This window comes from Blastococcus sp. TBT05-19 (assembly GCF_003319095.1).
Classification (GTDB): domain Bacteria; phylum Actinomycetota; class Actinomycetes; order Mycobacteriales; family Geodermatophilaceae; genus Blastococcus.
Map to the genome: position 1 here is coordinate 737,168 of NZ_QOHI01000001.1, position 55,705 is coordinate 792,872.

Below are 55,705 nucleotides of genomic sequence, written 5' to 3' on the forward strand. Positions count from 1 at the left end.
GGACCATCGACGCCTACTACGACGCGCACATGGACCTGGTGTCGGTCACGCCGGTCTTCAACCTCTACAACGACCGCTGGCCCATCCTCACCCTCCCGCCGCAGCAGCCGCCCGCGAAGTTCGTGCTCGGCGGCCGCGCCGAGGAGTCGATGGTGAGCGCCGGCGCGATCATCGGCGGCGGCTCGGTGCACAACTCGGTCATCTCGCCCGGGGTCCGCGTGGAGCGCGGGGCCCGCGTCGAGGGCAGCGTCGTCATGGACGGCGCCTACATCGGCGAGGGCGCGCACGTGCACCGGGCGATCCTGGACAAGAACGTCGTCGTCCCGGCGGGTGCGCGGATCGGGCTGGACCCCGAGATCGACCGCCAGCGGTACCACGTCAGCGCCGGTGGGGTCACCGTGGTCGGCAAGGGCTTCCGCGCCTTCGCCTGATGCGGCCCCGTCCAGAGGCTCGCCCCGAGCGTGCGAGGGGTGAGGAGGACGGGGTCCTTTCACTCCCCGCCCCTCGCTCCGCTCGGACCGGGGCCCTGCACGAGGGCCGTTCCAGCACGTCGCCCTTGATCGTGACGCTGCTGCTGGAGGCCGACGCTCAGGCGCGGTTCGACCGGCTGCGGGCCGAGCACTTCCCGCCGGAGCGGAACCACCTGGCCGCGCACGTGACGCTGTTCCACGCGCTGCCGGGGGAGCAGGTCGACGCCGTGCGTGCCGACCTCGCCGCCGCCGCGGACCGGGACGCCTTCGACGTCGCCGTCACCGGGCTGCGGTTCCTCGGTCGCGGGGTGGCCTACGCGCTCGAGTCGGCGGAGCTGGCGGCCGTGCGCCGGGGGCTCGCCGCGGGGTGGGAGCCCTGGCTGACGCCGCAGGACCGGCAGCGGCACGCCCCGCACGTGACCGTGCAGAACAAGGTCGACCCCGCGGTGGCCCGGGCCCTGCACGAGCGGCTGCTCGCCGGCTTCACGCCCTGGACGGCGCGCGCCCGCGGGCTGGGGCTGTGGCGCTACCTCGGCGGACCCTGGGCGCCGGTGGGCGACCACCCGTTCCGAGGAGCGGCGACCCCGGACGAGGAGACCCCGTGACGCGTCTGCTCGACGTGCTGACCGAGACGGTGATCCGCCGGCCGCACGAGGTCGTCGCGGCCTTCGCGGGCGACCCGTCCCACGCGCCGGAGTGGTACGTCGACATCGCCTCGGTCGAGTGGCGGACCGCCCCACCGGTCACCGTGGGGTCCCGCATGGACTTCGTGGCCACCTTCCTGGGCCGTCAGCTGGCGTACACCTACGAGGTCGTGGAGCACGTCCCGGGCGAGCGGCTGGTCATGCGGACGGCGCAGGGCCCGTTCCCCATGGAGACCACCTACACCTGGCAGCCGCTCGACGCGGACAGCACCCGCATGACGCTGCGCAACCGTGGCCGGCCCCAGGGCTTCTCCGCCCTGGTGGCGCCCTTCATGGCGGTCGCGGTCCGGCGGGCCAACCGGGCCGACCTCGACCGGCTGCGCCGGCTGCTCGAGGGGGAGTGAGCGGTCAGGCGCGCTTCGTCGCGACGAGCAGACCGCTGCCGATCGGCAGGACGGCGGACAGCAGCGTCTCGTCGTCGCGGACGGTGCGGGCGATCTCGCGGTAGGCCACCGACTGCGGGTCGCGCGCGGTGCGGTCGGCGACCCGGCCACCGGCCAGCAGCCCGTGGCTGGTGAGCGAGCCGCCCACGCGCACCAGCGAGAGCAGCGCGGGCAGGTGCTCGCTGTAGTCACGCGGCGGCCCGGCGCAGCAGACCAGGTCGTAGGCGCCGGGGGAGAGCCGCGGGATCACCTCCGCGGGGGTGCCGAAGATCAGCCGCGCGCGGCTGGCCGGGATCTTCGCCTCGGCCAGCGCCTTGCGGGCGGCACCCAGCTGCTCGGGGTCGCCGTCGAGCGCGGTCAGGACGCCGTCGGGGCGCATGCCGCGCAGCAGCCAGAGGGCGGCGAGGCCGCCTCCGCTGCCGATGGAGACCACCGACCGGGCCCCGGCGGTGGTGGCGAGGACGGCGAGGGTCGCACCGACGGCGGGCTCGACCGGCGGGGTCCCGGAGAGGAAGTGCGCCCGGTGCCGGGCGGCGGCCATCTCCGGGCTCTCCACGGCGAAGCGGTCGGCGTAGGCGGCGCCCGGATCGGTGCCGCTCGGGGGCGGCGGTTCCTGGGCGCTCATCACCGGCCGAGGGTAGTGGCCGGGCGCCCCTGCCCCCGCGCGGCGGCGCTGCCTGTGAGTCTCCTGGGAGTGGCGGTGCCCGGGAACACCGCTGTGCCGGCCGCCCGTTGTCCCGTACGTGCGCGGACAGCGAGAGGTGCCTGCCGGAATCCCCCGAGCCGGGGAGGTCGCGGCGGCTCCTGTCTGCGATCCTGATGACGTGTCCGAGGCCACGCCAGCGCAGCCGGCAGCTCCCGGCGCCGACCCCGAGGGCTGGGTGGCGCCGTCCTGGGAGCAGGTCGTGCGCGACCACTCCGCCCGCGTCTACCGGCTGGCCTACCGGCTGTCGGGCAACGCCCAGGACGCCGAGGACCTCACCCAGGAGACGTTCGTCCGGGTGTTCCGCTCGCTGGCCAGCTACTCGCCGGGCACCTTCGAGGGCTGGTTGCACCGCATCACCACGAACCTCTTCCTCGACATGGTGCGCCGCCGCCAGCGCATCCGGTTCGACGCGCTGCCCGAGGACACCGAGCGGCTCCCCGGCCGCGCGCCCAGCCCGGAGCAGGTCTACGCCGACACCCACCTCGACCCGCAGGTGCAGGCCGCCCTCGACGCGCTGGCGCCGGAGTTCCGCGTCGCCGTCGTCCTGTGCGACATCGAAGGCCTCACCTACGAGGAGATCGCCGCGACCCTCGGGATCAAGCTCGGCACGGTCCGCAGCCGGATCCACCGCGGGCGCGTGCAGCTGCGCCAGGCGCTGGCGCACCTCGCGCCGCGCCGGCCCGCCGTCGCCGGGGAGGTCGGAGCGTGAACATCCCGGAGAGCCACCTCGCCCAGGAGGCCATCACCGCGCTGGTCGACGGCGAGCTGACCGCCGGCCCCGCCGGCCGGGCGGCCCGCCACCTCGCGGGGTGCCTGCAGTGCCGGATGGCCGTCGAGGCCCAGCGCGAGGCGAAGGAGGCCCTGCACGGGTCCGCCGACGTCGCGGTGCCCGGTGATCTGATGTCCCGCCTGTGCGCCATCCCGTTCACCGCCGACGTCCCGGGCGCGGGCTCCGGCCCGGGTGCGATGAGCGCCGGACCGGGTGAGCTGACCCTGACCAGCAGCACCGGGTCCTGGTCGGTGGACCTGGGCGAGCCCGCTCCGCGTCGCGGGCACCTGCGCGCGCGGTGGCTGCGCCGGGGGGTCGCCGGGACGATGGTCGGCCTCGGCGCCGGGGTGACCGCGCTCGTGCTGAACCTGCCGGGCGACGGTCCCCGGGAGCCCATCGGCCGCGCCGCCGACAGCGTGCGGCCGGTGCAGCACTCCGAGGTGGCTCCGCCGGCACTGCGCACGGTCACCGTCGGCACCGCTCCCACCGCTCCGCAGGGCGGCACCCCCTGAGCACGCCGGAGAAGCCGGCGTCGGACGGCGACGACTTCTTCCGGCCCTCGGGCCGGCCGGGCCCGTTCGACCGGACGGTGCAGCGGCTCGAGCCCCGCCCCGTTCGCGCACCGCAGGCCAGCCCCGCGCAGGCCTCGGCCTTCGGCCGGCCCGACCAGGTCGACGGCAGCTTCTCCGGCGACCGCCCGCCGCTGCCGGAGCGCCCCGTGCCGCCGCCCCCGCCCGAGGCACTGCTGCGCGCCTTCGGCCCGCCCACCCCCGGGAGCGGTGGTCTGCAGGAGCCGCCGTCCGGCCGTCCCGGCCGCCGTCGCACGTCCAGCGGTCCCTGGTGGAAGGCCGACGCCCGCACCGACCCGTGGCGCGACCCCGCGGCACCGGCGGGTCTGGGTGCGCCCGCCGTCTACGCCGAGGACGAGCAGCCCGGCCCCGTCGTCGTCGACGCCAAGGGGCGGCGCAAGGTCCGGCTGCGCGACCTCTCCGTCCGGCTGACGACGCTCGCCGTCCTCGCGCTGCTCCTCGTCGGGATCGTGGCCGGCGGCGTCGGCTGGTACCTGACCCGGACCGCCGACGAGAGCCCGCTCTACGCGCCCGGGACCACGCTGTCGCAGGTCGACCCCGGCATCACCCGGGAGCCGGGATCGGTGTCCGACATCGCCGACGCCGTCATCCCCGCGGTCGTCTCCATCGAGGTGCGGGTCGGGCAGGCCGGCGCCACCGGCTCCGGCGTGGTCATCGACGGCGGGAACGGCTACATCGTCACGAACAACCACGTCATCTCCGGCGCCGACGACGTCGAGGGCGCCGAGATCCGCGCCGTCTTCTCCGACGGCAGCGGGTCGGCCGCCCGGATCGTCGGCCGCGACCCGGCCAGCGACATCGCCGTCATCAAGGTGGAGAAGCCGGGCCTGGTCACCGCCTCGCTCGGCCGGTCCGACGACGTCGTCGTCGGCGACCCGGTCGTCGCCATCGGCTCGCCGCTCGGGCTGGCGGGCACGGTGACCAGCGGCATCGTGAGCGCGCTGGACCGGCCGGTCCGCCTCTCCGGCGAGGGCACCGACACCAACGCGGTGATCAGCGCCGTCCAGACCGATGCGCCGATCAACCCGGGCAACTCCGGTGGTGCGCTCGTCGACGCCTCCGGAGCGCTGGTCGGCATCAACACCGCGATCGCCTCGACCGGGGCCGGTGGCTCCATCGGCCTGGGCTTCGCCATCCCGATCGACACGGTCAAGCGGATCACCGAGCAGCTGATCTCGACCGGCTCGGCGGTGCACGCGGCACTGGGCGTCAACGCCCGCTCGGTCACCGACGGCGCCCGGGACGGGGCCCTGGTGCTCAACGTGGAGCCCGGCAGCGCCGCGGCCCGCGCCGGCATCCGCGAGGAGGACATCATCATCGCCGTCGGCGACACCCCGGTCGGGAGCTCCGAGGAGCTGGTGGTGGCGGTCGACGCCTACGCGCCGGGCGAGGAGGTCACCGTCGAGTTCGTCCGCGGCGGTGGGGACTCGCAGACGGTGCAGGCCACGCTCGACCCCGCCTGACCCACCTGGCGTTCACCGGGGCGACCTAGGCTGAGGCTTCGCGGAAGAGGGAGGGCGGGATGTTCGACTCGATCGGCTGGGGCGAGATCATCGTCCTCGCGCTCGCCGCGCTCTTCATCTTCGGTCCCGACCGGCTGCCGCACTTGGCCAAGGACGCCGCGGCAGGTCTGAAGAAGGTCCGCTCGGCGATCACCGGCGTGCGCGAGCAGATGCACGACTCGATGGGCGACGACTTCTCCGAGCTGCGCGACCTCGACCTGCGCAAGTACCACCCGCGCACGTTCATCCGCGACCAGCTGCTCTCGGACGACGGCCCGATCGTCCACCGGGGCAGCGCCACCGGTTCCGCCGGGCTCGCCGCGGCCGCCGGGACGGTCGCCGCGGCCGAGGCGGCACGTCCGCGCGACCGCAGCACCCCGCCGCCGTTCGACGTCGACGCGACCTGATCCGGCGCCGCTCCGAGGCGATGTCCGTGCTCTGGCGGTCCTGCAGGTCCCGCTGAGCGCGAGTTCGACCCGCAGAGCGACGAAAGAGGCCGGCCCCCGCGCGGGGACCGGCCTCTTCGTGCGTTGCGGAGCTACTTCCGGACGGGGGTGAGCCCGAGCGACATGCCCTGCAGGCCGCGCTGGCGGACGGCGAGCCCGTCGGCGATCTTCTCCAGCGCCTTGGCGGCCGGGGTCTCCGGGTCGGCGAGCACGATCGGGGCACCGGCGTCGCCGGCCTCCCGCAGCCGCGTGTCGAGCGGGATCTGGCCCAGCAGCGGCACCCGGGCACCGAGGGTGCGGGTGAGCGCGTCGGACACGGCCTCGCCACCGCCGGAGCCGAAGACCTCCATGCGGGAGCCGTCGGGCAGCTCGAGCCAGCTCATGTTCTCGATGACGCCGACCACCTGCTGGTGGGTCTGGGTCGCGATCGCGCCGGCCCGCTCCGCCACCTCGGCGGCGGCCAGCTGCGGCGTGGTGACGACGAGGATCTCGGCGTTGGGCAGCAGCTGCGCGATGGAGATGGCGACGTCGCCGGTGCCCGGGGGCAGGTCGAGCAGCAGGACGTCGAGGTCGCCCCACCACACGTCGGCGAGGAACTGCTGCAGCGCGCGGTGCAGCATCGGCCCGCGCCACACGACAGGGGTGTTGCCCGGGGTGAACATGCCGATCGAGATGACCTTCACGCCCATCGACTGCGGCGGCATGATCATGTTGTCGACCTGGGTGGGCTTGTCGTCGACCCCCAGCATCCGCGGCACCGAGTGGCCGTAGATGTCGGCGTCCACGACGCCGACCGACAGCCCGCGCTTGGCCAGCGCCGCGGCCAGGTTCACCGTGACGCTGGACTTGCCGACGCCGCCCTTGCCCGAGGCGACCGCGTACACGCGGGTCAGCGAACCGGGCTGGGCGAACGGGATGACCGGGTCGGCGGCGTCGGTGCCGCGGACGGTCTTGCGGAGCTCCGCGCGCTGCTCGTCGTTCATGACGTCGAGGCCGACCTGGACGGCGGTGACGCCGGGGACGGCGCCCACGGCCGCGGTGACGCGGTTGGTGATCGTCTCGCGCATCGGGCAGCCGGCGACGGTCAGGTAGACCTCGACCCGGACGGCACCGTCGGCGCCGATCTGGACGTCCTTGACCATGCCCAGCTCGGTGAGCGGGCGGTTGATCTCCGGGTCCTGGACGGTGGCCAGAGCTGCGGTGATGGCGTCGAGCGCCGGAGAACCGGTCAGCGTGTCGGACATGCGGTGTCTGTCTCCTTCGGCGGGGGGACCCGGGCCGGAGCCGCGCACGGCGACCAGCGCACTCAGGTCGACTGCCACTGTACGGCGGGTCGCACGCAGGGCCGTCCGCCGGAGGGTGATCTACCGCGCACGGACGGGGTCCTAGGGTCGACGCCGTGCCCGCCGACCGTTCCCGCACCGTGCGCGACTCGGTCGGGCTGGGGCTCGCCGTCGGTCTGTACGGCGTGGCGTTCGGCGCCTCGGCCGACGCCGCGGGCCTGGACGCCTGGCAGGCGATGGTGCTCTCGGCGCTGATGTTCACCGGCGCCTCGCAGTTCGCGCTGGTCGGGGTGCTGGGCGCGGGCGGCAGCCCGGCCGCGGCCGTGGGCAGCGCGCTGCTGCTCGGCACCCGCAACACCGTCTACGGGGTCCGGATGGCGCCGCTGCTCGCGCCGCGCGGCCTGCTCCGGCGGGCCGGTGCGGCGCACTGGGTGATCGACGAGACGACGGCGATGGCCGTGGCCGCACCCGACCGGGAGACGGGCCGGCTGGCGTTCTGGGCCACCGGCGCGAGCATCTACCTCGGCTGGAACCTGATGACCCTGGTCGGCGTGCTGGGGGCCTCGGGGCTGGGCGGGACCGCCGAGGCGGCGCTGGACTCCGTCGTCCCGGCGGCCTTCCTGGCCCTCCTGTGGCCCCGCCTGCGGGCGGGGTTCGCCGAGCACGCGGTGCAGCGGCGGGTGGCGGTCGGGGGCGCGGTGGTGGCCGTGGTGCTGACGCCGTTCGTGCCGCCGGGGGTGCAGGTGATCGCGGCCGCGGTGGCGGTCGCGCTGGCCGGGCGGCCGCGGCGGGAGGTGCCGGCGTGAGCGGCGTCTGGATCGCCGTCGTCGTCGCGTCGCTGGGGTGCTACGCGCTCAAGCTGGCGGGGCTCTCGGTCCCCGCGGGGTGGGTCGAGCAGCCCTGGGTGGCGCGGGTCGTCGACTTCGTGCCGGCCGCGCTGCTCGCCGCGCTGGTCGCCGTCCAGGCGGTCACCAGCGGCAACGAGCTGGTCGTGGACGGCCGGTTGGCCGGGCTCGCCGTCGCGGCGCTGGCGCTGGCGCTGCGGGCCCCGTTCATCGTCGTCCTGGTGCTGGCCGGGGCGGCGGGCGCGCTGGTCCATGTCCTCATGGGCTGAGCAGCGCCGGCTGCTGCCGGGGGCGGCCGCCGGTGCGCTGGCCGGGGTCGCGGCGAAGGCGGCCGACGAGTCCGGCTGGCGGTGGGCCGCGGATCTGGGCAGCTACCCGGCCGCCTGGGTGCTGGTCGTCGCGCTGATCGGGCACCTCGCGCCGTCGCTGCCGGCGGCCGCGATGCGGGCAGGGACCTTCTTCGCCGCCATGACGCTGGCCTACTACGCCTGGGCCGCGGTGGTCCTCGGCTTCGGCTGGAACCGGCTCCTCCCGATCTGGCTCGCGCTGTCCGCGACGGCGGTCGCCGCCGTGGCTGCCGCCGTCCGCTGGGCCGCCGGCCGGAGCACCGCGGGCGCAGCGGTGTGGGCGCTGGCCGCCGGCATCGTGCTGGCCGGAGGAGCGGTGAGCGACGCCGGGGAGCACCCGGTCCAGGCGGCGGTCGACGTCGTGGTCGCCGCCGTCCTGGTGCTGGTCCTGCCCGACGGCACCGCGGCACGGGGCCGGGCCTGCCTGCTCCTGGCGCCGGTGACGGTGCTCGCCGGTGGGGGGCTGGCGCTGCTCCAGCAGCTGCTGTGAGCGCCGCCGGGGGTCACTCCGGCGGTTCGCCGGTGGCCAGGACCCGGTCGTAGAGGAGTGCCGCGAGGACGCCGCCCAGCGTGGGGGCGACCAGGTACAGCCACAGCGGCGCGAGCTCGCCGGCCAGCAGGTCCGGGCCGAACGCGCGGGCCGGGTTCACCGCTCCGCCGGTGAGCGGGCCGGCCACGAAGATGCCGGCCGCCAGCGCGAAGCCGACGGCGACCGGCGCGATCGAGCCCTCCGCCCGGTCGTCGGTCGCCACCGCGATGACCACGAGCACCAGCAGGAAGGTCACCAGCAGCTCGACCAGGAACGCCCGACCCCAGGAGACGCCGTCGGCGGGCACGGTGGCCCCGAGCTTCCCCTCGGCCCGGGCCGCGGCGCCGTAGCAGGCCCAGGTGGCGAGAGCACCGACGACGCCGCCGGCGAGCTGCGCGGCCACGTAGCTGCCCGCCGCGCGCCACGGGAAGCGTCCGCTGGCGGCGAGCCCCAGGGTCACCGCCGGGTTCACGTGGCAGCCCGAGACGTGGCCGAACGCCGCGGCGAGCGCCACCAGCGTCACCCCGAACGCGAGGACGACGGCGAGCGGCTCGTACCCCCGGCCCGTGGCGCTCGCGACCGCCGCGCTCGTGCCGACGAACACGAGCAGCGCCGTGCCGACGAACTCCGTGACCGACGCGCGGACCAGGCGCGTCCCGATCTCGCTGCCGTACAACCCTCTGCTGCTGCCGCGGACGCCCCGCGGCGTGCCGGTACCCGTCGCACCCATGTGATCGTGCCCCCCGTGAGCGCCCGCCACCGCCGGCGGACGCGTCTCGGGATGCCCAGCCTCGGCCGGGCGACACATGCGGAGGTCAGCCGACCGGGTCGCGCTTCTTCTTCGCCTTCTTCTCGCGGCGGTCGGCGTCCTCGCCGTCGTCGCTGCTCATCCGGTTGAGCTCGCCGCGGATGAAGTCGCGGGTCGCCAGCTCGCCGATCGCCACGCGCAGGGCGGCGAGCTCCCGGGCCACGTACTCGGTGTCGGCCCGGGTCTGGGCGGCACGCGCCCGGTCCTCCTCGGCCTGCACCCGGTCGCGGTCGGCCTGCCGGTTCTGCGCGAGCAGGATCAGCGGGGCGGCGTACGCGGCCTGGGTGGAGAACGCCAGGTTCAGCAGGATGAAGGGGTAGGGGTCCCAGCGGAGCTTCACCGCGAAGACGTTCAGCCCGATCCAGACCAGCACGACGAGCGTCTGGACGGCGAGGAAGCGGCCGGTGCCCAGGAAGCGGGCGATGCTCTCGGCGAACTGGCCCACGGCGTCGGGGTTGAAGCGCAGGAAGCTGCCGAACCGGGAGGAGCTGCCGCGCGGGACGTCGAGGCGCTGGGGGGAGTCAGCCACGTCGTGACCGCTCCCGCCAGTCGTCGGGGAGCAGGTGGTCCAGGACGTCGTCCACGCTGACCGCGCCCACGAGCCGGCCCTTGTCGTCGACCACGGGTGCGGCCACCAGGTTGTACGTCGCGAAGTAGTGGGTCACCTCGGCCAGCGGCGCCTCCGGCCGCAGCGGCTCCAGGTCGTCGAGCACCCCGCTGACCAGCGTCGACGGGGGCTCGCGCAGCAGCCGCTGGATGTGCGCCAGGCCCAGGTAGCGGCCGGTCGGCGTGGCCGAGGGCGGGCGGCAGACGTACACCTGGCTGGCCAGCGAGGGCGTCAGCTCCTCCTGGCGCACCCGGGCCAGCGCCTCGGCGATGGTCGCGTCGGGCGCGAGGATCACCGGCTCGCTGGTCATGAGCCCACCGGCGGTGTCCTCGGAGTACTTGAGCAGCTGGCGCACCGACTCGGCCTCGTCGGGCTCCATGAGCTCCAGCAGCCGGTTGCGGTCGACGTTGGAGAGCTCGGACAGCAGGTCGGCGGCGTCGTCGGGGTCCATCTCCTCGAGGACGTCGGCGGCGCGGCTGTCCTCCAGGGTGCCCAGGATGGTGATCTGCTCGGCCTCGGGCAGCTCACCCAGCACGGCGGCCAGCCGCTCGTCGTCCATGGCCTCGGCGACCTCGTGCCGGCGCTTGATCGGCAGCTCCTGCAGCGCGTGCGCCACGTCCGCGGCGTTGAGCTCGCGGTAGGTGGCGATCAGCGTCTCGGCGCCCTGCCCCGTCTGCGGCAGGGCCAGCCCGGTCACCTCGTCCCAGGCGACCTGGTGCAGCTGCCCGCGGCGGCCGATCCGGCCGGGCTCCTGGACGGCGAGGCGGGAGAGCACCCAGTCGCCGGTGCGGGTCTGCTCCATGCCGGCGTCGACGACGTGCGCCGGCCGGCCGGACTCGTTGATCGTCACCTGCCGGTCGAGCAGCTCGCCGAGCACGAGGGTCTCCCCGGCCCGCTGCTCGAACCGCTTGAGGTTCAGCGTGCCCGAGGCGAGCATCACCGCACCCGGGTCGATCGCGGTGACCCGGCCCATGGGCACGAAGATCCGCCGGCGGGCCACGACCTCCACCACGACGCCGAGGACGCGGGGCGGGGCGGTGCCGACGCGCAGCGCGATGACGATGTCGCGCACCTTGCCCACGCGGTCGCCGTTCGGGTCGAAGACGGTCAGGCTCGCCAGCCGGGACACGTAGGCCCTGGTCACGGTGCTCACGGGACCCTCCTCGGCGGCGCTCGTCGGCCCCTCGATCGGGGTGCGGTGTCCTCCGGTGACCTCGCACGTGGAGGCACCGAGCGCTGAGGTTACCGTCGCAGCCGTGGCCGCCCGGGAAACGCTGGACTACGAGATCGTGGACGTGTTCGCCCCGCGGGCGTTCGCCGGCAATCCGCTGGCCGTCGTGTTCGACGCCGACGACCTGAGCACCGAGCAGTGCCAGGCGCTGGCGAACGAGTTCCACCTGTCGGAGACCTCGTTCCTCTGCGCCCCGACCGAGCCCGGCGCTGACTACCGGGTGCGGATCTTCACCACCGCGACCGAGCTGCCCTTCGCCGGGCACCCGAGCGTCGGCGCTGCCCACACGCTGGTGCGCACCGGCCGGCTGGCCGCCGGCGCGCTGCGCCAGGAGTGCGGCGCCGGCGTCCTCGACGTCGTGGTGGACGGCGACGGCGCGACGCTGACCGGCGGCCGGCCGACGCTGGCCGACGGCCCGGCCGCCGAGGAGCTGGCCCGCGCGATGGGGCTGGCCCCGGGCGACGCCACCGGCGTGCCGGTCGCGCTCGCCGGCTGCGGCCTGCCGTTCTCCTACCTGTCCGTCACCCGCGAGGCGGTCGACCGCGCGGTGCCGGACAAGGCGGCGCTGCGCGGGCTGGGCGTGGGGGAGGGGGTCTCGGTGCTCTCCTGGGACGCCGCGACCTCCACCGCCTACGCGCGGGTCTTCGCCCAGGACGACGCCTGGGAGGACCCGGCCACCGGCTCGGCCGCCCTGGGCACCGGCGTGTGGCTGGTCGAGAGCGGGCTGCTGGCCGGCGAGGGGACGTCGGCCTACACGATCCGGCAGGGCGAGGCGATGGGCCGGCCGTCGGTGCTGGAGTGCACCGTCACGGCCGACGGCGCCGTCGCGGTCGGGGCGACCGTGCGCGGCGCGGTCGTGCCGGTGGCCGGCGGGCGCATCCGGGTCCCCTCCTGAACGCCACCGCGGCGGCCTGGGACCTGCACCGGCCGGGCACCCGCGACGTCGGGCTGCTGTCCCTGGCGGTGGTCGGGGTGTCGCTGTCCGCGCCGCTGACCGCCATGGTGACCGCGCCGATGCTCGCGCTGGCCTTCTGGCGCAACGCCGCCGGTGCCGCGGCGCTCCTGCCGGTGCTCCTGACCCGCGAGCGGACGACGCTCACCGGCCTGCGCCCCCGCGACCTGACCAGCTCCGTCGTCGCCGGGTTGTTCCTCGCCGCCCACTTCGCCTCGTGGCTGCCGAGCCTGTCGATGACGACGGTGGCGGCGTCGGTCGCGCTGGTGACCACCACGCCGATCTGGACGGCGCTGGCCGCCCGCGTCTCCGGCGTGCACCTCCCGGCCGCGGTCTGGTGGGGGCTGCTGCTCGCCTTCGCCGGCGTCGTCCTCATCGTCGGGGTGGACGTCACGGTGAGCACCGAGGCCCTGCTCGGCGACGGGCTGGCGCTGCTCGGGGCCATCTGCGCCGGGGGCTACGTGCTGGCCGGGGCCCGCGCCCGCCAGCGGCTGGCGACCTCGGCCTACGCGGTGGTCTGCTACTCGGTCTGCGCGGTGGTCATCGCCGTCTCCGCGCTGGTGGTCGACGTGCCGCTGGCCGGCTTCGAGGCCCGCGACTGGTGGCTGATCGCCGGGATCACCGTCTCGGCCCAGCTCTTCGGCCACACGCTGCTCAACCTGGTGCTGTCCTCGGTCGGGCCGACGGTCGTGAGCCTGGCCGTCCTGCTCGAGGTCCCCGGCGCGCTGCTGTTCGCCCTGGTCCTGCTGGGTCAGGTGCCGCCGCTGCTGGCCCTGCCCGGCGTGCTGCTGGCCGTCGCCGGGGTGGCGATCGTCATCCGGGCGAGCCGCCCCGCCACCCTGGTCGAGCCCGCCACCTGACGAAGGACCCCGTCGCCCCCCACCGCTCGCGAGCTCGCGGTGGGCCCCTGCGACGGGGCCGTGGGGCGCGGTGTCACATCCCGGGCGGTTGCGTCGTCCGATGGGCATGACACCGACCGCACGCCGCACCCTGCTGTGGCTCCTCGTCGTCCTGGGCCTGTACGTCGGCCTCTGGGCGGCGGTGTTCCCCGCATCGTTCTACGAGTCGTTCCCCGGACCCTTCAGCTCCTGGGTCGCCGCCGACGGCCCCTACAACGAGCACCTCGTCCGGGACGTCGGGACGTTCAACCTGGGGCTGGCCGCGGCATCGGCGGCGGCCGCCCGCTACCGCGACCGTCGGCCCGGCCTCGTCGTCGCGCTCGCCTGGATCGTCTCCTCGGTGCCCCACCTCGGCTACCACCTGCACCACCTGACGGGTCTGGGCCTCGTCGACGCCGTCGCGCAGGTGGTCGCGCTGAGCCTCGCGCTCGTGCTCTCCGTCCCGCTGCTGCTCCCCGACCGGACGGTCGCGATGACCGACGGGACCGTCGCCGGAGGGGTGGTCGCCCGATGAGGATCGCCGTCGCCGGCGGGACCGGCACCGTGGGCCGCCACGTCGTGGACGTCGCCGGCGAGCGAGGGCACGACGTCCGCGTCCTGTCGCGCTCCCGCGGGGTGGACCTGGTCGACGGCACCGGGCTCGACGCGGTTCTGGAAGGGGTCGACGCCGTCGTGGACGTGGCCTCGGTCATGACGCAGTCGGCGGAGGCGTCGATCCGGTTCTTCCGGACCGTCTCCACCAACCTGCTGGCTGCCGGGGCCCGGGCCGCCGTCGCGCACCACGTCGCGCTGTCGATCGTCGGCGTCGACCGCGCGCCGCTCGGCTACTACGCCGGCAAGGTGGCGCAGGAGGACCTGGTGTCGACCGGTCCTGTGCCCTGGACCCTGCTGCGGGCGACCCAGTTCCACGAGTTCGCGGAGCAGCTCTTCCGTCAGCTGGCGATCGGTCCGCTCCACCCGGTCCCGGTGATGAGGTCGCAGCCGGTGGCGGCCCGGGAGGTGGCCGAGCGGCTGGTCGCCCTGTCCGAGGCCGGGCCGGCCGGGCGGGTGCCCGACCTGGCGGGCCCCGAGGTCCTGCGCATGAGCGCGATGGTCCGGGCCTACGCGCGGGCCACCGGGCGGGGAGCGGTCGTGCTGCCCGTCCCGCTGCCCGGGGCGCTCGGGAGGGCGTTCCGCGACGGCACCCTCACCGCCGGGCCGGACGCCGATCGGGGCGTGCGGACCTTCGCCGGGTGGGTCGCCGGGCTGTCCGGGTGATCAACGCCCTGGCGCGCGCGACGAGGGCCATCGCTACTCTCCGGTAGCTGACCGACCCATCGACATAGCGGAGGCACCGTGGCCGAGCTGCGATCCCGTCGTTCCAACCTCGCCGTCCCGGGCAGCAACCCCCGGTTCCTCGAGAAGGCCAAGGGCCTGCCCGCGGACCAGGTGTTCCTCGACCTCGAGGACGCGTGCGCGCCGCTGGCGAAGCCCGGCGCCCGCAAGAACATCGTCGCGGCGCTGAACGAGGGTGGCTGGGGCGAGAAGATCCGCACCGTCCGCGTCAACGACTGGACGACGGAGTGGACGTTCCAGGACGTGCTCGAGGTCGTCGGCGGGGCCGGCGCGAACCTCGACTGCATCATGCTGCCGAAGGTCCAGGACGCCGCCCAGGTCAAGGCGCTGGACATGCTGCTGACCCAGATCGAGAAGGCGAACGGCTACGAGGTCGGCCGGATCGGCATCGAGGCGCAGATCGAGACGGCGCAGGGCCTGATCAACGTCAACGACATCGCGTTCGCCAGCGACCGCATCGAGACGATCATCTTCGGCCCGGCCGACTTCATGGCCAGCATCAACATGAAGTCGCTGGTCGTGGGCGCGCTGCACCCGGACTACCCGGGCGACCCGTTCCACTACATCCTCATGCAGATCCTCATGGCCGCCCGCGCCCGCGGCGTGCAGGCGATCGACGGCCCCTTCCTGCAGGTGCGCGACGTGCCGGCGTTCGAGGAGGTCGCCAAGCGCTCGGCGATGCTCGGCTTCGACGGCAAGTGGGTGCTGCACCCGGGCCAGATCGACGCCGCCAACGAGATCTACGCGCCGTCGCAGGAGGACTACGACCACGCCGAGCTGATCCTCGACGCCTACGACTGGGCGACGTCGGAGGCCGGTGGCAAGAAGGGCTCGGCGATGCTGGGCGACGAGATGATCGACGAGGCCAGCCGCAAGATGGCCCTGGTCATCGCCGGCAAGGGCCGCGCCGCGGGCATGGAGCGGACCTCTTCCTTCACCCCGCCCGAGAGCTGACCCCACCCCAGGCATAGGAGGCTCTACCTATGGATCCGCGGCTGGATCCATAGGTAGAGCTTCCTTTGCCTGAGGGGTGCGCCGGCTACCGGCGCCAGAACAGGTGGTGGGTCACCCCGCTCGGGCTCGGGACGACGTCGTGGTGGAACCGGTCGTCCAGCTCCTCGGGGGCCTCCCACAGCCGCACCCCCGAGCCGAGCTCCACCGGCGCGACCGCCACGTGCAGGGTGTCGACGAGGTCGGCGTCGAGGAACTCCCGGATCGTCGTCGCGCCACCGCCGAGGCGGACGTCCTTCCCCTGCGCCGCTTCCTTCGCCTGCTCGAACACGGCAGCCGGCTCGCCGTCCACGAAGTGGAACGTCGTGTCCGAGAGCGTGAGCGACGGGCGCGGGTGGTGGGTCAGCACGAACACCGGCGTGTGGAACGGGGGCTCCTCGCCCCACCAGCCCTGCCAGGCGGGGTCGTGCGGGCCGCGGTGCGGGCTGAACTTGTTGCGGCCCATGATCTCGGCGCCGATGCCGTGCGCGAAGTCCCGGGTGAAGTAGTCGTCCAGGCCGCGGCTGCCACCCGGGTCGGTGCGGTTGGGCCAGCTCGCCGTGGCGCCGGCCCACGACATCAGCGCACCGGGGTCGGCGTGCCCGAACGGGCGCTCCAGGCTCTGGCCCTCGCCGGCGCCGAAGCCGTCGCTGGAGACGGTGAAGTTCTGAACTCTGAGCAGCTGGCTCACGGGGTGCTCCTTCGTCGGGTCGGCAGCAGGGACCGCGCGCAGGCGCAGGACTCATCGGTCAGGGGAGACCGCCGCGCTCCACCAGCTGGGCGGCGATGACGGCGCGCTGGATCTCGTTGGTGCCCTCGCCGACGATCATCAGCGGCGCGTCGCGGAAGTAGCGCTCGACGTCGAACTCCGTCGAGTAGCCGTAGCCGCCGTGGATGCGCACGGCGTTCAACGCCACCTGCATGGCGGTCTCGGAGGCGAACAGCTTCGCCATGCCCGCCTCCAGGTCGCAGCGCTGCCCGGTCTCGGCGCGCTCGGCGGCGTGCAGCACCAGCAGGCGGGCGGCGGTCAGCGAGGTGGCCATGTCGGCGAGGTAGTTGCCGATCGACTGGTGCTGCCAGATCTTCTTGCCGAAGCTCTCCCGCTCCTGGGCGTAGCGCAGCGCGTCGTCGAACGCGGCCTGCCCGACACCGAGCGCCCGGGCGGCCACCTGGATCCGGCCCGTCTCCAGTCCCCGCATCATCTGCGCGAACCCCCGGCCCTCGACGCCGCCGAGCAGCGCCGACGCCGGTGCGCGGTAGCCGTCGAAGGTGAGCTCGCAGCTCTCCACGCCCTTGTAGCCGAGCTTGGGCAGGTCGCGAGAGACGGTGAGCCCCGGCCCGTGCTCGACGAGCAGGATCGACATGCCGGCATGGCGGGGCTGCGCCGCCGGATCTGTCTTGCAGAGCAGCGCGATCAGCGACGACCTGCGCGAGTTGGTGATCCAGGTCTTGGGGCCGTCGACCTGGTACCCGTCGTCGTCGCGCCGCGCGGTGGTGGTCATGGCCTGCAGGTCCGACCCGCCGCTGGGCTCGGTGAGCGCCATGGTCGCCCGCACCTCACCGGTGGCCATGCGGGGCAGCCAGCGGTCCTGCTGCTCCCTGGTCCCGAAGGCGACCAGCAGCTTCGCCACCACCGTGTGCCCGCCCATCGCGCCGGCCAGCGACATCCAGCCGCGGGCGAGCTCGGCGGTGACCAGCGCGTAGCAGGGCATCGACACCGGCGCCTCGCCCCACGGCTCGGGCACGGCCAGGCCGAAGACGCCGAGCTCCTTCATCCGCTCGATCAGCGCCTCGGGGTACGTGTCGGCGTGCTCGAGCTCGCGGACGACCGGTCGCACGTCGCGGTCGACGAACTGGCGGACGGCGGCGACGATCGCCTGCTCCTCGGTGCTGAGCATGGTCACTGCGGTCCTCTCTCCTCACCCGGCACGGGGGCGTGATCAGGCACACGCCGGACGGCGGGTCGTCGTCCCTCATACTCGCCGGTAACCCGGACACCGGAGTCCCGAAGGAGCGACGTTGACCCGCTTGGCGCAGACCGCTGATCTGACCGACATCCAGCAGGAGATCCTGTCGACGGTCAGGAGCTTCGTCGACCGCGAGATCATCCCGCACGCGCAGGAGCTCGAGCACGGCGACATCTACCCGCAGGAGATCGTCGACGGGCTCAAGGAGCTCGGCATCTTCGGGCTGATGATCCCCGAGGAGTACGGCGGCCTCGGTGAGTCGCTGCTGACCTACGCGCTGGTGGTCGAGGAGATCGCCCGCGGCTGGATGAGCGTCTCCGGCGTCATCAACACGCACTTCATCGTGGCCTACCTGCTGCGCCAGCACGGCACGCAGGAGCAGAAGGAGTACTACCTGCCGCGCATGGCCACCGGCGAGGTGCGCGGCGCCTTCTCGATGTCCGAGCCCGGTCTGGGTTCCGACGTCGCCGCGATCCGCACCAAGGCGACGAAGAACGCCGACGGCGGCTACACGATCAACGGCCAGAAGATGTGGCTGACCAACGGCGGCAGCTCCACGCTGGTCGCCGCGCTGGTGCGCACCGACGAGGGCGCGGACAAGGCCCACGAGAACCTGACGACCTTCCTCGTGGAGAAGCCGGCCGGCTTCGGCGAGGTCAAGCCCGGCATCACCATCCCCGGGAAGATCGCGAAGATGGGCTACAAGGGCGTCGACACCACCGAGCTGGTGTTCGACGGCTACGAGGCCAAGGCCACCGACATCCTCGGCGGGGTGCCCGGCAAGGGCTTCGCGCACATGATGGACGGCGTCGAGGTCGGCCGGGTCAACGTCGCCGCCCGCGCCTGCGGCATCTCGATCCGCGCCTTCGAGCTCGCGATCGCCTACGCCCAGCAGCGGGAGACCTTCGGCAAGCCGATCGCCCAGCACCAGGCGATCGCCTTCCAGCTGGCCGAGATGGCGATCAAGGTCGAGGCCGCGCACCTGATGATGGTCAACGCCGCCCGGCTCAAGGACGCCGGCAAGCGCAGCGACGTCGAGTCGGGCATGGCCAAGACGCTGGCCAGCGAGTACTGCGCCGAGGTGACCACGCAGTCGTTCCGCATCCACGGCGGCTACGGCTACTCCAAGGAGTACGAGATCGAGCGCCTCATGCGCGAGGCGCCGTTCCTGCTCATCGGCGAGGGCACCAGCGAGATCCAGAAGACGATCATCAGCCGCGGCCTGCTGAAGGAGTACAAGCTCAAGGGCTGAGGGCAGTGAGCGCGAGAGGCCCAGAACCGCACCGGTTCTGGGCCTCTCGCGTTCAGCGGTTCGCTAGCCCGCGCTGTCGGCCGACTCCTGGAAGCGGACCTCGACGTCGTCCACCCCGAGCGACCCCGCGAGGCCGGTGAGCATCTCGCGGGTGTTGGTCTCCGCGCGCTCGCGCAGGTCGCTCTCGGCGGCCGCGGCGGCCAGGCGGTCCTCGGCGAGGGCGTACAGCTCGCTGTCGTCGACGGGGTCGTCGCCCACCGCGTCGCCGATCCGCTCGACCAGCCCGCGGTCCCGGTCGAGCACACGGCTCTCCTCGGGGTCGATCCGCACCTCGTCCAGCCGGGGTGCGGGCAGCTCGATGGTCGCGGTGGTGCCGTCCGCGGAGAGGGTGACCGCACCGGCGTCGATCGCGGCGAAGTCGACGTAGGCGTCGGCCGTGCCGGTGGCGAGGAACTCGACGCGCTCACCGCTGATCACCGACGGCACGTACCGGGTGTCCACCTCGCGGTCGACGACGACCTGGAAGGTGCCGCTGGCCGCGTGGTACTCGTGCAGGTCCTGCAGGGAGAGCAGCAGGGGAGTGGTGCTGCGGTCGACGACGTCCTGGCCGAACGGGTTCTCCGGCAGCCAGCCGGCGACCTGGATCCCGAGCGGTACGAGGACCGCCGCGCCCACGCCGGCGACCACCAGCCGGAACGGGACCTTGCGGCGGGGCCGGGCGGGGCGGGACTGCGGCAGGGTGGGCATGCGCGGCCTCTCGGGCTGGGGGAGGAGTGGCGGTGCTCACGTCCTCCAGCGACGGCTGCGCCCGCACCATTCCCGACACGACGCGAGTTCGGGACCCGAGGCGCCCGGGCGACGCTGCCACGGCCGGTGTAGGCAGAGGGGCATGCGTGCCGCAGGAGTGACCGAGTTCGGTGGGCCGGAGGCCCTGCACATCGTCGACGTGGAACCCGAGCCGCTCGGCCCGGGACAGGTCCGCCTTCGGGTGGAGGCGGCCGCGGTCAGCCCGACCGACACCCACGCCCGCTCCGGCGCCTACGCCGAGCGCGACCCGGTGAAGACGCCGCCGTGGGTGCCCGGCATGGACGTCGCCGGCGTCGTCACCGAGCTGGGCGACGGGGTCGACCACCTCGCCGTGGGCGATCTCGCGATGGGCGTCGTCGTCCCGTTCGGCCCGTACGGCGGCTACCGCGAGGACAAGGTCCTGTCCGGGAACTCGGTCGTGCGGGCTCCCGCGGGTACCTCCGCCGTCGAGGCCTCGACCCTGCCGATGAACGGCCTGACCGCCCGGTTCTCCCTGGACCTGATGGGCCTGCGGCCGGGGCAGGTCCTCGCCGTGACCGGTGCGGCGGGCGCGTACGGCGGCTACGTGGTCCAGCTGGCCAAGGCCGACGGGCTCACGGTGATCGCCGATTCCTCCGAGGCCGACGAGGAGCTGGTGCGCGGGCTCGGCGCCGACGTCGTCGTCCGGCGCGGGGACGACGTCGCCGACCGGATCCGGCAGCACCACCCGGACGGCGTCGACGGGCTGGCCGACGGCTCCGTCCAGGACGCGCTCGTGCTCCCGGCGGTGCGCGACGGGGGAGCGGTGGCGACCGTCCGTGGCTACCGCGGCAACGGCGAGCGGGACCTCCGCTTCTTCCCGACGATGGTGCGCAAGGTGGCGGAGGACCGGGCGGCGCTGGACCGGCTGCGCCAGCAGGTGGAGGAGGGCGTGCTGACCCTCCGGGTGGCGCGCACGTTCCCCGTCGAGCAGGCCGCCGAGGCGCACAGGCTGCTCGAGGCCGGCGGTGTGCGCGGGCGGCTGGTGCTGACCTTCTGACCCACCGCGCGCCCACGGGCGACCCGTGCGAGAGTCGTCCGCAGGCGTGCAGCGCGGGAGGGCTGACCCGCGCGCAGCCCCGGGCCCGGATCGCCCGCGGACCCGGGATGGACCGATACGGACTGGTCCGTCTAGTGTCTCGGCGAACACCCGCCCTCGTTGCCCCCGGTAACGACCCGGACCGTCGTCCGGAGGCGCCGGTGCCCTGTCGGGGCCCGGTTCGAGCGCGCGGTTGACGGACTGAGCGCGGGGAGAACGTTCGTGGGCAGCACACGCCTGGTCGGTTCCGGTCGAGGACGCCGATGGGGGGTGACGGCCGGGGCGACGGTGGTGCTCCTCGGGAGTGGCGCCGCTCTGGCACCGATCGTCTTCGCCGAGGAGGCGCCGCGGCGCGCGCTGCAGGCGGTCACCGTGGACCTGGCCTCCGACGGTGCGATCACGGGGCTGGCCTCCGCGCTGGTCAGCCGCGGAGAGGACGGGGAGGACCCGACCACCCGCACGACCGCGCTGAACCCGGCCGAGCACGCGGGCGACCTGCCGGTGCGGGTCACCACGTCCTGGCGGCACGACGGCCGGGTCGGCACGGACCTCGCCGACGTCGAGGGCGTCGACGGTCGGGTCGAGATCAGCGTGACGGTGCAGAACCTGACCGGTCGCCCGGAGCGGTTCCAGTACGACGCCAACGGCGTGGCCCGCGAGAGCTACGAGATCGTGACGACGCCGATGACCGTCGTCGCCAGCGCGGTCCTCCCCGGGGACAGCGCGGCCGCGCTGGTCCGCCCGCAGGGGGCGGCCACAGAGCCCGGGACGACCAACGGCGTCATCAGCACCGAGGACGACGCCACGACGGTCCAGTGGGCCTCGATCCTCGCTCCGCCGCGGCTGCAGCCCAGCACCACCTTCACCCTCGTCCAGGACGCCGAGGACTTCGAGCTCCCCGCCATCAACCTGGCGGTCCAGCCGGGCGTGGCCACGGACGACTCGGTGGCCCGCCTGGTCGGGGACGTCTTCGGCGGCTCCGCGCGCATGGTCGGCTCGGAGAACCACACGATCGGTCTCATCGCCAACGTGAACGCCACGCTGGCGCAGGTCACCGACAGCCTGCAGACGGTGCGCGAGACCCTCGCCGTGAACGCCGGCGAGGTCGGCTCCGCGGCCACGAACGCCCTGCGGTCGACGGCGAACTCGGTCGACGCCTCCATGGCCTCCCTCCTCGCCGACCTGCAGGCCCTCGACAACTCGGTGGGCGCCACGGTCGAGGGGACGAACAGCCGGGCGAACAGCGCGCTCGACGAGAGCGTGCGCGGCGTCCTCGAGTTCTTCGGTTCGCCGACCCCGGCCAGTGGTCCCACCCAGCCGGTGGCCTGCGGCTCCGAGGTGGCTGCCGAGGCGCCGTCCGGGACGTTGCTCGGGCAGCTGTCCGCGGTGAGCCGCCAGCTCAACGGGCTGGCCGACGCCTCCACCGACTGCGTCGAGGGGCTGCGGGAGACGCTGCTGGAGGACATCGGCTTCGACGTCGACACCGAGGGCGGCCCCCAGGAGTGCGCGGGGGCCCGGAGCGACTCGCTGGTCTGCCAGCTCATGGGCGCCGGCCAGCAGCTCGGCAGCCTCGCCGACGGCGTCCGGGCGCAGAAGGCGGACATCGCCGCCACCCTCGACCCGGACGACACGGTCAGCGCCGTGCTGACCGGGATCACCGGGCTGCAGGGACAGGTGACGGCGCTGCAGGCCAAGGCTGCCGCCCTGAAGAACCAGGGCGGCACGGTCCCGCAGGATCTCGACCAGACGCTGACGTCGCTGCTCGGCAGCATCGACGGACTGCTGGGCGTGCTGGCACCGCAGCCGCAGAGCACCGATCCGCAGCTGGCCGGCCGGCTGACTGCCCTGGCTGCCCAGGCGCGCGCCCAGAGCGAGGAGATGCTGGACGACAGCACCGGGATCCTGGCCCAGAGCAAGGACCTGGCGGAGGAGATGTGCGCTCCCGCCGCGACGCTGCTCCCGGGTGACCCGGAGCTGACGCGCCTGGACGGGCTGAGCCAGACGCTGGTCGGGCTCTCCTGCGCGCAGCTGTCGGCCACCACCGGTCAGGACGCCGGCTCGATCGCCGAGCGGGTGCGGACGCAGGGCGAGGCCGCCGACGCGCTGGCGACCGCTCTGGACACCGCGGCGGACGACGCCCAGGCCGTTGCGGACGACCTCAGCGAGGTGCGCGCCGAGGTGGACGGCCTCAGCGCCCTCATCGACGGCACCGTCGACAGCCAGCTGACGGGTGCGCTCGACGACCTGCTCGTCGACATGACCGGGCTCTACGACTCGAACGTCCCGTCCGACCTGGACTGCGACGTCGACCCGGTGCTCACCTCCAAGCGCCTGAACGCGCTGTTCGAGAGCTTCAAGCAGCTGCGCTGCCAGCGGGCGACGGTCGCGGGCGACCTCGAGGAGCTCATCGAGGGTGCGGCCGACGGGGTCGACGAAGCCGCCGCCGGTCCGGTCGACGAGGCGCGGGACCGGGCCAAGGACGCGGGCACCGGTGCGGACGAGTCCCTCGGGCAGCTCGGCGACGACATCGGCACGCAGCTGACGACGTCCGCCGCGCAGCAGCTGGAGCAGGGCCGGGTCGTCGTCGAGGTCCAGACCCAGCGGCTGCGGGCCGTGCAGGCGGCCGCGGAGCAGGAGCTCGACGCGGCCGCGCAGGGGGCCATCGGGCAGCTGGCGGAGCAGATCTCGCTGGCCACGGTGTCGCAGTCGGACGCCGCCCTCGCGCTCCAGGAGCAGCTGCAGAAGGTGCTGCTCGACCTAGGGTCGGCTGCCGAGGGCCGCGGCCTGCTCGGCGTCATCCAGAACAGCGCCGGTCAGACCGGGGTGCGCACCGAGCAGGTCACCCAGACCAGCGAGAGCGCCGCCAGCTTCCGCGGTGTCCGGCAGGCCGAGGTCGCCGACGCGCAGCTGGAGCAGCAGCAGTTCGCCCGGTCGCTGCAGGCCGCGCAGCGGATGGAGCCCTTCGCCGAGGAGCTGCCCGCCGGCTCGGTCTCGGCCACGGTCTTCTGCTTCCGCCTCGGTGGGGAGAACTGACGTGCGGCGAGGGTTGATCTGCCTCGCTGCGGCCGCGGTCGTCACCAGCGACTGCACGTCGGACGAGGCGGCTCCGGACGAGGAGAACTTCGAGCCGGCGCCGGCCCCGACCGTCGAGCTGCCGCTCCTGGAGAGCCTGGAGTCCCCGCTGAAGGTCGGCCTCGTCGTCACCGGCTCCGGCCCGCGCGGTGAGGGCGCCGAGTTCGCCGCTCCGGCGGCGGGCGCCCGCGTGGCGGAGTTCCGGCTCGACGGCGACGCGGACCGGCTGCAGCTGGAGGTCGTCGACGACCGGGGCACCCCGGACGGCGCCGTCGCTGCCACCCAGCAGCTGCTCGACGCCGGTGTCGCCGGCATCGTCTACGCCTCCGCGGGAGCCCACCTCGACCCGGCGCTGGACCTCGCCTCGGGCGCGGGCACCGCGGTGCTCCTGCCCTACGACACCCGGGACGGCCTGGCCGGCGACACCGCCTGGCGGACCGGCCCCAGCGACTCCCAGGTCGCCGACGTCGTCGGCGCGATGCTGGCCGGACGCGGTCAGCGCTCCCCGGTCGCGTTCACCGGCGAGGGCACCGGCTCCGGGCTCGCCGCGCTCGCCGCGGGCGACCGCCGGGTGACCGTCGCCGCCGGCGATGCGCTGGCCGGGCAGGTCGCGACGGCGGCCCAGCCGCTCACCGACGGCGGCGCCGACAGCGCCCTCGTGTCGGCCTCGGCGGAGACCTCGGCCGAGACGGTCGCCGCCCTGCAGGGGCGGGCGCCCTCCGCGCCGGTCGTCCTCGGGCCCTCGGCCCTGGCTCCGGCCTTCGCCGCGCGGCTCAGCGACCTCGGCTCGGCCGGCGGCGCGACCACCGCCGGGCAGTTCTTCACCGTCGGACCCGCCGCCACCGACTCCTCGACCGACGAGGGCGTCGTCCGCTTCCTGGACGCCGTCCGGCTCGCCGCCCAGGACGCCGACCTGCAGTCGCTGTCCGGGACCGACGCCTTCGGACGGCTCGGGGCCGCGACCGCCGACGTCCGGAGCCACGACGCCGTCGTCGCCCTGGCCGCCGCGGCCGCCGGCGCCGGCTCCACCGAGCCGGCCGCGGTGCTCGAGGCGCTCGGCGGCCTCGAGCTGGGCGTCGACGACGGCCTGGCCGGTCCGAGGCTCGCCTTCGCCGACCGGCAGGCCCTCCCGGACGACGGCGTGGCCGTGCTCCAGGCGACCACCCGAGGCGCCGAGCGCGGTGTCGAGCAGGACGCGCCCGCGCTGTCGTGGTTCGTGCTGCCCGACGGCGAGGGCTGATAGGACCACCCCATGCAGACCACCCGCGCGCTCGGGAGCCGCTACGTCCTCGAGCGGCAGCTCGGGTCCGGTGCGATGGGCACGGTGTGGGCCGCCGTCGACCAGCGGACGGGCGGGACGGTGGCGGCGAAGCTGCTGCGCCCGGAGTTCGCGCGCGACCCGGAGATCCTGACCAGGTTCGTCCAGGAGCGCTCGATCCTGCTCGACCTGGTGCACCCCAACGTCGTGCGGGTCCGCGATCTCGTGGTCGAGGGCGAGGACCTCGCCATCGTCATGGACCTGGTCGAGGGCGCCGACCTGCGCGCCCGGCTCCGGGCGGCGGGCACGCTCCCGCCGGCGGAGGCGGCCCGGATCACCGCCGACGTCCTCGAGGCCCTCGCCGCTGCGCACGCCGGCGGGGTGCTGCACCGCGACGTGAAGCCGGACAACGTCCTGCTGACCGACGAGGACCCGCCCGGCGTCCGGCTCGGTGACTTCAGCATCGCCCGGCTGGCGCAGGAGACGACGGTCCGCATGACCGGGGTGCTCGGCACGCCCGACTACATGGCGCCGGAGATCTTCACCGCCGAGACCGTGAGCGCGGCCTCCGACGTCTACGCCGCCGGCATCCTGCTGCACGAGCTGCTGGCCGGGCGCGCGCCGTTGGCCGGTGGGGGCACGGGCTACGCGGTCGCCAACCGGCACGTGACCGCCGCCCCTCCGCCGATCGCCGGGATCCCGCGGGAGCTCGACGCGGTCCTGCAGGCGATGCTGGCCAAGGAGCCCGACCGCCGCCCGCCCGCCGAGGCGGCCGCGGCCTCGCTGCGGGAGCTGCTGCCCGCGCTGGGGGAGCTCCCCGCGCTGCCGGTCGCCCCCGAGCCGACGACGTGGAAGGCCGCCGGAACCGGTCCGGCGCCGGCCTTCGGCGTCCTCGGGCACCGTCCGGTCGAGGACCTCGACCCGGGCCGCACCAACGTCAAGGCGTCGGCCGACGCCGCTCCCCAGCTCCCGGCGCCGGCCACCGGCGAGGCGAAGCCGTGGCTGGCCGCGCCGGTCGACGACGACACGGCGTCGGCGCAGACCCAGCTCCGGCCGAAGCGCGGTCCCGCGCACGCCGCCCCCGTGGTCGAGGAGGAGCCGGCCGCACGCCGGGGCCTGCTGCGCGACCGGCGCACGTGGCTGGTCGCGGGTGGATCGCTGGTGGCGGTGGGTGCGGTGGTCGGCGTCGTCGCGCTGGTCGGCTCCGGCGGCTCCGCGGATCCCCGTCGCCCCGACGGCGGGGGAGGCGCGGTCCCGGCCGAGGCGCTGGTCGTCACCGGGCCCTCCGAGGAGCTGCCCTCGGGCCTGACCGTCGTCCGCGAGGGGGCCTACGACGCCGAGGCAGGCACGCTGACCACGACCGTCACCTGGTCGGCGGAGAACTCGCTGGCCGGCCCGCTGTTCGAGTCGGTGCCCGCCGCGGCGGACGGGCGGTCGTGCCCCGACGTCACCTGGTCGGTGCCCGCCGTCCGCGACGTGACGCCCGGCGTCCCCGTCACCGCCTGCGGGTGGGAGGTCCCCGTCGACGTCCCCGGCGGGTCGGAGGTGACCGCCAGCTACACGGTGCCCTTCGAGCTGGAGGACGACGGCGACGTGCAGGGCCTGCGCGAGCGGCTCGTCGGGACCGGCACCGCGACCGGCGCCGCGCTCGACGGCCTGGTCGCCACGCCGGTCTACGCGGCCCAGCGGCTGGAGGACCTGGAGGTGCAGATCGACGGCACCGTGCGGGTCGGGGCGCCCGTCGGCCTGGTCGTCGTCCCGGTCTGGCGGGGCACCGACGCCGCCGACAACATCGCGGTCCTCTTCAGCAGCCGCAACCCCCAGCCCAGCCTCCTGCTCCAGCAGCTCGGCGGCGAGCTCGAGGTGCGCACCGACGACTGCACCGGCTCCCTCGCGTTCACCGACCGGGTGCCCTACGCCAACACTGTGGGCAGCGGCTGCACGGTGTCGGTCCGTCTTGGTGAGATAGAGGCCCGCAGCCGCAGCTTCGACGTCCTGCAGAACAGCGCGGGCTGAGACAGAGGAGTGCCGTGCGCGTCCAGGTGAGCGTCGGGCAGGTCGACGGCACGCTGCTCGACGTCGCCGTCGACGTCGACGTCGACGACGACCTGCCGGTCAGCCGCGTCGGCGCCGAGCTGGCCCGCGTCGCCGGCCTGGCCGGCGAGGGCGTGTGGATCGCCGGCGAGCGGCTCGACGACGACCAGCCGGTGGGGGAGAGCCCGCTCGTCGACGGCGCCGTCGTCCACCTGTCGGAGTCCGCGGCGCTGGCCGCCCCGGCCGGCCCGCCCACCCGGGGCTGGCAGCTGCGGGTGCTCAGCGGACCGAGCAGCGGGCTGGTGGCCGAGCTGCCGATGGGCGACCACGAGCTCGGCCGCAGCAGCGCCTTCGGTTTCGCCGACCGGTCGATGTCCCGCCGGCACGCCCTGCTCCGGGTGGGGGCCGACGGCGCGACGCTGCGCGACCTCGGCTCGGCGAACGGCACGACGCTCGAGGGCGAGCCGGTGCCGGAGGACGACGAGGGCGTGGAGGTCGCGCCCGGGCAGGTCGTCCAGCTCGGCGACACCCAGCTGGTCATCGGGCCGGCGGTGGTCTCCGACGCCGCGATCGAGCCGGCCGGCCCCGGCACGCGCGCCTTCGTGCGCGCCCCGCGCCTGCTGCCCTCCGCCCGGGAGGTGCGCATCCAGCTGCCGAAGGAGCCGCAGGCGCGCGAGCCCCGCCGGTTCTCGCTGGTCATGATCATCGCGCCGCTGCTCATCGGGGTCACGCTCGCGCTCGTCATGCGGTCGCCGATGTACCTCATGTTCGCCGTCGCCAGCCCGGTGATGATGATCAGCAACACCGTCGCCGACCGCCGGCACACCGCGCGCCAGGACCGCCGCGCCCGCGAGGAGTACGAGCAGGACCTCGCCCGCACCCACGAGCGGATCGAGACCGCGGTCGCGCAGGAGACGCTCCGTCGTCGCGACACCCACGCCGACCCGGCCACCACGCTGCTCACCGCCGTGCTGCCCGGCCGGCGGTTGTGGGAGCGCCGCCGCACCGACCCCGACGCCCTCGACCTGCGGCTGGGCTCGGCCGACCTGCCCGCCGAGCTCGTGGTCGCCGACCGCTCCGGCCGCGACGAGCCGCCGGAGCAGCGCGTCGTGCGCGCGGTGCCCGTCGTCGTGCCGCTGCGGCAGGCCGGCGTCGTCGGGCTCGCCGGGCCGGCCGAACCGCTGGCCGGGCTGCTGCGCTGGGTGGTGCTGCAGCTGGCGGTCCACCACCCGACGCGCGACCTCGCCCTGACCGTGCTCGCCCCCCGAGGCCGCACCGACTGGAACTGGGTCCGCTGGCTGCCGCACGCGCGATCGGCCGACGGCGAGGGCCCGGTCGCGTTCGTCGGCAACGACCCGGAGACGGTGACGGCCCGCGTCGCGGAGCTGACCGCGCAGATCAAGGCCCGCCGCGAGGCGACGGCGAAGGGCGGCCGCATCCAGGCCGAGTCGTTCCCGGCGCACGTCCTGGTCATCCACGGGTTCCGGCCGCTGCGCGCGACCCCCGGCCTGGCCCAGGTGCTGCAGGACGGCCCGGCGGTCGGCGTCTACGCCGTCTGCGCCGACGAGGAGGAGCGGTTCCTGCCCGAGGCCGCCACCGCCACGGCCGTGTTCGACCCGGCCGAGGAGGCCCAGCTGGTCGTCCGGCGCAGCGGCCACGACCCGGTGACGGCGGTGCTCGCCGAGCCGGTGTCGGCCGAGCTGGCCGAGCGCGCGGCCCGGGCGCTGGCCCCGCTGCGCGACGTCAGCCTCGAGGACGACGACGCCGTCCTGCCCGACAGCGTGCGGCTGCTCGACGTGCTCGGGATGGAGCCGCCGACGGTCGACGGCATCCGAGCGCGCTGGCAGATGGAGGGGCGCACGACCCGCCTCGTCGTGGGCTCCGGCCTGCACGGGCCGCTCACCCTCGACCTGCGCACCGACGGCCCGCACGGGCTGGTCGCCGGCACCACCGGCGCCGGCAAGTCGGAGCTGCTGCAGACGATGATCGCCTCGCTGGCGGTCGCCAACCGGCCGGACGCCCTGAACTTCGTGCTGGTCGACTACAAGGGCGGCAGCGCGTTCAAGGACTGCGTCCACCTGCCGCACACCGTCGGCATGGTCACCGACCTCGACGCCCACCTCGTGCAGCGGGCGCTCACCTCGCTGGGCGCCGAGCTCAAGTACCGCGAGCACTGGCTGGCGCGCGCCGGCGTCAAGGACATCGACGACTACATCGACCTGCAGGCCCGCGAGCCCGGCCGGCCACCGCTGCCGCGGCTGCTCATCGTCATCGACGAGTTCGCCTCGATGGCGCGCGAGCTGCCCGACTTCGTCACCGGTCTGGTCAACGTCGCGCAGCGCGGCCGCTCGCTCGGCATCCACCTGATCCTCGCCACCCAGCGGCCCAGCGGGGTCGTGTCACCGGAGATCCGCGCCAACACCAACCTCCGCATCTCGCTACGGGTCACCGACGGCGCCGACAGCAGCGACGTGCTCGACGCCCCCGACGCCGCGCGGATCCCGAAGTCCGCCCCCGGCCGCGGGTTCGCCCGGCTCGGGCACGGTGCCCTGGTCCCGTTCCAGGCCGGCCGCATCGGCGGTCGTCGCCCGGGTCAGGGCGCGGTCGCCGCGGCGGTGCCGTTCGTCGTCCCGCTCGGCTGGCACCAGGTCGGTTACGCCGCACCCCAGAAGCCGGCGACGGCGACCCGCGTGTCCGACGTCGAGATCACCGACCTCTCGGTCCTGGTCCAGGCGGTGCGCGGTGCGGCCGTGGCGGAGGAGGTGGCCGCCCAGCGCAGCCCGTGGCTGGAGGCGCTGCCCACCCGGGTGCTGGTCTCCGACCTCGACGCCCCCGCCGCCGGAGCGGCGTCGTCGGCCCGGCTGCCGTACGGGATCCGGGACCTGCCCGCGCTGCAGGAGCAGCAGGTGGCCGCGTTCGACCCCGCCACAGACGGGCACCTGCTCGTCATCGGGTCGCCGAAGAGCGGGCGCTCGCAGCTGCTGCGCACGCTGGCCGGCACGCTCGGAGCCCGGTGCTCCACCAGCGACGTGCACCTGTTCGCCCTCGACTGCGGCAACGGCGCCCTCCTGCCGCTGGCCGACCTGCCGCAGTGCGGCGCGGTCGTCACCCGCACCCAGACCGAGCGGGCCGTCCGGCTGCTGGACAGGCTCAAGCGGGAGCTGGAACGGCGTCAGCAGGTGCTGGCCGAGAGCGGCTTCGCCGACATCAGCGAGCAGCGCCGGTCGGTGCCCGCGGACCAGCGGCTGCCGCACGTCCTGCTGCTGCTCGACCGCTGGGAGGGGTACGCGCCCACCCTGGGCGAGATCGACAACGGCCGGCTCACCGACATCCTCATGGCGATCGCGCGCGAAGGGGCGTCCGCCGGGATCTCGCTCGTGATCACCGGTGACCGGTCGCTCGGTACCGCACGGATCTCGTCGCTGACCGACAACAAGCTGCTGATGCGCCTGGCCGACCGCACCGACTACGCGCTGATCGGGATCCCGGCCAAGCAGGTCCCCGGCGACATGCCGGCCGGCCGGGCGGTCACCGTGGACGGCGGGATCGAGACGCAGGTGGCGCTGCTCGCCGAGGACGAGTCCGGTCAGGGTCAGGCGGCGGCGCTCGCGGAGATCGCGAAGGCGGCGCACGTGCGGGATGCGCTCGTGCCGCGCTCGGCCCGGCCGTTCCGGGTCGACGTGCTGCCCTCGCGGATCACCTTCGACGCGGCGTGGGAGCTGCGGCCCCCCGAGGTCGGCGCCGGCTTCGCGCTGGTCGGCGTCGGCGGCGACGAGCTGATGGCGGCGGGTCCGGACCTGACCGGCGGCTCCGCGGGCTTCGTCGTCGCCGGTCCCGGCCGGTCGGGCAAGAGCACGGTGCTGCTGACGATGGCGGAGTCGCTCCTCCGGCAGGGGACGGCGATCGTCGTCGGCGCGCCCAAGGCGTCACCGCTGCGCGGGCTCGCCGGGCGGGAGGGCGTGCTCGCCGTGATCGAGGAGGCCTCGACGCCGGCCGACCGCTGGAAGGAGCTGCTCGCGACGGATCCCGGCCGCCCGCTCGTGCTGATCCTCGACGACGGCGACGTGCTCCGGGACAGCCCGGCGGCCGAGGTGTTCCGCGAGGTGGTCAAGGGCTACGTGCCGGGCCGCAGCCTCGTGCTCGGCGGCAACGCCGACAGCATCTGCACGGGGCTCTCGGGCTGGCAGGTGGATGCGAAGAAGGCGCGGCAGGGCGTGCTGCTGTCACCGCAGGGCACCACCGACGGCGACCTGATCGGCGTGCGGGTGCCGCGCGGCGCGATCGGCGGGCCGGTCCAGCCCGGGCGTGGGCTGCTCCACCTCGGCGACAGCTCGCTGCTCACCGTGGCGATCCCTGCCCCGCCCACGCCATAGGAGTCCGGCGGTGCCACGGCTCCTCGGAGCTGTGGACGACGCCATGCCGGTGGGATGGGTCCTGGCTGATGTGATCCCGCGGTTCTCGGTACCACCCCGGAGGTCTGGATGAGTGGCAGTGACCTGTACATCGACGGCGCGATGCTCGCCCGGGTGCGGTCCAACCTGTCCGGCATCCGCGACCTGATGGAGCAGCCGGCCCGCGAGATGCAGGACGTCACCGGGTCCGCCATGGGCGCCTCGGCCCTCGCCCGGCGCATGGACGAGTTCGGCGACGAGTGGTCCTACGGCATCAGCAAGCTCAGCGAGTTCGCCGGCAGCGCGGTGGAGGCGCTCGACCGCATCGCGGAGGCGTTCCAGGCCGCTGACACCGCGCTCGCCGAGGCACTGGAGCAGGCGGCCGAGCAGTGAGCGGTGAGTTCCCCTCCCTCGGATTCGATCCCGCGCCCGGCGACATCGCCGTCGCCGCCCAGGTGGCCGGCAGCGTCTCCGACGCCGCGCGCGCTCTCGAGGAGATCTGCGCGGTCCTGACCGGAGCGGCCGACGGCGAGTGGCGGGGCCAGGCGGCGACCGCCTTCCGCGATCTCCTCTCCGACGACCTGCGGCCGCGTGTGGACTCCGCGGCCCGCTCCTTCGACGCCGCGAGGCTGGCGCTGCACGACTGGCTGGACACCATGTACTCCGCGTCCGGGCAGGCGCTGTCGCTGGAGGCGCGGCACGCCGAGGCGGTGCGGAAGGCCCGGTCCGCGCATGCCACCTACGCGGGCATCCCCGCTCCTGCGCCCTCGACCGGGCAGCCCCCGACGCCGGAGCAGCAGCAGACGCAGGCCGAGCTGTCCCGTGCGCGGATCCAGGCGAGCACCGACGCCGCAGCGGCCGACGCGGAGGTGGCGGGCATCGAGGTTGAGGCCCGCGACCTGTCGAGCGAGTACGAGGACAAGGGCCGCGCGACGGCCTCACGACTGCAGCACGCGATGGACATCGCGCCGAACGAGCCCGGCATCTGGGACCGCTTCGTCGAGAGCCTCGGCAACGCCCTCGGCGACCTGCGTGACGCCATCGCCTACATCGGGGACCGCATCATCGAGGTGCTCGAGCAGCTGGCGCCCCTGCTGCAGTTCATCGGTGACATGGCCAGCTCGCTGGGTGCTCTCCTCAGCGTCCTCGCGCTCTTCCCGGGCCTCCAGTTCCTCGGTGGCGCGGCGCTGGTCCTCGGAGTCGTCGCCCTGACCGGTCACTACCTGGCGGCGGTCGGGGGGACCGGGAGCTTCGTCGACGCGTTCTCGGCCGACGGCCTGATGGGCGACGCCCTGGGGGTCGTCCTGGGCTTCGGTGCGCTCAAGGTCGGCAAGAAGCTGGTCGACGCCGCCCGGTCGGGCAGCTCCGCCGCCGGCGGGGCACCGGCCGTCATGAGGGTGCCGCAGCTGGTCGGCGGGCCCAAGGAGATGGTGCCGAACCTGTTCCAGCTGGCCACCAGGGGCGGCTACAGCATGGGCGCGCAGGAAGCGGGCTGGCGGCTCGTGGGACTGAAGATCTCCCAGGGGAACTTTGCGCTGAACGTCGCGCAGGCGCCGCAGAACATCGGCAACGTGGTCGGCCTGCGCGACGGTGTCGACGTCCGCGGGCCGGCCCGACCTGCGGCGGTCCGTTGACCGGCTCCGTCGACGCGACCGTCGCGCTCTTCCTGCCGACCGACTGGTGCGACGTGCTGATCGACGACGGCGGCGATCCGCGGGCGCAGGTGGAGTCCGTGCTGGCGCGCACGTGGCCCAGCTGCCCCGCGCACCTGCGCGAGACCAGCATCGACGTCCTGGTCCGCTGGCGGCAGGACATGCAGGCGCGTGGCGCGTTCAGCCACGGCATCGTCAGCGCCTCGACCGATGAGGGTGCGCCGGTCAACTGGCACGTGGTCACGAGCGTGGTGGCGCTCCCCCCGGAGCCCGAGATCGACCTGGCGCAGCTGCTGGCACGCTCCATCGGGGAGACGCGGCAGGACGTCCTCCACGTCGAGGCCTTCGACACCGAGATGGGAGGGGGCCTGGGGCTCGTCTCGCTGCGGGAGGCGCAGTTCCCGCCGGAGCTGGCGGCGCTCGGTCGCCCGATCCCGGAGAACCCGGGCTCCCTCGCGATGGCGGCGGCCCTGTCCTACACCCCGGGCACCACCTACGCCCTGCTCGTGGTGGGGCTCGGGGCGGCACCCGACCAGGTCCTTGAGCTGGCAGCTCTCGTCGCGGTCATCGCCGGGCGGTCACGCCTCGTGCCTGCGACGGAGGGGCGGACGGGTCGGTGACAATCCCTGCCATGGCGCCCATCCCTCACCCGACGGAGCATCCCTGGAGCACCCGCGGCGAGCTGTTGTCCGCGCGCGCAGCCGCCGTCCAGGAGATCGAGCGGCAGTTCCTGTCGCTCCGCGCCCTCGCCGGGCAGTCGGTGTGCGGCCTGCTGGTCGTCTTCGCGGCGGGGGTCGCGAGCGCCGCGCTCGAGGAGTCCCGCGTCACCGGGGTCCACGTGGCCATCGCGGTCGTGTGCTCGGGTCTCGCGCTCCTCGCTGCCGTGTTCCCGGTCCGGCGGGCGCTCCGGAACCGGAAGCTCATCGCCGAGCTCTTGGCGTGGGAGGCGGCCGAACGGCAGGGGCGGGAGCTGCCGCCCGGGCACATCCCCCCTGACCTCCGGATGCCGGTCGACGCACGCGACGACCCCGACTTCGAGCAAGTGGCGGGCGCAGCGGGGGCGGCGGCGTACACGCGACCCTGGGGGAGCCGGCTGCTGCTGCGCTCGGTACCGGGTGGCATCGGGCTCGTCGTCGGCTTCGCCCTGGTCGTGGGTGGGACCTTCGACTTCCCGTCGCCGGTCTCCGTCGCATTCCTGCTGTCCGGCGGGTACGTGTTGCTCAGCAGTGTGGTGATGGTGTCTGCCTCGACCCGCCTGGCCTACCGGATGACTCGCAGCTCCTCCGCGCTGGACGCCGACATCCGCGCCCTCCGCGCACAGCGCATGGGGGCACCCGCAGCGTAGGCACACTCGCCCTCGGTACGAGGCGAGTCCGGCCGGTGGTGGCAGGAGTCGATCCACCAGCCCGATGCGACGCGCGCACGGCGTCCGTGGCGGGGCGTGCGGTGGGTCGCCGGCCGCGTGAGCCGAGGCGCTGCTCGACCTCGAACGTCGCCCGCGCCTGCCGTGCCCTGGACGCGACCGAGGCCGCCTCGCAGCTGCGAGACGGCCTCGGTGGCGGTGGTCGGCGAGTCAGCCGCCGAGCGCGCCGGAGAGCTGGGTGTCGGCGTCGCGGAAGGTCGCGGCGGCCTGGGTCAGGTAGGAGGACATGCCCTCGAGGCCGGCGATGGTCTGGCGGGCGCCCTGCGTGAACGAGTCGTAGGAGGCCTGGAAGGCCTTGCTGGAGCTGTCGGTCACGTAGCCCTCGGCGACCAGGTTCTGCACGAGCGCCTGGAGCTGACCCAGCATGCCGTCGATCTCGGCCTGGCCGTTGGTGAGCCGGCCGGCGGCGTCTTCCATCTGCTCGTAGGTGACGTTCACATTCGGCATGGTGAGTCCTCACGGGAGTTCCGGGTGCACCGTGCACCGCTGGATCGGATACGTCTGGGACCGTAACAGCCGGATTGGGGCCGTGCGCCCCCTCGGCAGGCCCTGTGGACAGAGCCCGGCGGTCTTCCCGCGAGCAGGACTCGCGCGCGTCGGCGATGCCCTGTTTGCTGGTCGCCGGGCGGGTGCAGGACCCGCGGGAACGGAGCTCGGAATGGTGCACAGGCTCGTCGTCAGCTACGGCCCGCCGGAGGACCCGGCCGCGTTCGACGCGCACTACCGCGACGTGCACGCACCCCTGGCCAAGCAGCTGCCCGGCCTCGTGCGGTTCACGACCGGGCACGCCAGCCCGATGGATCCATCCCAGCCCGCGCCCTACCTCGTCGCCGAGCTGGACTTCGACTCCGAGGCCGCGATGGGCGCAGCCTTCGCCTCGCCGGAGGGGCAGGCCGCCGCGGCCGACGTCCCCGGGTTCGCCACCGGCGGCGCCACCATGGCGCACTTCGAGGTGCAGACGGTGGCCGGCGCGTGAACGGCGCCCAGGCACTGATCCGGACGCTGGTCGGCGCGGGCGTCGACGTCTGCTTCGCCAACCCCGGCACCTCGGAGATGCACTTCGTCGCCGCGCTCGACGATGTCCCCGAGATGCGCGGTGTGCTGACCCTGTTCGAGGGCGTGGCGACCGGCGCGGCCGACGGCTACGCGCGCATGGCCGGCCGCCCCGCCGCGACCCTGCTGCACCTGGGCCCGGGCATGGGCAACGGGCTGGCCAACCTGCACAACGCCCGCCGCGGCAAGGCGCCGCTGCTCAACGTCGTCGGTGACCACGCGCGCTCGCACAAGCGGCTGGACGCCCCGCTGGAGTCCGACATCGACGCCGTCGCCGGAACCGTCTCCACGTGGGTGCGCCGGTCGCTGTCCCCGGCCGACGTCGCGGCCGACGCCGCGGAGGCGGTCGCCGCCATCGCCACCGGCGGCATCGCCACGCTGATCCTCCCGGCCGACGTGTCGTGGGAGGACGGCGCCGAGGTGGCCGCGCCGCAGCCGGCCCGCCCGCTGCCGCACGTGGCCCCGTCCGTGATCGAGGAGCTCGCCCCGGTGGTGGGCTCCGGTGAGGGCGTCGTCCTCTTCCTCGGCGGCGACGTCATGGCCTCGGCCGATGGTCAGCTCGCCGCCGCCCAGGTGGCCGCCGGCACGGGGGCTCGCCTCGTCGCCGAGACCTTCCCCGCGCGCGCGGCCCGCGGCACCGGCCTGCCCGACCTGCACCGGCTGCCCTACCCGCCGGAGATGGCGATGGCCGCGCTCGAGGGCACGAGGCACCTGGTGCTGGCCGGCACCACCGCGCCCGTGCACTTCTTCGGCTACCCCGGGGTCCCGGGCCACCCCGTCCCCGAGGGCTGCGAGGTGCACGTGCTCAGCGCTCCAGGGGAGGACGGCGTGGCCGCGCTGCAGGCGCTGGCCGACCTCGTCGCGCCGGACGCGAAGCCCGAGGTCGCCGAGTTCGAGCGGCCCGAGCTGCCCACCGGCCAGCTGACCCCGCGCACCATGGCGGCGGTCGTCGGGGCGCTGCTGCCGGAGAACGCGATCGTGGTGGACGAGGCGCTCACCTCCGGGGTGGGGCTGACCGAGCTGACGTCGGCCGGGCCGCGGCACGACTGGCTCTCGCTCACCGGCGGGGCCATCGGCGACGGGCTGCCCATGGCGCTCGGTGCGGCGGTGGCCTGCCCCGACCGGCCGGTGATCGGCATCCAGGCCGACGGCAGCGCGATGTACACGATCTCGGCGCTGTGGAGCTACGCCCGCGAGCAGGCCGACATCACCACGATCATCTGCGACAACGGCTCGTACGCGATCCTCGAGCACGAGCTGCAGAAGGTGGGCGCGGCGTCGGACGGCGAGCGGGCGCGCAAGCTGCTCGACCTCGGCGGGCCGGGGCTGGACTTCGTGTCGATCGCGCAGGGGATGGGCGTGCCCGCCACCCGGGCGACGACCGCGGAGGAGCTGGCCGAGCAGCTGCAGAAGGCGCTGGCGGAGCCGGGCCCCCACCTGATCGACGCCGTCCTGCGCTGACCGTCACCGTTCGCAGGATCCCGTCACGCAGGCGTACGACACGAGGGCCGGCGGCGCAGCGCGCCGTCGGCCCTTGACCCCTCGCGCCCCGAGTGGGGCGATGGCCCCGTTCCGGGCCACACCAGCGAGGGGACGCCGGCCATGGACCTGCCGATCATCTACGTGCGTGGCTTCGCCGGAGGCAGCTCCGGCATCGACAAGGCGGTCGACGACCCGTTCTACGGGTTCAACGAGGGCTCGGTGCACGTGCGCGTCGGCAAGGACAGCCGGCCGCACTTCTACCAGTTCGAGAGCCCGCTGCTCCGGCTGATCACCGAGCAGGGCTACCGGCTGCTGGTGCACGGCAGCCAGGAGCGGTACCTGGAGCAGCAGCCCGACGGCGGGGTGCCGCCGAACACGATCTGGGTGCACCGGTTCTACGACCAGGCCGCGTCGACGTTCGTGCAGGAGCCGGAGAAGTACGTCCTGGAGGAGGCTGCCGCCGACCTGTTCCGGCTCATCACGTGCGTCAAGCGCAAGACGGGCGCGCCGCGGGTGCACCTGGTCGCGCACTCGATGGGCGGCCTGATCTGCCGCTCCATGATCCAACGGGTGATCCCGGAGCAGACCCGCGCCGGGGGCCGGCTCCGGCTGGACGCCGCCGCCGACCACGTGCAGAGCCTGTTCACCTACGGCACCCCGCACGGCGGGATCGAGTTCGCGCTCGGCTTCGGCCTGCTGGAGAAGGTCCGCGACGCCCTCGACATCAACGGCGCGGAGATCTTCGGGCGGCAGCGGATGTACGACTACCTGACGCCGCGGACCGACCCGACCGTCGACGGCAGCCCGCCCGAGGACTGGCGGGAGGTGGAGATGCCGGCCGGCGGGTTCCCGCTCGACCGGGTGTTCTGCCTCGTCGGCACCAACCCGCAGGACTACGCGGTCGCGATGGGCCTGTCGTCGAAGGCCGTCGGTGCGCGCAGCGACGGGCTGGTCCAGATCGACAACGCCTACGTGCCCGGGGCGCACCGGGCGTTCGTGCACCGCAGCCACAGCGGCCGCTACGGGCTGGTCAACTCCGAGGAGGGCTTCCAGAACCTGCGGCGGTTCCTGTTCGGCGACCTGCGGATCCAGGTCGACCTGTGCGGTCTCCGGCTCCCGGGGACCCTCGACGACGGGACCGTGTGGCAGCTGGAGACGGCGCTGGCGATCCGAGGGCTGCCGGTGCTGATGCACGAGCAGAGCGCCGCGCACCACTGCCCGATCCAGATCGAGCGCCCGCGGGTCGAGGACAGCTCGGACACCCCCAGGCCGCTGCTGACCACGTTCCTGTCCACGCGGGAGCCCCGCCCGCTCGACGGCGGCCGGCGGTGCTCGACGCTGCGGCACGCGCTCACCCTGCGGCTGATCTCGCTGCGCGAGGACACCGGCTTCTTCGACTTCGGCGACCACCTGGAGCAGACCGCCGACTTCGAAGACACCCTCGTCGTGGACATCGCGCCACCCGCGGGGGAGACCGGCTCGCCCCGGGGCTGGGCCGTCTGGAACAGCGCCATCCCCGGGGCGGTCCGGGACTGGCAGCCCAGCGGCGACCCCCTGACCGACGAGCGACCGCAGGAGCCGGGCGTGTGGCAGGGGAGCATCCTGCTGCCGGAGGTCTGCCGAGAGCGGTTCGGCGACCGGGCCCGCCTGGTCCTCACCGTCAGCGCACGCGAACCGGTGGAGGTGCCGGCCGTGCCGACCGGCGACCTCGCGATGGTCTGACGAGGGTCCTCGTGCCCTGGTCCGACCCGGCCGGGGCGTCGAGCATCGGGCCGGGTCCACGAGGACCCGGTCCGGACGCCGGACGACGACCGGTGCGGACCCGGCACAGGGAGTCGTCATGAGCACCAAGCTCCACCAGCGGCCGAGGACCCTGCGGCGCCCCGTCGTGCACGACCGGAGCGAACCGGAAGCGCCCCCGGCGGCCGGCCGGACGACGCACCGTCCGCAGAGGCAGCGGCGGCAGACGGACCTCCGGGCAGGGCTGATCGGACTGGGCGTGCTCGCCGCCCTGCTGCTCGCCTTCACCGCGATGGTGGTGCTCACCGCGCTCGCGGGTGGGGACACCTTCCTGGGCTGACCCGCCTCGGGTGGTTCACCCGCGTGGGTGGACGTGACCCCCGGATGTCCACAGAACCCGTGAACGGCGGCCCGCGGACTGGTTCGTTTCCTTACAGTCCGACCCGTTGATCAACGGGCTCGACGGGGGATGGCGTGCCGACTGCTCTGGACGTCGTGGACGGTGAGGTCCGCGAGCTGATCCGTCGGCGTGGGCTCGACCCGTTCCTCGACCCGGGCCCCGTGCGGCTGCTCGTGCGCGACGTCGTCGCCGACTACTCCGAGCGTTCGCTGACCTCGGCGCTGCCACCGATCGGCGACGTCGAGTCCGTCGTCCGCGACGTGCTGGACCGGGTGGCCGGCTTCGGTCCGCTGCAGCGCTACCTCGACGACCCCGACGTCGAGGAGATCTGGGTCAACGAGCCCGGCCGGGTGTTCATCGCCAAGCGCGGCCGCAGCGAGCTGACGACGACGATCCTGGCGCCGGGCGAGCTGGCCGACCTGGTCGAGCGGATGCTGCGCACCTCGGGTCGACGCATCGACATGTCGACCCCGTTCGTCGACGCGATGATGCCCGACGGCTCGCGGCTGCACGTGGTCATCCCCGACATCACCCGCCAGCACATGGCGGTCAACATCCGGAAGTTCGTGCTGCAGGCGCACTCGCTCGACGAGCTGGTGGCGCTGGGCACCATCACGGTGCAGGCGGCGCGCTTCCTCGAGGCCGCCGTCGCCTCGGGCCTCAACATCCTCGTCTCCGGTGGCACTCAGGCCGGCAAGACGACGCTGCTCAACTGCCTCTGCGCCTCGGTGCCGGCCCGTGAGCGGGTCATCACCTGCGAAGAGGTCTTCGAGCTGCGGGTGCCGCTGCCCGACGTCGTCTCGATGCAGACCCGGCAGCCCAACCTGGAGGGCGCCGGTGAGATCCCGCTGCGCCGCCTGGTCAAGGAGGCGCTGCGCATGCGGCCCTCGCGCATCGTCGTCGGCGAGGTGCGCCAGGAGGAGTGCCTGGACCTGCTCATCGCGCTGAACTCCGGGCTGCCCGGCATGTGCACGCTGCACGCCAACAGCGCCCGCGAGGCCGTGGTGAAGATGTGCACCCTGCCGCTGCTGGCCGGGGAGAACATCGGGACGTCGTTCGTCGTGCCGACCGTCGCCTCCAGCGTCGACCTCGTCGTGCACGTCGGGACCGACGCCGACGGCCGCCGCCGGGTGCGGGAGATCGTGGCGCTGCCGGGGCGGGCCGAGAACGGGGTCATCGAGACCGCCGACGTCTTCACCAGCCGCGAGGGCCGGCTGGTCCGGGCCGAGGGGTACCCGCCGCACGCCGACCGGTTCGCCGCCGCCGGCTTCGACCTGCCGGCCCTGCTCGGCGGGTCGGCGTGACGGAGTCCGGCGCCTTCCTGGGTCTGCTGCTCGGCATCGGTCTGCTGCTCATCTGGCGCAGCGGCTCGCGGGCGCCGAAGCCGCGCACCGATCCGCGCCGGCCCGGACGGCGGCAGCAGCTGCTGGCCGCGGCCGGGCTCACCGGCATCAACGCCGCCCAGCTGCTGGCCCTGCAGATCGGGGCCGGGCTGCTGGCGACCGTCGTCGTCCTGCTGACCACCGCGACCGTGACCGTGAGCCTGGTGTTCGGGTTCTTCGGGTTCCTGCTGCCCTACGTGCAGGTGCGGCGGCTGGCCGGCAAGCGCCGGGCCGACCTGCGCGAGGTGTGGCCGGAGGTCGTGGACAACCTGGCGTCCGCGGTCCGCGCCGGCCTCTCGCTGCCCGAGGCCCTCGGGGCGCTGTCCACCCGGGGCCCGGAGGTGCTGCGGCCGCCGTTCGCCCGGTTCGCCGCCGAGTACCGGTCCAGCGGCCGGTTCGGACCGTGCCTGGACCGGCTCAAGGACGACCTCGCCGACCCGGTCGGCGACCGGATCGTGGAGACGCTGCGGGTGGCCCGCGAGGTCGGTGGCAGCGACCTCGGCCGGGTGCTGCGCACCCTGGCCACCTTCCTGCGCGAGGACGCCCGGGCGCGCGCGGAGCTGGAGACCCGGCAGGGCTGGGTCGTCTCCGCCGCGCGCCTCGCGGTCGCCGCACCCTGGATCGTCCTGCTGCTGCTCGCCACCCAGTCGGCGACGCTGGCCGCCTACGACTCGGCGATGGGGACGGCGATCCTGCTCGGCGGGGGCGCGGTGTGCCTGCTGGCCTACCGGCTGATGCTGCGGATCGGGCGGCTGCCCGAGGACGTGCGGGTGCTCCAGTGAGCTCCGGTCTCCTCGGGATGCTACTGGGCCTGCTGGCGGCGTCGGGCCTGATCCTGGTCCTGCGGTACGCGCCGCCGTTCCGGGCCGTGCGGCTGGTCGACCGGCTCGCGCCCTACGTCCACGACACCCCGCCGCCGTCGCGGCTGCTGGGCACGGCGACCGAGCCGGGGATGCTCACCGCGGTGCGCCGGATCGCCGGCCCGTCGATCAGCAACGGCGCGCGCATCGTCGACCGCTTCGTCGGTGGCCGGGCCGCGGTGCGCCGACGGCTGGACGCGCTCGGGGGCGACCTCACCGTCGAGGACTTCCGCATCGAGCAGGTCATCTGGGGCGGGCTGGGGTTGCTCGGCGCCGCCGTCGTCGCGACCGTCGGCTCCGTCGCCGCCGGCCAGGTCAACGTGCTGACCGCCGGGCTGCTCTGCCTCTCCGGGCTCGTCGGCGGGGTGCTCGGCCGCGACTGGTGGCTCACCCAGCAGGTCAACCGGCGCGAGGAGCTGCTGCTCGCCGAGTTCCCCGTGGTCGCCGAGCTGCTGGCTCTCGCGGTGACGGCGGGGGAGAGCCCGACGGCGGCGATCGCCCGGGTCACCCGGCTCTCCGGCGGCGAGCTGGCCCGGGAGCTCGGCTCGGCGCTCGGTCGGGCGCGGGCCGGCGTCCCGCTGGTCGACGCCCTGCAGCAGGTCGCCGACCGCACGTCGCTGGACCCGTTGGCCCGCTTCATCGACGGCCTGCTCGTGGCCATCGAGCGCGGCACGCCGCTGGCCGAGGTGCTGCGCGCCCAGGCCGCCGACGTCCGGGAGGCCGGCAAGCGCCGGCTGCTCGAGGCCGGTGGGCGCAAGGAGATCGCCATGATGGTGCCGGTCGTCTTCCTGGTGCTGCCGGTCACCGTTCTCTTCGCCCTGTTCCCGGGGCTGATCAGCATCGTCTCGCTGGCGCAATGAGCCGGCGGACCTGGAGAAAGGACGACGCCATGCGTCTCGTTCCGCGCATCACCGCCCTGCTGGACCGCATCCGCGGGGAGGACCCCGAGCGCGGCGACGTGCCCGGGTGGGTCATGGTCACCGTGATGACCGCGGCCCTGGTGCTCGCCATCCTCGGCGTGTTCCAGGAGGCCATCGTGAACGCGGTGCAGAACGCGCTCACCTCCGTCACGACCCGTGGATAAAGAGGCGCCAGCGCCTCGTGACGACGGCGAGCGCGGGAGCGCCGTCGTCGACTTCGTGATGGTCTCGATGCTGATCGTCGCGCTGCTGATGGCTGTGCTGCAGGTGGCCGTCTACGTGCACGTGCGCAACGTGGTCACCGCCAGCGCCCAGGACGGCGCCCGGTACGCCGCGAATGCCGACGTCGACTCGCGCGTCGGTGCCGACCGCACCGTCGAGGTGGTGGCCCGCGCGACCTCGGTGCAGACGGCGCAGGGTCTGGCCTGCACCTCGCAGGAGGAGCCCGACCCCAGCGGCGCGACCGTCGTCGTCGTCCGGTGCTCGGGTTCGGTGCCCTCGCTGCTGGCGGCGCTCGGGAACCTGCTCCCGCTGGAGGTCACCGGCCGCGCTCTCAAGGAGGGCTCGTGACCTGGCTTCGCCGCCGGCTCGGGATGGTGTCGGACGAGCGCGGGTCGGCGCTGGTCGAGTTCGTGTTCATCGCGCTGGTGGTCTTCGTGCCGCTGGTCTACATCATCGCCGGGTTCTCCTCGGTGCAGCGCGGGGTGTTCGCCTCGCAGGCCGCGGCTCGCGAGGCCGGCCGGGCGATGGGCACCGCGCCGGATGCGGTGACCGGGCAGGAGCGGGCGCTGCGGGCGGCGCAGCTGGCGGTGGAGGACCAGTCGGTGGAGGTCACCGACATGCGGCTGGAATACGCGCCTGCCGGTGCCGGTTGCGAGGCGGCCGGCAGCTACACCCCGACGCTGGCGCCGGGGGAGGAGTTCTCGGTCTGCGTGACCGTGACGGTCCGGATCCCGCTGCTGCCGGAGTTCATCGAGTCCAACACCGCGACCGGTCAGTTCGTCGTCGAGCGCGACCGCTACGTCGACGGCTGAGCCTGCATAACTGGTGACCGCGCCGTTGCGGATGAGTGCGGTGATGATGTCGGTGATGGCGACGCTCGTGCGCAAGCGGGCGCAGTCAGACGCCGTCAGCCCCACCAGGGGAGCTCGACGTCCAGGATCCGGTCGGAGGAGTCGACCAGGAGATCCCGGATCCGAGGCGCGTCCCGCTGCAGCCGCGCCTCGACCTCGTCGGGTCCGTCCTCCCAGCCGTGGTCGTCGACCTCCACGGTCACCAGCACGCTGCCCCGGTTCGTGGCGGTGAGCATCTGGGTCAGCTCCTCGTTCCACACGGCGGAGGTGCCGTCGCCCAGCGCCAGCTCCCCGCCCTTAGCCTCGTACAGGCCACGCACGGCGGCCGCCTCCTCCGCCAGCCACAGGCGCGCGGCCTCCTCGGCGTCCTCCGCCGTGGGGTAGCGCGTCACCGTGGCCCAGATGTCCAGCTGCCCGAGGTCGTCGTCGTGGTTCTCGTTCAGCCGCCGGGACTGCAGCGGAGCGGCGACGTCGTCGTGGTAGGAGAAGAACGGGTCCCGGCCCTCTCCGTCGGAGACCCAGAAGGAGGAGAGGTCGAACTCCTCCGCGCCCGGGATGTCCAGCGGCGCGCGGGTGCCGCCTGCGCTGACCTCGTCCACGACCACCCAGCCGGCGGAGCCGACCGCGAGCAGGGCGGCGACCGAGGTGTACGCCACCGCGAGCGCGCCCGCCGGCCGGCGCCCGGGGCCGAACCGGCGCCGCCGGTCGAGGTGGCGGCGGAGCTGCGAGCGGGCCAGGAAGAAGGTCCCGGCGGCCACGCCGAGGACGAGCACCCAGGTGACCGCGGAGGAGAGCCACCCCGTCGCGCTCATCTTCCAGGCGCGGTGGGCCGACGGCGGGTAGACGCCGTAGCGGTCGCCGTCGGACGGGTCGCCCTCGGCGATGGCCTCGCCGGAGGGGGTGTCGAGGTAGTAGTTCGTCCCGCCGCCGCGCCCGGAGCTCTCCGCGGTGCGCGTGACGTAGGTGTCCTCGCCGACGGTGAGCACGAGGCCGCCGCCGCTCAGGGCGCGCACCCCCTGGTACGCCTCGACCGCCATGCCCGGCGTGAACACCAGCAGGGTGACCAGCCCGGCCACCGCGGCCACCGAGACCCGCTTCGGCCCACCGCCACGGCTGGGGCGGAACATCGGCGCGATCGCCGCGGCCTCGGCGCCTCCGGGGAGGAAGCGCACCGCCCACGCCGCCACGAGGAGGAGCGCCGCCGGCACGCCCAGGACCACCGGGATCAGCGGGCCCCACTTCTCCTGGAGGCGGACGCCCACGCTGGCGGAGGGGGCATTGGCACCGGCGGCCAGGATCATGGCCAGGACCGCCGGGAAGACCAGCAGCACCAGCAGGAGCGCGGCACGCTGCAGGCCGCTGCGCGCCCGGGCCAGTCCGCTGTGCCGCTCGTCGGGCCGGTGCTCGCGGGTGGAGGGAGCGCCCGGCAGGCGCTCGGCCCGTGGGCTCCGACGTCGCCACCGCTGACGGCTCTTCGCGCGGTTCACCCGACCTCCGTCCGTGCTCGCCGCGCTCCGACGGGCCGGCTCCCGATCGGACCGTATCTCCCCGCGGGGGACCGGCCGTAGCCCGGATCGGACGCGTCGCGCACGCAGAGTCACGTGAGGCAGGACCGGTTCCCCTGGTCGGGTGAGCGAGGTAGGGGTCGCGGGCGACCGGCTTCTACCGTGACGAGGTGCTGAGCAGGAGGTCCGTGTCGCTCGGTCTGCTGAGCACCCTCCTGTGCCTCTCCGCGTGCTCCGCCGAGGCCTCGTCGCCGCCCTCGGCGCAGGCCGCGCTGCCCGGCTACGAAGCGCCCGACGGGGCGTCGGCGCTCTGCGCGGGGCTGGCCGGATCCACCCACTTCCTGGACATCCCCGCCGCCATGGGCCAGCTCACCTCCGGCGTCGGCGCGGTGGACGGGCGCAGCCGCCTGGCCGCCGCCCGCGGGGAGCTCCGCAGCATGGTGGACGGGCTCCCGGCCGGGGAGGACCCCGACCTGCGTGCCGCGGCGGACGGCGTGATCGCCGCGCTCCTCGCGGTGCTGGGCCCCGAGCTGACCGACGAGGCCCGCGCGGACGTGCTCGCGAGCATGGACGAGTTCGTCGCGCAGCTGCAGCCGGCCTGCGGGTTCCCGGCGTGAGGACCACCGGAGCCGGCACCTGCCTGCTGCTGGTCGCCGCCGCCCTCGCGACCCCCACGGTCGCGGCGGCCGATCCGGCGCCGGACCTGTGCGCCGTGGACGAGTCGCGCGGGACCGTGCCGGCCGACTTCGCGCTCGACGCGTGCGTGGAGACCGGAGCGATCACCGTCCGGAACTCCCTGCTCGTCCCGGTGACGGTCCAGGTCGCCGGGGACCTGGGCGCACCCGAGTGGCGCGTCGCCGCCACCGGTCCGGACGACGACTTCACCCGCGGGCTGACCGACGTGCCCGTGCTGCTGCCCGGCGACGTCGTGCGGTGGCCGCGGGGTGCCGGTCCCGGTGAGCTGGTCGTCGGGGCGCTCGACACCGCCGTCCCCCTGCCGGTGAGGTCCGCGCTCCAGCCGCTGCTGCCGCGCCTGGCCGACCGACCGGCCGACGCCGACCGGGTCCTGGCCGCGGTCGCGACGGACGTCGGTGCCGCGGTCGCCGCCCGGGACGAGTGCATCGCCGGCCGGAGCATCATCGAGCGGGTCGCCTGCGACCTGCGGGCGGCCGACACGATCGGCAGCGTCGTGGGGCGTCGGGTGCCTGCCGACGCCGTAGGCGCTGTCGCCGAGCAAGTGCTCGACCCTGCCGGGTGGGACGAGTGGGCCGGCGCAGCGGACGAGAGCCGTGCTGCCCTGGGCGCCGGCGAGCGTCGACTGGTGCAGGCCGCGGTGCCGCCGCCACCCCCGCCGCCACCGCCGCCTCCGCCGGTCCCGGCACCCGCTCCGGCGCCGCACACCCCGGTGCCGCGTGCTCCCGCCCCGGCACCGTCGCCCGCTCCGGCACCTGTGCCGCTTCCGGTACCGGTTCCTGCGCCCGTCCCGCTGCCGGTGCCCCTCCCGGTGCCACCGCAGGTGGACCCCCGGGCCGAGCTGGAGCGGTGGCTGCAGGAACTGGCCGCGCAGGCAGAGAGGGCACGGGAGGCCGAGCGCGAGCGCGAGCGGGACGGGGACCGCGACCGCGACCGCGACCGCAAGGACCGCGAGGACGACTGACGGGACGGGCCGGCCGCGACGACCGGAACCGTCGCGACCGCCCGCCGGGGTCAGGCGCCCCGCTCGACCTCTGCCTGCACCACGCCCCGGACCGCCTGCACCAGCGAGGCGTCCGAGGTGTCCCCGTTCGCGAGCGCGGTGCGGGCCTGGTCGTCGAGCAGGCTCCCGTCCACGGTCTCGAGCCAGGTCAGCTCGCCGCCCACGTGGCGGCCCACCTTGAAGCCCTCGCCCTCGGGGCTCACCACGTAGCTGTCGCCGTCCAGGTTGATCGTCATCTCGTCGGTCATGACCGCACCCCTACCCGCGGGGACCCCGGTTCCACGCAGGCGGTTCTCCGTCGGCGGGGGAGAGGATCCCCGCATGGACGAGGAGTACTGCGAGGTGGTCGTGACCGCGGGCGATCTGGAGTGGCTGGCCGGCTTCACCCGCACCCTGGTGGAGGAGCGGCTGGCCGCCTGCGGTCACCACCTGTCGCCGGTCCGGTCGGTGTACCGCTGGGACGGCGCCGTGCACGACGAGCCCGAGGCGCGGGTGGCCCTGCACACCCGGCGGTCGCTGGTGCCCGAGATCGTCGCGCGCACGGCCGACCTGCACCCGTACGACGTCCCGTGCGTGATCGCGCTGCCGCTGGTCGGCGGGAACCCCGACTACCTGCGCTGGGTCGCGGCGGAGACGCGAGAGCCGGAGGTCCGGAACTGAGCGTCGTCCCGCACTGACCCAGGGGTGCGGAGTCGCATTCTTCATTCCGGGTAGTCCGGGATCCGGCGGCGCTCGGGTGCCGGGGCGCCTCGGTCGATGGCACGGGGACCTGACATCGGGAACCCGGTCCGCGAGCAGAGCGGAGGGCGCACGGTGGGCGATCAGCCGACACGGTCCGAGCTGCCCGAGGACGCCCGCCGCCCGGGCGTGGGGAGGTCCGGCGACGGCGCCCTCGTGGCCGCCGTGCTCGACGCCCTCCCGTCGCCCACGCTCCTCGTGGACGCCGACGGCCGCGTGCGGCTGACCAACCTCGCCTGGCGCGCGGCGGCCGACTCCTTCGGGGACCCGCGCTTCGAGGTCGGCCTCGGCGGCGACTACTTCGGCCTGGCGCTGGACGTGATGCGCGACGAGCAGGCGACCCGCGGCCTCATCGAGGACCTCCGCCGGTTGTCACGGGGCGAGCTGGACAGCGTCTCGGCCGACTACGCGCTGCCCACCGGGGGCGGCACCCGCTGGTACCACCTGATGGCCTCCCGCGTGGACCAGGCCGGGCACATCGTCGTCACGCACTCCGACGTGACCTCGCGGGTCCAGGCCGAGCGCACCTCGGCGTGGCAGGCGCGGCACGACTCGCTCACCGAACTGCCCAACCGCGCCCACCTGCACGAGCTGATCGACCAGGAGCTCCAGCGGCCGGACGCCCCGGCGGTCGCCGTCCTCTTCCTCGACGTCGACGGGTTCAAGGACGTCAACGACTCCCTCGGCCACGACGCCGGCGACGAGCTGCTGCGCCAGCTGGCTGCGCGGCTGACCGCAGTCACCCGCGGCCAGGACACCGTCGGCCGGCTCGGCGGGGACGAGTTCGTCGTGCTGTCGCGCGACTGCGACCTCGACGGCGCCGAGATGCTCGCCCAGCGCTGCCAGGTCACCTTCGACCAGCCCTTCGAGCTCGGCGGGCGGATGGTGCGGCTGAGCGCCAGCATCGGCATCGCCGCGGCCCCGGGCGGGCGCACGACCCTGCGCTCCACGGACCTCGTGCGGGACGCCGACCTGGCGATGTACGCAGCCAAGGCCGCGGGCCGCAACCGGGTGCGGGTGTTCAGCCCGGAGCTGGGCGCCCTCGTGCAGGGCAAGGTGCAGATGGCCTCCGAGCTGCGGGACGCCATCGAGGACGGGCAGCTGGTCCTGCACTACCAGCCGATCCTGCACGTGCCCACCGGCGAGTACAACGGCTGCGAGGCGCTGGTGCGGTGGCAGCACCCCGAGCGGGGGCTGCTGCCCCCGGGTGACTTCCTGCCCGTCGCCGAGCAGTACGACCTGCTGGTACCGCTCACCCGCTGGGTGCTGCGGGAGGTCGGCGCCCAGCACGCGGCGTGGCGCGCCCAGGACCTCGACCTGGTGATCGGCGTCAACGTGCACGCCCGGCACCTGTCCACCGGCACCCTCGTCGACGACGTCCTCTCCGCGCTGGAGGAGTCCGGGATGCCGCCGAGCAACCTCGTCTGCGAGCTGACCGAGACCTCGGTCGCCGAGGACCCGGAGTGCGCGGCCTCCCAGCTCGCGGAGCTGCGCAGGCGCGGGGTCGAGGTCTCCATCGACGACTTCGGCAGCGGCTTCTCCTCCCTCGGGCAGCTGGTCAACCTGCCCACCGGCGTCCTGAAGATCGACCGCAGCCTGGTCGCGTTCACCGAGGGGCGCGAGTCCCACGCGGCGGCGGCCATCGCGGCGATCGTGGCCCTGGCGCGCGCCTGCGGCAGCGAGAGCCTGGCCGAGGGCGTGGAGACCGCCGGGCAGCTGGCGCTGGCCACCGAGCTCGGCTGCACCTTCGCCCAGGGGTACCACCTCGCCCGGCCCATGCCCGCGGCCGAGCTGCCCGCCTGGATGGCCGCACGCGGCGGCGGCCGGCGGCGGCACCCGGGCTCGGTCCTCCCCGCCGGCAAGGCCACGCTGCCCGCCGGGTGACCCCTCAGCCCGGTTCGCCGCGCGCCTTGCGGCGGAGGACGACGACGAGGTCGACCGCCGCGACGGCGGCCACCGCGAACAGCGCGACGGCGCCCCACGCGGGCAGCTCCGTGGCCAGCACGAGGACGCCGAGGACGACGCAGACCACCACGCCGAAGGTGGCCAGCAGCGCGCGCAGGGTGAGTGCCGACTGCGCCGGGGCGGCGCCGCCGAACCCCGCCGTCGGGTCGTGGTGGTCGGGAAGACCGCGCGCGTAGTCCTCCCTGCTGCGACGTTCCCGGGGCTCCGACATGGCATACCTGCCTACCCGCGACGGAAGCGCACTACCCTGGGTCGACGTGGCCGCTGACTTCTCCGTCGTCCTGGACGAACTCGACACGACCCTGAAGTCGATCGAGGCCGTCCTCGACGTCGACCGGCTGCGCCGGGAGGTGGCCGAGCTCGAGCAGCAGGCCGCCGCGCCGGACCTCTGGGACGACGTCGAGGCAGCCCAGGCGCTGACCTCCAAGCTCTCCTACATGCAGGGCGACCTGCGCCGCGTCGAGGAGCTGCGCAGCCGTCTGGACGACGTCGCCGTGCTGCACGAGATGGCCGTGGAGGAGGATGACGCCGGCACGATCGCGGAGGCCGACCGCGAGCTGGAGGCGCTGCGCAAGCAGCTCGACGAGCTCGAGGTCCGCACCCTGCTCTCCGGTGAGTACGACTCCCGCGAGGCGCTGGTGACCATCCGCTCGGAGGCCGGTGGCGTCGACGCCGCCGACTTCGCCGAGATGCTCATGCGCATGTACCTGCGCTGGGCCGAGCGGCACAAGTACCCGACCGAGGTCCTCGACATCAGCTACGCGGAGGAGGCGGGCATCAAGTCGGCCACCTTCTCGGTGAAGGTGCCCTACGCCTACGGCACGCTCTCGGTCGAGCAGGGCACCCACCGGCTGGTCCGCATCTCGCCGTTCGACAACCAGGGCCGCCGCCAGACCTCCTTCGCCGGGGTCGAGGTGCTGCCCGTCGTCGAGCAGACCGACCACGTCGACATCCCCGAGAACGAGATCCGGGTCGACGTCTTCCGCTCCTCGGGCCCCGGTGGCCAGAGCGTGAACACCACCGACTCCGCCGTCCGGATGACCCACATCCCGACCGGCATCGTGGTGTCCTGCCAGAACGAGAAGAGCCAGATCCAGAACCGGGCCGCCGCGCTGCGGGTGCTCCAGGCCCGGCTGCTCGTGGTCCGGCAGGCCGAGCAGCGCGCCGAGATGGACGCGCTCAAGGGCGAGGGCAGCAGCTGGGGCAACCAGATGCGCTCCTACGTCCTGCACCCGTACCAGATGGTCAAGGACCTGCGCACCGAGCAGGAGAGCGGCAACCCCGGGGACGTGCTGGACGGCGGGATCGACGCCTTCATCGAGGCCGGCATCCGCTGGCGCCGCCAGCAGGAGGCGGTGCCCGCGCCCTAGGCGTGGGCGACGTCACCTTCCGGCTCGCCCGGGAGCCGGATGCGACCGTGCGTGACCGCCGACCCGGCGGTTGCGACTGCCCCGTGACTGTCCGCGAGAACGACTCCCGGCAGGTCGCGGCCAAACGCGCTTGAGCGAGCCGCCGGGCTAGTACCGTGGCGCCTCGTGATCGAAATGCAACACGTCACCAAGCTCTACCCGGCGAGCGGCCGGCCGGCCCTGGACGACGTGTCCACGGAGATCGACAAGGGAGAGTTCGTCTTCCTGATCGGGTCCTCCGGTTCGGGCAAGTCGACCTTCCTGCGGCTGCTGCTCAAGGAGGACGACCCCACCTCGGGCACCGTCTCCGTGAACGGCAAGACGCTCAACACCATGAGCAAGTGGCAGGTGCCCAAGCTCCGCCGCACCATGGGCTGCGTCTTCCAGGACTTCCGGCTGCTCCGCAACCGCACCGTGGCGCAGAACGTCGCGTTCGCCCTCGAGGTCATCAACAAGCCGCACCGGACGATCAAGCGGGTCGTGCCGGAGGTGCTGGAGATGGTCGGCCTGGAGGGCAAAGCCAACCGGCTGCCCGGCGAGCTCTCCGGTGGTGAGCAGCAGCGGGTGGCGATCGCCCGCGCGTTCGTCAACCGGCCGCTGGTGCTGCTGGCCGACGAGCCCACCGGAAACCTGGACCCGGAGACCAGCGAGGGCATCATGCTGCTGCTCGAGCGGATCAACCGGACCGGCACCACGGTGATCATGGCGACGCACGACTACCACATCGTCGACTCCATGCGCCGTCGCGTGATCGAGCTCAACGGGGGCGTCCTCACCCGCGACCAGTCGCGCGGCGTCTACGGCGTGGGTCGCTAGCAGCGGCCGCCGTACCGACCCCGCACGCACTCCACGACAGGGAATCCATGCGCGTCAACTTCGTGCTCTCCGAGGTGGCCTCCGGGCTGCGTCGCAACCTCACCATGACGGTCGCGATGATCCTCACCACGGCCATCTCGCTCGGCCTCATGGGCACCGGCCTGCTGATCGCCACGATGATCTCCGACATGAAGGAGATCTACTACGACAAGGTGCAGGTCTCCATCTTCCTGGCCGACGACGTCACCGAGGAGCAGCGCCAGGCGATCCAGGCCGAGCTCGAGGCCTCCGACGAGGTCAAGGGCTTCATCTACGAGACGCGCGACGAGGCCTACGAGCGCTTCCGGCAGCAGTTCGCCCAGCAGCCCGAGCTGGTCGAGAACACCCCGCCGGACGCGCTGCCCGAGAGCTTCCGCGTCGAGCTGCTGAACCCCGAGCGCTACCAGGTCATCGCCGCCGCGTTCCCCAACGGCGAGAACGGCGTGGACCAGGTGCGGGACGAGGGCGACTTCCTCGACCGGCTGTTCAGCCTGCTCAACGGCGCGCGCAACGCGACGATCGCCGTCGCGGTGGTCCAGGCGCTCGCGGCGCTGCTGCTGATCTCGAACACCATCCAGCTGGCGGCCTTCAACCGGCGCAACGAGACGAACATCATGCGGCTGGTCGGCGCCTCGCGCTGGTACACCCAGCTGCCGTTCATCCTCGAGGCGGCGCTGGCCGGGCTCATCGGTGGTCTGCTCGCCGCGGGCGGGCTGGTGCTCACCAAGATCCTGTTCGTCGACCGCACCCTGGCGGGGCCGATCAAGGCCGGGATCATCACCGGCATCGACTGGGGCGACATCGTCTTCACCGGCTCGATCATCATCGCCGGCGGTGTCGCGCTGGCAGGGATCGCCTCCTACGTGACGCTGCGCCTGTACGTAAGGTTGTAGACGGCGAGTCGCCCTGCGAGGCAGGGCGAGGAGCGGGGGCCGCAGGCTCCCCGACGAGTCCTGGGGCACGCTCGTCGCAGGAGGGGACGGCACCCGGTCGCGGTGTCGTCCGGAGGACGACGGAGGAACATTGCCGCGCGAAAAGGGCCAGAAGTACATCGCCCAGAACAAGAAGGCGCGGCACGACTACTCGATCCTCGACCAGTACGAGGTGGGCCTGGTGCTCACCGGCACCGAGGTGAAGAGCCTGCGTGCCGGCCGGGCCTCGCTCGTCGACGGGTTCGCCTCGATCGACGACGGCGAGGTGTGGTTGCAGCACGTGCACATCCCCGAGTACGTGCAGGGCACCTGGACGAACCACACCCCCCGCCGCAAGCGGAAGGTGCTCATGCACCGCAGCGAGATCGACAAGCTGCTGGGCAAGATCAAGGAGGGCGGGCTCACGCTCGTCCCGCTGGACCTGTACTTCAAGGACGGCAAGGTCAAGGCCACCCTCGCGCTGGCGAAGGGCAAGAAGTCCTACGACAAGCGGCACGACCTCGCCGAGCGCGACTCGCGCCGCGAGATCCAGAAGGCCTTCGGGCGGTACGTGAAGGGACGTCGATGAGGGGCATCGCCTACGACCGGTTCGGCGGGGTCGAGGTGCTGCAGCTGCGCGACGACCTGCCCGAGCCTCCGGTCGGCCCGGACACCGTGCTGGTCCGCACCCGCGCGGCGGGCGTGAACCCGGTCGACATCGGCATCCGTGCCGGCGGCCTGGCCTCCTTCTTCCCGCACCACTTCCCGATCGTCCCCGGCTGGGACCTCGCCGGCGTCGTCGAGGCCGTCGGTCCGGCGATCGTCGACTTCCAGGTCGGCGACGAGGTCTTCGGCTACCTGCGCCGCGACGACGTCCAGTGGGGGACGGCGGCCGAGCTGGTGCCGGCCCCGCAGCGGTGCCTGGCGCTCAAGCCGGAGTCGCTGTCGTTCACCGAGGCCGGGGCGCTGCCGCTGGCCGGCCTGACCGCGTACCAGGCGCTCACCGAGGCCTTGGCCGTCGGCGAGGGCGACCGGGTGCTGGTGCACCGCGCGGCCGGCGGTGTGGGGTTCTTCGCCGTGCAGATCGCCGTCGCCCTCGGTGCGCACGTGATCGGCACCGCGAGCCCGCGCAACCACGGCTTCCTGCTCGAGGCCGGCGCCGCCGAGGTGCTCGACTACTCGGCCGGCCCGATCAGCGAGCAGCTCTCCGAGCCGGTGGACGCCGTCCTCGACCTCAACGGCGGCGACACCCTGGCCGACGCCCCGAAGCAGGTCCGCGACGTCTCCCGCATCGCCAGCGTCGTCGACCCCTCGGTCAACGATCTCGGCGGTCGGTACGTGTTCGTCCGCCCGGAGCGGCACGACCTGGAGGAGCTGGCCCGCATGGCCGACGCCGGCCAGCTGCGGGTCGCCGTCGCCAAGGCCTTCCCGCTGGAGCAGACGGGCGAGGCGCACGAGCTGGTCGCCGGCGGGCACGTGCGCGGCAAGGTCGTGGTCACGGTCCCGTGACGGTGCAGCCGCCCGTCGACGACGCCGACGTCCCGCGGTACTGGCGGGAGCTCGGCCTGCCCGGGCTGGTCGACGTGCACGTGCACTTCCTGCCCGAGCGGGTGCAGGCGAAGGTCTGGGACTACTTCGAGCAGGCGGAGACGCACTACGGACCCGCCTGGCCGGTCACCTACCGGCTGCCGGAGGAGGAGCGGCTCGCCGTCCTCGACCGGCTCGGCGTGCGCGCCTTCTCGACGCTGCCGTACCCGCACAAGCCGGGCATGGCGGCCTGGCTGAACGAGTGGTCCGCCGGGTTCGCGGCCGGCCGCCCGCAGGTGCTGCAGTCGGCCACCTTCTACCCCGAGCCGGACGCCGCGGCCTACGTCGGGGAGGCGCTCGACGCCGGCGCCCGCGTCTTCAAGGTGCACGTCCAGGTCGGGGCCTTCGACCCCCGCGACCGGCTGCTGGAGCCGGTGTGGGCCCGGCTGCAGGAAGCCGGCACCCCCGTCGTCATCCACTGCGGCTCCGGTCCGCTGGCCGGCGAGCACACCGGTCCGGAGCCGATGGCCGGCCTGCTCGAGGTCTTCCCGATGCTGCAGCTGGTCATCGCGCACCTCGGCATGCCGGAGTACCGCGACTTCCTCGACCTGGCCGAGCGGTACGAGCGGGTGCACCTGGACACCACGATGTTCGCCACCGACTTCACCGAGCGGCTGATGCCGTTCGACCCGGCCGACCTGCCGCGGCTGGCGGCGCTGCGGGACAAGGTGCTCCTCGGCAGCGACTTCCCGTCCATCCCGTACGCCTACGCCCACCAGCTGCAGGCGCTGCACCGGCTGGGCCTGGGGGAGGACTGGCTGCGCGCCGTCCTGTGGCACAACGGGGCGCGGCTGTTCACGATCGAGGCGTGACCCCGACCATCCGTCTCGCCGCACCCGTCCTCGGCACGCCTGACCCGCAGGGTCTGGCCCGCTTCTACGAGCGCCTGCTCGGCTGGCCGATCCGCGACGACGAGCCGGTCTGGGCCACCCTGCGCCCCGAGGACGGCGGACCGGGGCTGTCCTTCCAGCGCGAGGAGGACCACGTGCCACCGGTCTGGCCGCCGGAGCCCGGGACCCAGCAGATGCAGCAGCACCTGGACTTCCTGGTCGACGACCTCGCCGCCGCGTCGGCCGTCGCGGAGGAGGCCGGCGCCCGGCTGCTGAACGCCTACACCGACCCGCACGAGGACGTCCGCACCTACGCCGATCCGGCCGGGCACCCCTTCTGCCTGTTCGTCCGCACCTGAATCCGGTGGCCGCCGACCGGGCGGGCCACCTAACGTGTCGCTCCGTGCCCGCGCTGCCCGCCGTCTTCGACGGCTTCACCGCCCGCCCGCTGTCCGCCGACGACGCCGCCGCGGTGGCCGAGCTGATCGTGACCGCCGAGCCCGGCGACGACACCGGGGAGTACCCGGACCCCGACGACGTCGCCGACGAGTGGGCGGGGTGGAAGGTCGACCTCGGCCGCGACGCGGTCGCGGTGGAGGCGGCCGACGGCGCACTGGTCGGCTACGCCTCCGTGTCCGCGTTGGCGAACATCCGTGACTCCTTCCGCGTCTCGCTCGACGGCCGGGTGCACCCGGCGCACCGCGGCCGGGGGATCGGCCGGGCGCTGCTGGACTGGCAGCTGGCCCGGGGCGCCGAGGTGCACGCCGAACGCCATCCGGAGGCGCGGGCCACGCTCGTCGTGGGGGTCCTCGGCACCCAGCCGGACCTGGAGCGGCTGGTCGCGGCCCGGAATCTGACGGCGGAGCGCTGGTACCGGTCGATGGAGCGACCGCTCACGGACCTGCCGGAGGAGCAGCAGGCCTCGGGCGCGGAGCTGGTGCCCTTCACGTGGGACCGCGACGAGGAGGTGCGGCGCACCCACAACGCCGC

At 74.1% G+C, this 55,705-nt stretch carries 59 protein-coding genes (2 of these 59 cut by a window edge); 47 read left to right on the plus strand and 12 right to left on the minus strand.

Annotation, left to right across the window (positions count from 1 at the left end; all coding sequences use genetic code 11):
- The 3 genes from glgC to DQ244_RS03565 all read left to right on the plus strand — a co-directional run.
- A protein-coding gene (glgC, locus tag DQ244_RS03555) for a glucose-1-phosphate adenylyltransferase (RefSeq protein WP_113810047.1) crosses the window boundary here: on the plus strand, positions 1–431 show its final stretch. It extends 790 nt beyond the left edge of the window; 431 of the gene's 1,221 nt are visible here — the last part of the coding sequence; its start codon lies off the left edge, out of view; it ends in the stop codon at positions 429–431.
- Between the two features lie 131 nt (positions 432–562).
- Entirely contained in the window at positions 563–1,075 is a 513-nt protein-coding gene (locus DQ244_RS03560; protein ID WP_233491212.1) for a 2'-5' RNA ligase family protein, read from the plus strand.
- The gene (locus DQ244_RS03565) at positions 1,072–1,518 is read left to right on the plus strand and encodes an SRPBCC family protein (RefSeq protein ID WP_199580139.1); all 447 of its coding nucleotides are present in this window, start codon (positions 1,072–1,074) and stop codon (positions 1,516–1,518) included. The genes DQ244_RS03560 and DQ244_RS03565 overlap by 4 nt, the downstream gene beginning before the upstream one ends.
- Before the next feature lie 4 nt (positions 1,519–1,522).
- Here DQ244_RS03565 and DQ244_RS03570 read toward each other — a convergent pair whose 3' ends face one another.
- Complete coding sequence (locus DQ244_RS03570) at positions 1,523–2,182, minus strand: O-methyltransferase (protein ID WP_113810049.1); 660 nt, start codon at positions 2,180–2,182, stop codon at positions 1,523–1,525.
- 199 nt (positions 2,183–2,381) lie between these two features.
- On the opposite strand from DQ244_RS03570, the gene sigE reads away from it, so the two are divergent.
- The 4 genes from sigE to DQ244_RS03590 all read left to right on the plus strand — a co-directional run bounded on the left by sigE (position 2,382) and on the right by DQ244_RS03590 (position 5,531).
- A complete protein-coding gene (sigE, locus tag DQ244_RS03575) occupies positions 2,382–2,972 on the plus strand; it encodes an RNA polymerase sigma factor SigE (protein ID WP_113810050.1) in 591 nt (196 codons plus the stop codon).
- Positions 2,969–3,544, plus strand: coding sequence for an anti-sigma factor (locus DQ244_RS03580; protein ID WP_113810051.1), 576 nt, complete (start codon positions 2,969–2,971; stop codon positions 3,542–3,544). Before sigE ends, DQ244_RS03580 begins: the two co-directional genes overlap by 4 nt.
- Before the next feature lie 77 nt (positions 3,545–3,621).
- A complete protein-coding gene (locus DQ244_RS03585; RefSeq protein ID WP_233491149.1) occupies positions 3,622–5,085 on the plus strand; it encodes a S1C family serine protease in 1,464 nt (487 codons plus the stop codon).
- A 59-nt stretch (positions 5,086–5,144) separates the two neighbouring features.
- A complete protein-coding gene (locus DQ244_RS03590) occupies positions 5,145–5,531 on the plus strand; it encodes a twin-arginine translocase TatA/TatE family subunit (RefSeq protein WP_113810052.1) in 387 nt (128 codons plus the stop codon).
- Positions 5,532–5,662: 131 nt separating this feature from the next.
- On the opposite strand, the gene DQ244_RS03595 is transcribed toward DQ244_RS03590, so the two are convergent.
- On the minus strand, positions 5,663–6,814 hold the full coding sequence (locus DQ244_RS03595) for an Mrp/NBP35 family ATP-binding protein (protein ID WP_113810053.1): 1,152 nt from the start codon (positions 6,812–6,814) through the stop codon (positions 5,663–5,665).
- A gap of 155 nt (positions 6,815–6,969) precedes the next feature.
- Here DQ244_RS03595 and DQ244_RS03600 point away from each other — a divergent pair, with 155 nt between their 5' ends.
- The 3 genes from DQ244_RS03600 to DQ244_RS03610 are packed head-to-tail and all read left to right on the plus strand — an operon-like array spanning position 6,970 to position 8,535.
- The gene (locus tag DQ244_RS03600) at positions 6,970–7,659 is read left to right on the plus strand and encodes an AzlC family ABC transporter permease (RefSeq protein ID WP_113810054.1); all 690 of its coding nucleotides are present in this window, start codon (positions 6,970–6,972) and stop codon (positions 7,657–7,659) included.
- Positions 7,656–7,967 carry an AzlD domain-containing protein gene (locus DQ244_RS03605; RefSeq protein ID WP_113810055.1) on the plus strand — a complete coding sequence of 104 codons (312 nt, stop codon included), beginning with the start codon at positions 7,656–7,658 and terminating at the stop codon, positions 7,965–7,967. Before DQ244_RS03600 ends, DQ244_RS03605 begins: the two co-directional genes overlap by 4 nt.
- On the plus strand, positions 7,951–8,535 hold the full coding sequence (locus tag DQ244_RS03610) for a hypothetical protein (protein ID WP_113810056.1): 585 nt from the start codon (positions 7,951–7,953) through the stop codon (positions 8,533–8,535). Before DQ244_RS03605 ends, DQ244_RS03610 begins: the two co-directional genes overlap by 17 nt.
- 13 nt (positions 8,536–8,548) lie before the next feature.
- On the opposite strand, the gene DQ244_RS03615 is transcribed toward DQ244_RS03610, so the two are convergent.
- The 3 genes from DQ244_RS03615 to DQ244_RS03625 form a co-directional block, all read right to left on the minus strand.
- On the minus strand, positions 8,549–9,304 hold the full coding sequence (locus DQ244_RS03615) for an MIP/aquaporin family protein (protein ID WP_113810057.1): 756 nt from the start codon (positions 9,302–9,304) through the stop codon (positions 8,549–8,551).
- A gap of 85 nt (positions 9,305–9,389) precedes the next feature.
- Positions 9,390–9,911 carry a DUF1003 domain-containing protein gene (locus tag DQ244_RS03620; protein WP_113810058.1) on the minus strand — a complete coding sequence of 174 codons (522 nt, stop codon included), beginning with the start codon at positions 9,909–9,911 and terminating at the stop codon, positions 9,390–9,392.
- Positions 9,904–11,142 carry a magnesium transporter MgtE N-terminal domain-containing protein gene (locus DQ244_RS03625; RefSeq protein ID WP_113810059.1) on the minus strand — a complete coding sequence of 413 codons (1,239 nt, stop codon included), beginning with the start codon at positions 11,140–11,142 and terminating at the stop codon, positions 9,904–9,906. The genes DQ244_RS03620 and DQ244_RS03625 overlap by 8 nt, the downstream gene beginning before the upstream one ends.
- Positions 11,143–11,245: 103 nt before the next feature.
- Between DQ244_RS03625 and DQ244_RS03630 the strand changes: the two genes are divergently transcribed.
- From DQ244_RS03630 to DQ244_RS03650, 5 genes are all read left to right on the plus strand, one after another.
- Positions 11,246–12,115, plus strand: a complete 870-nt coding sequence (locus tag DQ244_RS03630) for a PhzF family phenazine biosynthesis protein (protein WP_113810060.1) — start codon at positions 11,246–11,248, stop codon at positions 12,113–12,115.
- 77 nt (positions 12,116–12,192) lie between these two features.
- Complete coding sequence (locus DQ244_RS03635) at positions 12,193–13,032, plus strand: DMT family transporter (RefSeq protein ID WP_233491150.1); 840 nt, start codon at positions 12,193–12,195, stop codon at positions 13,030–13,032.
- 100 nt (positions 13,033–13,132) lie between these two features.
- Complete coding sequence (locus DQ244_RS03640; protein WP_113810061.1) at positions 13,133–13,585, plus strand: hypothetical protein; 453 nt, start codon at positions 13,133–13,135, stop codon at positions 13,583–13,585.
- Positions 13,582–14,328, plus strand: coding sequence for an SDR family oxidoreductase (locus DQ244_RS03645; protein WP_113810062.1), 747 nt, complete (start codon positions 13,582–13,584; stop codon positions 14,326–14,328). The genes DQ244_RS03640 and DQ244_RS03645 overlap by 4 nt, the downstream gene beginning before the upstream one ends.
- A gap of 78 nt (positions 14,329–14,406) precedes the next feature.
- A complete protein-coding gene (locus tag DQ244_RS03650) occupies positions 14,407–15,360 on the plus strand; it encodes a CoA ester lyase (protein ID WP_113810063.1) in 954 nt (317 codons plus the stop codon).
- Positions 15,361–15,445: 85 nt separating this feature from the next.
- On the opposite strand, the gene DQ244_RS03655 is transcribed toward DQ244_RS03650, so the two are convergent.
- Both DQ244_RS03655 and DQ244_RS03660 read right to left on the minus strand, forming a co-directional pair.
- Entirely contained in the window at positions 15,446–16,087 is a 642-nt protein-coding gene (locus DQ244_RS03655) for a dihydrofolate reductase family protein (protein ID WP_113810064.1), read from the minus strand.
- 58 nt (positions 16,088–16,145) lie between these two features.
- Entirely contained in the window at positions 16,146–17,294 is a 1,149-nt protein-coding gene (locus tag DQ244_RS03660; protein ID WP_113810636.1) for an acyl-CoA dehydrogenase family protein, read from the minus strand.
- A 121-nt stretch (positions 17,295–17,415) separates the two neighbouring features.
- Here DQ244_RS03660 and DQ244_RS03665 point away from each other — a divergent pair, with 121 nt between their 5' ends.
- On the plus strand, positions 17,416–18,615 hold the full coding sequence (locus tag DQ244_RS03665) for an acyl-CoA dehydrogenase family protein (RefSeq protein ID WP_113810065.1): 1,200 nt from the start codon (positions 17,416–17,418) through the stop codon (positions 18,613–18,615).
- A 63-nt stretch (positions 18,616–18,678) separates the two neighbouring features.
- On the opposite strand, the gene DQ244_RS03670 is transcribed toward DQ244_RS03665, so the two are convergent.
- Positions 18,679–19,362, minus strand: a complete 684-nt coding sequence (locus DQ244_RS03670; protein ID WP_113810066.1) for a DUF4230 domain-containing protein — start codon at positions 19,360–19,362, stop codon at positions 18,679–18,681.
- 142 nt (positions 19,363–19,504) lie between these two features.
- On the opposite strand from DQ244_RS03670, the gene DQ244_RS03675 reads away from it, so the two are divergent.
- From DQ244_RS03675 to DQ244_RS03715, 9 genes are all read left to right on the plus strand, one after another.
- On the plus strand, positions 19,505–20,440 hold the full coding sequence (locus DQ244_RS03675; RefSeq protein ID WP_113810067.1) for an NADP-dependent oxidoreductase: 936 nt from the start codon (positions 19,505–19,507) through the stop codon (positions 20,438–20,440).
- Between the two features lie 309 nt (positions 20,441–20,749).
- Complete coding sequence (locus DQ244_RS03680; protein WP_113810068.1) at positions 20,750–23,512, plus strand: hypothetical protein; 2,763 nt, start codon at positions 20,750–20,752, stop codon at positions 23,510–23,512.
- Position 23,513: 1 nt separating this feature from the next.
- The gene (locus DQ244_RS03685; protein ID WP_147251458.1) at positions 23,514–24,791 is read left to right on the plus strand and encodes an ABC transporter substrate-binding protein; all 1,278 of its coding nucleotides are present in this window, start codon (positions 23,514–23,516) and stop codon (positions 24,789–24,791) included.
- 12 nt (positions 24,792–24,803) lie between these two features.
- Entirely contained in the window at positions 24,804–26,825 is a 2,022-nt protein-coding gene (locus DQ244_RS03690; protein WP_113810070.1) for a serine/threonine-protein kinase, read from the plus strand.
- A gap of 14 nt (positions 26,826–26,839) precedes the next feature.
- Positions 26,840–31,216 (plus strand): FtsK/SpoIIIE domain-containing protein, encoded by a 4,377-nt coding sequence (locus DQ244_RS03695; RefSeq protein WP_113810071.1) that lies wholly within the window; start codon positions 26,840–26,842, stop codon positions 31,214–31,216.
- Between the two features lie 108 nt (positions 31,217–31,324).
- Positions 31,325–31,627 carry a hypothetical protein gene (locus DQ244_RS03700; RefSeq protein ID WP_113810072.1) on the plus strand — a complete coding sequence of 101 codons (303 nt, stop codon included), beginning with the start codon at positions 31,325–31,327 and terminating at the stop codon, positions 31,625–31,627.
- On the plus strand, positions 31,624–32,868 hold the full coding sequence (locus DQ244_RS03705; protein WP_113810073.1) for a hypothetical protein: 1,245 nt from the start codon (positions 31,624–31,626) through the stop codon (positions 32,866–32,868). Before DQ244_RS03700 ends, DQ244_RS03705 begins: the two co-directional genes overlap by 4 nt.
- Positions 32,865–33,506: a hypothetical protein gene (locus tag DQ244_RS03710; RefSeq protein ID WP_113810074.1), complete on the plus strand. Its 642-nt coding sequence runs from the start codon at positions 32,865–32,867 to the stop codon at positions 33,504–33,506. The genes DQ244_RS03705 and DQ244_RS03710 overlap by 4 nt, the downstream gene beginning before the upstream one ends.
- A gap of 11 nt (positions 33,507–33,517) precedes the next feature.
- The gene (locus DQ244_RS03715; protein ID WP_147251459.1) at positions 33,518–34,231 is read left to right on the plus strand and encodes a hypothetical protein; all 714 of its coding nucleotides are present in this window, start codon (positions 33,518–33,520) and stop codon (positions 34,229–34,231) included.
- Between the two features lie 228 nt (positions 34,232–34,459).
- Here the strand turns inward: DQ244_RS03715 and DQ244_RS03720 are convergent, their stop codons facing one another.
- Positions 34,460–34,756 (minus strand): WXG100 family type VII secretion target, encoded by a 297-nt coding sequence (locus DQ244_RS03720; protein WP_113810076.1) that lies wholly within the window; start codon positions 34,754–34,756, stop codon positions 34,460–34,462.
- Positions 34,757–34,967: 211 nt separating this feature from the next.
- Between DQ244_RS03720 and DQ244_RS03725 the strand changes: the two genes are divergently transcribed.
- The 10 genes from DQ244_RS03725 to DQ244_RS03770 all read left to right on the plus strand — a co-directional run bounded on the left by DQ244_RS03725 (position 34,968) and on the right by DQ244_RS03770 (position 43,180).
- A complete protein-coding gene (locus tag DQ244_RS03725) occupies positions 34,968–35,285 on the plus strand; it encodes an EthD family reductase (protein WP_113810077.1) in 318 nt (105 codons plus the stop codon).
- The gene (locus tag DQ244_RS03730; RefSeq protein ID WP_113810078.1) at positions 35,282–36,823 is read left to right on the plus strand and encodes an acetolactate synthase large subunit; all 1,542 of its coding nucleotides are present in this window, start codon (positions 35,282–35,284) and stop codon (positions 36,821–36,823) included. Before DQ244_RS03725 ends, DQ244_RS03730 begins: the two co-directional genes overlap by 4 nt.
- Before the next feature lie 141 nt (positions 36,824–36,964).
- The gene (locus tag DQ244_RS03735; RefSeq protein ID WP_113810079.1) at positions 36,965–38,566 is read left to right on the plus strand and encodes an alpha/beta hydrolase; all 1,602 of its coding nucleotides are present in this window, start codon (positions 36,965–36,967) and stop codon (positions 38,564–38,566) included.
- 118 nt (positions 38,567–38,684) lie between these two features.
- Entirely contained in the window at positions 38,685–38,924 is a 240-nt protein-coding gene (locus DQ244_RS03740; RefSeq protein WP_113810080.1) for a hypothetical protein, read from the plus strand.
- A 134-nt stretch (positions 38,925–39,058) separates the two neighbouring features.
- Positions 39,059–40,288: a CpaF family protein gene (locus DQ244_RS03745; protein ID WP_233491151.1), complete on the plus strand. Its 1,230-nt coding sequence runs from the start codon at positions 39,059–39,061 to the stop codon at positions 40,286–40,288.
- On the plus strand, positions 40,285–41,148 hold the full coding sequence (locus tag DQ244_RS03750) for a type II secretion system F family protein (RefSeq protein ID WP_113810082.1): 864 nt from the start codon (positions 40,285–40,287) through the stop codon (positions 41,146–41,148). Before DQ244_RS03745 ends, DQ244_RS03750 begins: the two co-directional genes overlap by 4 nt.
- On the plus strand, positions 41,145–42,086 hold the full coding sequence (locus DQ244_RS03755; RefSeq protein ID WP_199580141.1) for a type II secretion system F family protein: 942 nt from the start codon (positions 41,145–41,147) through the stop codon (positions 42,084–42,086). The genes DQ244_RS03750 and DQ244_RS03755 overlap by 4 nt, the downstream gene beginning before the upstream one ends.
- A 29-nt stretch (positions 42,087–42,115) precedes the next feature.
- Positions 42,116–42,310, plus strand: a complete 195-nt coding sequence (locus DQ244_RS03760; protein WP_113810083.1) for a hypothetical protein — start codon at positions 42,116–42,118, stop codon at positions 42,308–42,310.
- Complete coding sequence (locus DQ244_RS03765; RefSeq protein ID WP_233491152.1) at positions 42,303–42,716, plus strand: TadE family protein; 414 nt, start codon at positions 42,303–42,305, stop codon at positions 42,714–42,716. The genes DQ244_RS03760 and DQ244_RS03765 overlap by 8 nt, the downstream gene beginning before the upstream one ends.
- On the plus strand, positions 42,713–43,180 hold the full coding sequence (locus DQ244_RS03770) for a TadE/TadG family type IV pilus assembly protein (RefSeq protein ID WP_113810085.1): 468 nt from the start codon (positions 42,713–42,715) through the stop codon (positions 43,178–43,180). The genes DQ244_RS03765 and DQ244_RS03770 overlap by 4 nt, the downstream gene beginning before the upstream one ends.
- Positions 43,181–43,275: 95 nt before the next feature.
- On the opposite strand, the gene DQ244_RS03775 is transcribed toward DQ244_RS03770, so the two are convergent.
- Positions 43,276–44,706: a hypothetical protein gene (locus DQ244_RS03775; protein WP_113810086.1), complete on the minus strand. Its 1,431-nt coding sequence runs from the start codon at positions 44,704–44,706 to the stop codon at positions 43,276–43,278.
- A 206-nt stretch (positions 44,707–44,912) separates the two neighbouring features.
- Here DQ244_RS03775 and DQ244_RS03780 point away from each other — a divergent pair, with 206 nt between their 5' ends.
- Positions 44,913–45,341 (plus strand): hypothetical protein, encoded by a 429-nt coding sequence (locus DQ244_RS03780; RefSeq protein ID WP_113810087.1) that lies wholly within the window; start codon positions 44,913–44,915, stop codon positions 45,339–45,341.
- A complete protein-coding gene (locus tag DQ244_RS19530) occupies positions 45,338–46,381 on the plus strand; it encodes a hypothetical protein (RefSeq protein WP_199580143.1) in 1,044 nt (347 codons plus the stop codon). The genes DQ244_RS03780 and DQ244_RS19530 overlap by 4 nt, the downstream gene beginning before the upstream one ends.
- Before the next feature lie 50 nt (positions 46,382–46,431).
- On the opposite strand, the gene DQ244_RS03790 is transcribed toward DQ244_RS19530, so the two are convergent.
- Positions 46,432–46,668 (minus strand): hypothetical protein, encoded by a 237-nt coding sequence (locus DQ244_RS03790; protein WP_113810088.1) that lies wholly within the window; start codon positions 46,666–46,668, stop codon positions 46,432–46,434.
- Positions 46,669–46,741: 73 nt separating this feature from the next.
- Between DQ244_RS03790 and cutA the strand changes: the two genes are divergently transcribed.
- The gene (gene cutA / locus DQ244_RS03795) at positions 46,742–47,080 is read left to right on the plus strand and encodes a divalent-cation tolerance protein CutA (protein ID WP_113810089.1); all 339 of its coding nucleotides are present in this window, start codon (positions 46,742–46,744) and stop codon (positions 47,078–47,080) included.
- A gap of 96 nt (positions 47,081–47,176) precedes the next feature.
- Entirely contained in the window at positions 47,177–49,042 is a 1,866-nt protein-coding gene (locus tag DQ244_RS03800; protein WP_113810090.1) for a bifunctional diguanylate cyclase/phosphodiesterase, read from the plus strand.
- 4 nt (positions 49,043–49,046) lie between these two features.
- Here the strand turns inward: DQ244_RS03800 and DQ244_RS03805 are convergent, their stop codons facing one another.
- Entirely contained in the window at positions 49,047–49,334 is a 288-nt protein-coding gene (locus tag DQ244_RS03805) for a DUF6343 family protein (protein ID WP_113810091.1), read from the minus strand.
- A gap of 46 nt (positions 49,335–49,380) precedes the next feature.
- Here DQ244_RS03805 and prfB point away from each other — a divergent pair, with 46 nt between their 5' ends.
- From prfB to DQ244_RS03845, 8 genes are all read left to right on the plus strand, one after another.
- Positions 49,381–50,493 carry a peptide chain release factor 2 gene (gene prfB, locus DQ244_RS03810; protein ID WP_113810092.1) on the plus strand — a complete coding sequence of 371 codons (1,113 nt, stop codon included), beginning with the start codon at positions 49,381–49,383 and terminating at the stop codon, positions 50,491–50,493.
- A 174-nt stretch (positions 50,494–50,667) separates the two neighbouring features.
- Complete coding sequence (ftsE, locus tag DQ244_RS03815) at positions 50,668–51,348, plus strand: cell division ATP-binding protein FtsE (RefSeq protein ID WP_199580242.1); 681 nt, start codon at positions 50,668–50,670, stop codon at positions 51,346–51,348.
- 47 nt (positions 51,349–51,395) lie between these two features.
- Positions 51,396–52,280 carry a permease-like cell division protein FtsX gene (ftsX, locus tag DQ244_RS03820; protein ID WP_113810094.1) on the plus strand — a complete coding sequence of 295 codons (885 nt, stop codon included), beginning with the start codon at positions 51,396–51,398 and terminating at the stop codon, positions 52,278–52,280.
- A gap of 130 nt (positions 52,281–52,410) precedes the next feature.
- Positions 52,411–52,887 (plus strand): SsrA-binding protein SmpB, encoded by a 477-nt coding sequence (gene smpB / locus DQ244_RS03825; RefSeq protein ID WP_113810095.1) that lies wholly within the window; start codon positions 52,411–52,413, stop codon positions 52,885–52,887.
- Complete coding sequence (locus DQ244_RS03830) at positions 52,884–53,807, plus strand: NADP-dependent oxidoreductase (RefSeq protein WP_113810096.1); 924 nt, start codon at positions 52,884–52,886, stop codon at positions 53,805–53,807. The genes smpB and DQ244_RS03830 overlap by 4 nt, the downstream gene beginning before the upstream one ends.
- Positions 53,804–54,697: an amidohydrolase family protein gene (locus tag DQ244_RS03835; protein WP_113810097.1), complete on the plus strand. Its 894-nt coding sequence runs from the start codon at positions 53,804–53,806 to the stop codon at positions 54,695–54,697. Before DQ244_RS03830 ends, DQ244_RS03835 begins: the two co-directional genes overlap by 4 nt.
- Entirely contained in the window at positions 54,694–55,074 is a 381-nt protein-coding gene (locus tag DQ244_RS03840; protein ID WP_113810098.1) for a VOC family protein, read from the plus strand. The genes DQ244_RS03835 and DQ244_RS03840 overlap by 4 nt, the downstream gene beginning before the upstream one ends.
- A gap of 44 nt (positions 55,075–55,118) precedes the next feature.
- Positions 55,119–55,705 carry the 5' portion of a GNAT family N-acetyltransferase gene (locus tag DQ244_RS03845; protein WP_113810099.1) on the plus strand. The gene runs 412 nt beyond the window's last position, so only the first 587 of its 999 coding nucleotides appear in the window; its start codon is at positions 55,119–55,121; the stop codon falls past the right edge of the window.

Bases quoted from the DNA above. Each gene is read 5' to 3' on its own strand.
- DQ244_RS03570 (WP_113810049.1), bottom strand. From the start codon at position 2,182: ATGAGCGCCCAGGAACCGCCGCCCCCGAGCGGCACCGATCCGGGCGCC.
- DQ244_RS03590 (WP_113810052.1), top strand. From the start codon at position 5,145: ATGTTCGACTCGATCGGCTGGGGCGAGATCATCGTCCTCGCGCTCGCC.
- DQ244_RS03595 (WP_113810053.1), bottom strand. From the start codon at position 6,814: ATGTCCGACACGCTGACCGGTTCTCCGGCGCTCGACGCCATCACCGCA.
- DQ244_RS03610 (WP_113810056.1), top strand. From the start codon at position 7,951: ATGTCCTCATGGGCTGAGCAGCGCCGGCTGCTGCCGGGGGCGGCCGCC.
- DQ244_RS03615 (WP_113810057.1), bottom strand. From the start codon at position 9,304: ATGGGTGCGACGGGTACCGGCACGCCGCGGGGCGTCCGCGGCAGCAGC.
- DQ244_RS03640 (WP_113810061.1), top strand. From the start codon at position 13,133: ATGGGCATGACACCGACCGCACGCCGCACCCTGCTGTGGCTCCTCGTC.
- DQ244_RS03645 (WP_113810062.1), top strand. From the start codon at position 13,582: ATGAGGATCGCCGTCGCCGGCGGGACCGGCACCGTGGGCCGCCACGTC.
- DQ244_RS03660 (WP_113810636.1), bottom strand. From the start codon at position 17,294: ATGCTCAGCACCGAGGAGCAGGCGATCGTCGCCGCCGTCCGCCAGTTC.
- DQ244_RS03670 (WP_113810066.1), bottom strand. From the start codon at position 19,362: ATGCCCACCCTGCCGCAGTCCCGCCCCGCCCGGCCCCGCCGCAAGGTC.
- DQ244_RS03675 (WP_113810067.1), top strand. From the start codon at position 19,505: ATGCGTGCCGCAGGAGTGACCGAGTTCGGTGGGCCGGAGGCCCTGCAC.
- DQ244_RS03690 (WP_113810070.1), top strand. From the start codon at position 24,804: ATGCAGACCACCCGCGCGCTCGGGAGCCGCTACGTCCTCGAGCGGCAG.
- DQ244_RS03700 (WP_113810072.1), top strand. From the start codon at position 31,325: ATGAGTGGCAGTGACCTGTACATCGACGGCGCGATGCTCGCCCGGGTG.
- DQ244_RS03715 (WP_147251459.1), top strand. From the start codon at position 33,518: ATGGCGCCCATCCCTCACCCGACGGAGCATCCCTGGAGCACCCGCGGC.
- DQ244_RS03720 (WP_113810076.1), bottom strand. From the start codon at position 34,756: ATGCCGAATGTGAACGTCACCTACGAGCAGATGGAAGACGCCGCCGGC.
- DQ244_RS03725 (WP_113810077.1), top strand. From the start codon at position 34,968: ATGGTGCACAGGCTCGTCGTCAGCTACGGCCCGCCGGAGGACCCGGCC.
- DQ244_RS03735 (WP_113810079.1), top strand. From the start codon at position 36,965: ATGGACCTGCCGATCATCTACGTGCGTGGCTTCGCCGGAGGCAGCTCC.
- DQ244_RS03740 (WP_113810080.1), top strand. From the start codon at position 38,685: ATGAGCACCAAGCTCCACCAGCGGCCGAGGACCCTGCGGCGCCCCGTC.
- DQ244_RS03760 (WP_113810083.1), top strand. From the start codon at position 42,116: ATGCGTCTCGTTCCGCGCATCACCGCCCTGCTGGACCGCATCCGCGGG.
- DQ244_RS03790 (WP_113810088.1), bottom strand. From the start codon at position 46,668: ATGACCGACGAGATGACGATCAACCTGGACGGCGACAGCTACGTGGTG.
- cutA (WP_113810089.1), top strand. From the start codon at position 46,742: ATGGACGAGGAGTACTGCGAGGTGGTCGTGACCGCGGGCGATCTGGAG.
- DQ244_RS03800 (WP_113810090.1), top strand. From the start codon at position 47,177: ATGGCACGGGGACCTGACATCGGGAACCCGGTCCGCGAGCAGAGCGGA.
- DQ244_RS03805 (WP_113810091.1), bottom strand. From the start codon at position 49,334: ATGTCGGAGCCCCGGGAACGTCGCAGCAGGGAGGACTACGCGCGCGGT.
- ftsE (WP_199580242.1), top strand. From the start codon at position 50,668: ATGCAACACGTCACCAAGCTCTACCCGGCGAGCGGCCGGCCGGCCCTG.
- ftsX (WP_113810094.1), top strand. From the start codon at position 51,396: ATGCGCGTCAACTTCGTGCTCTCCGAGGTGGCCTCCGGGCTGCGTCGC.
- DQ244_RS03830 (WP_113810096.1), top strand. From the start codon at position 52,884: ATGAGGGGCATCGCCTACGACCGGTTCGGCGGGGTCGAGGTGCTGCAG.